The 57,671-nt window shown below is 71.1% G+C and carries 45 protein-coding genes and 1 pseudogene (1 of these 46 running past the window's edge); 19 read left to right on the top strand and 27 right to left on the bottom strand.

Annotation, left to right across the window (positions count from 1 at the left end):
* The 10 genes from DLJ59_RS19080 to DLJ59_RS19035 all read left to right on the top strand — a co-directional run.
* A protein-coding gene (locus DLJ59_RS19080) for a sulfotransferase family protein (RefSeq protein WP_124774002.1) crosses the window boundary here: on the top strand, positions 1–387 show its 3' portion. 525 nt of this gene lie to the left of the window's left edge; only the last 387 of its 912 coding nucleotides appear in the window; the start codon falls outside the window, past its left edge; the stop codon is at positions 385–387.
* A gap of 109 nt (positions 388–496) precedes the next feature.
* A complete protein-coding gene (locus tag DLJ59_RS19075; protein ID WP_124774001.1) occupies positions 497–1,174 on the top strand; it encodes a hypothetical protein in 678 nt (225 codons plus the stop codon).
* A gap of 176 nt (positions 1,175–1,350) precedes the next feature.
* Positions 1,351–2,169 (top strand): basic amino acid ABC transporter substrate-binding protein, encoded by an 819-nt coding sequence (locus DLJ59_RS19070; protein ID WP_124774000.1) that lies wholly within the window; start codon positions 1,351–1,353, stop codon positions 2,167–2,169.
* A 76-nt stretch (positions 2,170–2,245) separates the two neighbouring features.
* Positions 2,246–3,040, top strand: a complete 795-nt coding sequence (locus DLJ59_RS19065) for an amino acid ABC transporter permease (RefSeq protein WP_124773999.1) — start codon at positions 2,246–2,248, stop codon at positions 3,038–3,040.
* A gap of 5 nt (positions 3,041–3,045) precedes the next feature.
* The gene (locus tag DLJ59_RS19060) at positions 3,046–3,885 is read left to right on the top strand and encodes an amino acid ABC transporter ATP-binding protein (protein WP_124773998.1); all 840 of its coding nucleotides are present in this window, start codon (positions 3,046–3,048) and stop codon (positions 3,883–3,885) included.
* 343 nt (positions 3,886–4,228) lie between these two features.
* Positions 4,229–5,233: a multicopper oxidase domain-containing protein gene (locus DLJ59_RS19055; protein ID WP_124773997.1), complete on the top strand. Its 1,005-nt coding sequence runs from the start codon at positions 4,229–4,231 to the stop codon at positions 5,231–5,233.
* A gap of 23 nt (positions 5,234–5,256) precedes the next feature.
* Complete coding sequence (locus DLJ59_RS19050) at positions 5,257–9,195, top strand: ThuA domain-containing protein (protein WP_124773996.1); 3,939 nt, start codon at positions 5,257–5,259, stop codon at positions 9,193–9,195.
* A gap of 8 nt (positions 9,196–9,203) precedes the next feature.
* Entirely contained in the window at positions 9,204–10,733 is a 1,530-nt protein-coding gene (locus DLJ59_RS19045) for an OmpL47-type beta-barrel domain-containing protein (RefSeq protein ID WP_124773995.1), read from the top strand.
* Positions 10,734–10,765: 32 nt separating this feature from the next.
* A complete protein-coding gene (locus tag DLJ59_RS19040) occupies positions 10,766–11,743 on the top strand; it encodes a hypothetical protein (RefSeq protein WP_124773994.1) in 978 nt (325 codons plus the stop codon).
* Between the two features lie 171 nt (positions 11,744–11,914).
* The gene (locus DLJ59_RS19035; RefSeq protein WP_244236116.1) at positions 11,915–12,868 is read left to right on the top strand and encodes a cyclase family protein; all 954 of its coding nucleotides are present in this window, start codon (positions 11,915–11,917) and stop codon (positions 12,866–12,868) included.
* 111 nt (positions 12,869–12,979) lie between these two features.
* On the opposite strand, the gene DLJ59_RS19030 is transcribed toward DLJ59_RS19035, so the two are convergent.
* On the bottom strand, positions 12,980–14,110 hold the full coding sequence (locus DLJ59_RS19030; protein ID WP_158630869.1) for a DUF1996 domain-containing protein: 1,131 nt from the start codon (positions 14,108–14,110) through the stop codon (positions 12,980–12,982).
* A gap of 448 nt (positions 14,111–14,558) precedes the next feature.
* Between DLJ59_RS19030 and DLJ59_RS19025 the strand changes: the two genes are divergently transcribed.
* Positions 14,559–15,809: a L,D-transpeptidase gene (locus DLJ59_RS19025; protein WP_208648762.1), complete on the top strand. Its 1,251-nt coding sequence runs from the start codon at positions 14,559–14,561 to the stop codon at positions 15,807–15,809.
* A 56-nt stretch (positions 15,810–15,865) separates the two neighbouring features.
* Here DLJ59_RS19025 and DLJ59_RS19020 read toward each other — a convergent pair whose 3' ends face one another.
* Complete coding sequence (locus tag DLJ59_RS19020) at positions 15,866–16,570, bottom strand: SDR family oxidoreductase (protein WP_124773991.1); 705 nt, start codon at positions 16,568–16,570, stop codon at positions 15,866–15,868.
* Positions 16,571–16,682: 112 nt separating this feature from the next.
* Between DLJ59_RS19020 and DLJ59_RS19015 the strand changes: the two genes are divergently transcribed.
* On the top strand, positions 16,683–17,066 hold the full coding sequence (locus DLJ59_RS19015; protein WP_124773990.1) for a MerR family transcriptional regulator: 384 nt from the start codon (positions 16,683–16,685) through the stop codon (positions 17,064–17,066).
* 79 nt (positions 17,067–17,145) lie between these two features.
* On the opposite strand, the gene DLJ59_RS19010 is transcribed toward DLJ59_RS19015, so the two are convergent.
* Positions 17,146–18,240 carry an ROK family transcriptional regulator gene (locus DLJ59_RS19010; protein WP_124773989.1) on the bottom strand — a complete coding sequence of 365 codons (1,095 nt, stop codon included), beginning with the start codon at positions 18,238–18,240 and terminating at the stop codon, positions 17,146–17,148.
* 41 nt (positions 18,241–18,281) lie between these two features.
* On the opposite strand from DLJ59_RS19010, the gene DLJ59_RS19005 reads away from it, so the two are divergent.
* A complete protein-coding gene (locus tag DLJ59_RS19005) occupies positions 18,282–19,502 on the top strand; it encodes an MFS transporter (protein WP_124773988.1) in 1,221 nt (406 codons plus the stop codon).
* A gap of 64 nt (positions 19,503–19,566) precedes the next feature.
* Here DLJ59_RS19005 and DLJ59_RS19000 read toward each other — a convergent pair whose 3' ends face one another.
* Complete coding sequence (locus DLJ59_RS19000) at positions 19,567–20,895, bottom strand: alpha/beta hydrolase (RefSeq protein WP_124773987.1); 1,329 nt, start codon at positions 20,893–20,895, stop codon at positions 19,567–19,569.
* 326 nt (positions 20,896–21,221) lie between these two features.
* Here DLJ59_RS19000 and DLJ59_RS18995 point away from each other — a divergent pair, with 326 nt between their 5' ends.
* Positions 21,222–22,598, top strand: a complete 1,377-nt coding sequence (locus tag DLJ59_RS18995) for an FAD-dependent oxidoreductase (protein WP_208648761.1) — start codon at positions 21,222–21,224, stop codon at positions 22,596–22,598.
* Positions 22,599–22,642: 44 nt separating this feature from the next.
* Here DLJ59_RS18995 and DLJ59_RS18990 read toward each other — a convergent pair whose 3' ends face one another.
* From DLJ59_RS18990 to DLJ59_RS18980, 3 genes are all read right to left on the bottom strand, one after another.
* Positions 22,643–23,119: a heme-degrading domain-containing protein gene (locus DLJ59_RS18990; RefSeq protein WP_124773986.1), complete on the bottom strand. Its 477-nt coding sequence runs from the start codon at positions 23,117–23,119 to the stop codon at positions 22,643–22,645.
* A gap of 69 nt (positions 23,120–23,188) precedes the next feature.
* Positions 23,189–24,649 carry an SDR family oxidoreductase gene (locus DLJ59_RS18985; protein WP_124773985.1) on the bottom strand — a complete coding sequence of 487 codons (1,461 nt, stop codon included), beginning with the start codon at positions 24,647–24,649 and terminating at the stop codon, positions 23,189–23,191.
* 132 nt (positions 24,650–24,781) lie between these two features.
* Complete coding sequence (locus DLJ59_RS18980) at positions 24,782–25,687, bottom strand: siderophore-interacting protein (protein WP_124773984.1); 906 nt, start codon at positions 25,685–25,687, stop codon at positions 24,782–24,784.
* Between the two features lie 184 nt (positions 25,688–25,871).
* On the opposite strand from DLJ59_RS18980, the gene DLJ59_RS18975 reads away from it, so the two are divergent.
* Entirely contained in the window at positions 25,872–29,051 is a 3,180-nt protein-coding gene (locus DLJ59_RS18975) for an ATP-binding protein (RefSeq protein WP_124773983.1), read from the top strand.
* 1 nt (position 29,052) lies between these two features.
* Here the strand turns inward: DLJ59_RS18975 and DLJ59_RS18970 are convergent, their stop codons facing one another.
* Positions 29,053–29,880 carry an ABC transporter permease gene (locus DLJ59_RS18970; protein WP_124773982.1) on the bottom strand — a complete coding sequence of 276 codons (828 nt, stop codon included), beginning with the start codon at positions 29,878–29,880 and terminating at the stop codon, positions 29,053–29,055.
* On the bottom strand, positions 29,877–30,857 hold the full coding sequence (locus DLJ59_RS18965; protein WP_124773981.1) for an ATP-binding cassette domain-containing protein: 981 nt from the start codon (positions 30,855–30,857) through the stop codon (positions 29,877–29,879). The genes DLJ59_RS18970 and DLJ59_RS18965 overlap by 4 nt, the downstream gene beginning before the upstream one ends.
* A 295-nt stretch (positions 30,858–31,152) precedes the next feature.
* Between DLJ59_RS18965 and DLJ59_RS18960 the strand changes: the two genes are divergently transcribed.
* Positions 31,153–32,091, top strand: a complete 939-nt coding sequence (locus DLJ59_RS18960; protein ID WP_124773980.1) for a hypothetical protein — start codon at positions 31,153–31,155, stop codon at positions 32,089–32,091.
* A gap of 641 nt (positions 32,092–32,732) precedes the next feature.
* Here DLJ59_RS18960 and DLJ59_RS18950 read toward each other — a convergent pair.
* The 11 genes from DLJ59_RS18950 to DLJ59_RS18900 all read right to left on the bottom strand — a co-directional run bounded on the left by DLJ59_RS18950 (position 32,733) and on the right by DLJ59_RS18900 (position 46,127).
* Complete coding sequence (locus DLJ59_RS18950; RefSeq protein WP_124773979.1) at positions 32,733–33,536, bottom strand: class I SAM-dependent methyltransferase; 804 nt, start codon at positions 33,534–33,536, stop codon at positions 32,733–32,735.
* Between the two features lie 32 nt (positions 33,537–33,568).
* On the bottom strand, positions 33,569–34,339 hold the full coding sequence (locus tag DLJ59_RS18945; RefSeq protein WP_124773978.1) for an ABC transporter ATP-binding protein: 771 nt from the start codon (positions 34,337–34,339) through the stop codon (positions 33,569–33,571).
* The gene (locus DLJ59_RS18940; protein WP_124773977.1) at positions 34,339–35,079 is read right to left on the bottom strand and encodes an ABC transporter ATP-binding protein; all 741 of its coding nucleotides are present in this window, start codon (positions 35,077–35,079) and stop codon (positions 34,339–34,341) included. Before DLJ59_RS18940 ends, DLJ59_RS18945 begins: the two co-directional genes overlap by 1 nt.
* A complete protein-coding gene (locus tag DLJ59_RS18935; RefSeq protein ID WP_158630868.1) occupies positions 35,076–36,086 on the bottom strand; it encodes a branched-chain amino acid ABC transporter permease in 1,011 nt (336 codons plus the stop codon). The genes DLJ59_RS18940 and DLJ59_RS18935 overlap by 4 nt, the downstream gene beginning before the upstream one ends.
* Positions 36,083–36,979 (bottom strand): branched-chain amino acid ABC transporter permease, encoded by an 897-nt coding sequence (locus DLJ59_RS18930; RefSeq protein WP_124773975.1) that lies wholly within the window; start codon positions 36,977–36,979, stop codon positions 36,083–36,085. The genes DLJ59_RS18935 and DLJ59_RS18930 overlap by 4 nt, the downstream gene beginning before the upstream one ends.
* On the bottom strand, positions 36,976–38,169 hold the full coding sequence (locus DLJ59_RS18925; protein WP_124773974.1) for an ABC transporter substrate-binding protein: 1,194 nt from the start codon (positions 38,167–38,169) through the stop codon (positions 36,976–36,978). Before DLJ59_RS18925 ends, DLJ59_RS18930 begins: the two co-directional genes overlap by 4 nt.
* A 53-nt stretch (positions 38,170–38,222) precedes the next feature.
* Positions 38,223–38,627, bottom strand: a complete 405-nt coding sequence (locus tag DLJ59_RS18920) for a roadblock/LC7 domain-containing protein (RefSeq protein WP_030490280.1) — start codon at positions 38,625–38,627, stop codon at positions 38,223–38,225.
* Between the two features lie 16 nt (positions 38,628–38,643).
* The gene (locus DLJ59_RS18915; RefSeq protein WP_124773973.1) at positions 38,644–41,034 is read right to left on the bottom strand and encodes a sensor histidine kinase; all 2,391 of its coding nucleotides are present in this window, start codon (positions 41,032–41,034) and stop codon (positions 38,644–38,646) included.
* A 253-nt stretch (positions 41,035–41,287) separates the two neighbouring features.
* Complete coding sequence (locus tag DLJ59_RS18910; protein ID WP_124773972.1) at positions 41,288–41,770, bottom strand: helix-turn-helix transcriptional regulator; 483 nt, start codon at positions 41,768–41,770, stop codon at positions 41,288–41,290.
* Between the two features lie 262 nt (positions 41,771–42,032).
* Positions 42,033–43,325, bottom strand: coding sequence for a cytochrome P450 (locus DLJ59_RS18905; protein WP_124773971.1), 1,293 nt, complete (start codon positions 43,323–43,325; stop codon positions 42,033–42,035).
* 447 nt (positions 43,326–43,772) lie between these two features.
* Entirely contained in the window at positions 43,773–46,127 is a 2,355-nt protein-coding gene (locus DLJ59_RS18900; RefSeq protein ID WP_124773970.1) for an AbfB domain-containing protein, read from the bottom strand.
* Between the two features lie 260 nt (positions 46,128–46,387).
* Between DLJ59_RS18900 and DLJ59_RS18895 the strand changes: the two genes are divergently transcribed.
* From DLJ59_RS18895 to pdxY, 3 genes are all read left to right on the top strand, one after another.
* Positions 46,388–47,404, top strand: coding sequence for a LacI family DNA-binding transcriptional regulator (locus DLJ59_RS18895; RefSeq protein WP_124773969.1), 1,017 nt, complete (start codon positions 46,388–46,390; stop codon positions 47,402–47,404).
* Positions 47,405–47,555: 151 nt separating this feature from the next.
* A complete protein-coding gene (locus tag DLJ59_RS18890) occupies positions 47,556–48,350 on the top strand; it encodes a S1 family peptidase (RefSeq protein ID WP_124773968.1) in 795 nt (264 codons plus the stop codon).
* A 176-nt stretch (positions 48,351–48,526) separates the two neighbouring features.
* Positions 48,527–49,378: a pyridoxal kinase PdxY gene (pdxY, locus tag DLJ59_RS18885; protein WP_124773967.1), complete on the top strand. Its 852-nt coding sequence runs from the start codon at positions 48,527–48,529 to the stop codon at positions 49,376–49,378.
* A gap of 34 nt (positions 49,379–49,412) precedes the next feature.
* On the opposite strand, the gene DLJ59_RS18880 is transcribed toward pdxY, so the two are convergent.
* The 7 genes and pseudogenes from DLJ59_RS18880 to DLJ59_RS18850 form a co-directional block, all read right to left on the bottom strand.
* Positions 49,413–49,745 carry a putative quinol monooxygenase gene (locus tag DLJ59_RS18880; protein ID WP_124773966.1) on the bottom strand — a complete coding sequence of 111 codons (333 nt, stop codon included), beginning with the start codon at positions 49,743–49,745 and terminating at the stop codon, positions 49,413–49,415.
* 9 nt (positions 49,746–49,754) lie between these two features.
* Positions 49,755–53,003 carry an ATP-binding protein gene (locus tag DLJ59_RS18875; RefSeq protein WP_124773965.1) on the bottom strand — a complete coding sequence of 1,083 codons (3,249 nt, stop codon included), beginning with the start codon at positions 53,001–53,003 and terminating at the stop codon, positions 49,755–49,757.
* A complete protein-coding gene (locus DLJ59_RS18870) occupies positions 53,000–53,698 on the bottom strand; it encodes a hypothetical protein (protein ID WP_124773964.1) in 699 nt (232 codons plus the stop codon). The genes DLJ59_RS18875 and DLJ59_RS18870 overlap by 4 nt, the downstream gene beginning before the upstream one ends.
* Complete coding sequence (locus DLJ59_RS18865) at positions 53,695–54,798, bottom strand: endonuclease domain-containing protein (protein WP_124773963.1); 1,104 nt, start codon at positions 54,796–54,798, stop codon at positions 53,695–53,697. Before DLJ59_RS18865 ends, DLJ59_RS18870 begins: the two co-directional genes overlap by 4 nt.
* Before the next feature lie 64 nt (positions 54,799–54,862).
* Positions 54,863–56,281, bottom strand: a complete 1,419-nt coding sequence (locus DLJ59_RS18860) for a WGR domain-containing protein (protein ID WP_124773962.1) — start codon at positions 56,279–56,281, stop codon at positions 54,863–54,865.
* Positions 56,282–56,343: 62 nt separating this feature from the next.
* A complete protein-coding gene (locus DLJ59_RS18855; RefSeq protein WP_124773961.1) occupies positions 56,344–57,303 on the bottom strand; it encodes an acetamidase/formamidase family protein in 960 nt (319 codons plus the stop codon).
* A 96-nt stretch (positions 57,304–57,399) separates the two neighbouring features.
* Positions 57,400–57,671, bottom strand: a pseudogene (locus tag DLJ59_RS18850) (polysaccharide deacetylase family protein); the annotation flags it as partial.

The following is a 57,671-nucleotide window of genomic DNA, read 5'->3' as shown; positions in this document are numbered from 1 at the left end:
CGCGGGCCGGACAACTGGATCTATGGCCCGCTCCCGTCCGACCTGCGGGAGGAGTGGACCGAGTCCGGCCGTTCCTTCCAGGTGCTCGCCGCGCTGGGCTGGAAGATGCTGATGGAGGCCTTCGCGCAGGCTCGGCTGCGTCACCCGGCCGACCAGTGGCTGGACGTGCGTTACGAGGACCTGGTCGAGCGGCCGCGTGAGCAGGTCGGCCGGATGCTCGACTTCCTCGGTCTGGGCTGGTCGGCCGCCTTCGAGAAGGGCTTCTCCCGGTACGACTTCACGGTGGGCCGGGCGGAGGCGTACCGGGACGAACTCAGCCCGGCGCAGCTCGGCGCGATCGAACGGGTGCTGGAGAAGCCGTTGGCCGAGTGGGGCTACCCGGTCTAGCGGTTCCGGCCGGCGTGAGCGCGCCGTCGCGCCTATCCGCGGCGCTATCGACGGATCTCACGAGGGGCGGCTAGTCTTTGGCCCCACACCATCGATGTGAGGAGATGCGATGGCGCGCCGTACCGGTCGGCCCTCCTACCAGTTGGACAAGGCCGATGTGCGTCGTCGCCGCACCGTGCGGTACGCGGCCGTCGCGGGCGTGATCGCACTGGTCACCGGTGTGCTGGGTGGGTTGGTCGGCTACCAGGTGGGCCGTCCGGACGCCACCGAGGCGACCATCGCGAGCATCAAGCAGGCCGAGGCGAAGCGGGACGCCCAGCAGATCACGGAGTTGATCGGGACGGCCCGTCGCGTCCGCGACCAGGTCGCGCCGGTCCTGGCCGCCATCAAGGCGGAGACGACCGGCGGCCGCGCCCCGGACGCGGCGAAGGCTCGCCAATGGCAGGAGGTCATGCGTCAGGCGGCCGAGCCGTTCGCCGATCCGCCGTCGGGGACCACCGCCACCAACGTGGCGCGCGGCGGGTTGCGCGGTGCGGTCCAGCAGGCGTCGCTGGCCGTCGACGCCTACGCTCTGGCCGCTGCCGTTCCGGCCGCGCAGCGCGCGGCCCTGCTGGACGTGACGGCGCGGCAGGCGGCCGAGGCTGCGACGATCTGGTCGGTCGCGGCGACCCAGCTCGACCAGATCAGCGTTGATGCCGGGCAGGGCCACCAACACGTGTTCCTGGACACAGACCCCGACGGTGGGGCGCTCACCCCGGACGGGGCGGCCGAGGGAACCGGTGGCTGAGGCACGTTGCTAGGCAAGTGTCCGGTTTGCCGGCGAGGGCCGGCGTGTCGTACCGGCCGGTTGTTCGCAGCGTGATCTAGGGACGTCGGGCCAGATCGGGTACGGTCGCTTATCGCAAAGTCTTATGAACCAGATTGGCTTCTGTGCGTCTGAAGCCGAATCGGAGGGACACAGCCTTGAGGTTCCCAAGCGCCGTCCGTCAGGCCGGCCTCGTCGTGGCCGTCGCCGCTCTCGCGTTGACCGCGGGGTGCGCGAAGAAGGACGACAGTGAGGTTCAGGCCAGCGGCGTCAAGCTGGTCGCGGCGGGCAAGCTGACCGTCTGCACCCACCTGCCGTACCCGCCGTTCCAGTCCAAGGACGCCAGCGGCAAGGTGACCGGCTTCGACGTCGAGATCATGGACCTGGTCGCCAAGGAGCTGAGTGTCGAGCAGACGATCGTCGACACCCCGTTCGAGGGGATCAAGTCCGGCCAGGACCTCAACACGGGCAAGTGCGACGCAGCCGCCGCCGGCATGACGATCACCGAGGAGCGGCGGAAGGTCCTCGACTTCTCCGACCCCTACTTCGACGCCACCCAGGCGATGCTGGTGAAGACCGGCAAGACGTACAAGTCGCTGGATGACCTCCGGGGCAAGAAGCTCGGCGTGCAGGCGGCCACCACGGGTCGTGACTACGCCAAGAAGCTCGAGGCGGAGAAGGGTCTGAAGCTGGTCGAGTTCGAGGATCTCGCCGCCCTTCAGCAGGCCGTCGCCAACGGCCAGGTCGAGGCCGCCATCAACGACCTGCCGGTCTGGACCGAGTACCTGAAGAAGAACCCGGGCGGGTTCGAGGTGGCCGCCGAGTTCGACACCGGCGAGAAGTACGGCTTCCCGGTGAAGAAGGACGCCAACCCGGAGTTGCTCAAGAAGATCAACGAGGTGCTGGCCAAGGCCAAGGCCGACGGCACGTACAACACGATCTACGAGAAGTGGATCGGCAAGCGGCCCAGCGCCTGAGCATCGCGTAGTACCGGAGGGCACGCGTTCCGCGTGCCCTCCGGGTCACCAACCTCCGGGAAGGCAACGAGCGAACGTGAAGTTGCGACGCCGCCAGCGGGAGCGGCTGTCCCTCGGGCTCCAGTACCTGGTCTTCATCGCCATCATCGCCGCGGTGCTCTTCGCCGCGGACTGGGACAGGCTGGCCGACGCGTTCTTCCGCGTCGACATCATCAAGTCGATGTTCCCGACGATCATCACCGTCGCGTTGCGTAACACCATCCTCTACACGTTGGGCGCGTTCGCCTTCGGCCTCGTGTTCGGCACCATCCTGGCGTTGATGCGGCTGTCCCGGGTGGCGCCGTACCGCTGGGTGGCGACGGCGTACATCGAGTTGTTCCGGGGTCTGCCCGCGCTGCTGGTGCTCTTCCTCGTCGGGTACGGCATCCCGATCGCCTTCCCGGAGCGCGAGCTGCCGGGCGGGGTGTTCGGTTCGATAGCGATCGGCCTCGGTTTGACCGCTGCGGCGTACATGGCGGAGACGATCCGGGCCGGCATCCAGGCCGTGCCGAAGGGGCAGATGGAGGCGGCGCGGACCCTCGGCATGTCGCACTTCACCGCCATGCGCACGATCGTCATCCCGCAGGCGTTCCGGATCGTGATCCCGCCACTGACGAACGAGCTCATCCTGCTCACCAAGGACTCGTCACTGGCCTACGTGCTCGGGGTGACGGCGCAGACCATCGAGATCACCAAGTTCGGCCGGGACATGCTCAACGACCGGGTGAACGCGACCCCGCTGCTGGTGGCCGGCCTGGCCTACCTGGTGATCACCCTGCCACTGTCGCAGGTGGTACGACGCCTCGAACTCCGCTACGCCAAGGCTCGGTGACCCCGATGACGACCGCCCCCTCCCGCCCCGCCGTGGAGATCCGCGACCTGCACAAGTCCTTCGGGCCGCTCGAGGTGCTCAAGGGCATCGACTTCGAGGTCGGCCAGGGCGAGGTGGTCTGTGTGATCGGGCCGTCCGGCTCCGGCAAGTCGACCCTGCTGCGCTGCGTCGACCTGCTGGAGCAGCCGACGGCCGGCAAGATCTGGGTGAACGGGGTCGAGATGACCGACCCGGACGTCGAGATCGACGAGGTCCGTCGCGGCATCGGCATGGTCTTCCAGTCGTTCAACCTGTTTCCGCACCTGACCGTCCTGAACAACCTCACCATCGCCCAGCGTCGGGTGCTCCGGCGGGGTCGGGCCGAGGCCGAGCGGATCGCGCGGGCCAACCTGGAGCGCGTCGGGCTGATCGACAAGGCCGACGCCTTCCCGGCGCAGCTCTCCGGCGGCCAGCAGCAGCGGGCGGCGATCGCCCGGTCGCTGTCGATGGAGCCGAAGCTGATGCTCTTCGACGAGCCGACCTCGGCGCTCGACCCGGAGTTGGTCGGCGACGTGCTCACCGTCATGCGCAAGCTGGCCGAGGACGGCATGACGATGATGGTGGTCACCCACGAGATGGCGTTCGCCCGCGACGTCGCCGACCGGGTCGTGTTCATGGACGGTGGGGTGGTGGTCGAGCAGGGGCCGCCGCAGGAGGTGCTCGGCGCGCCGAGGCACGAACGGACCCGCGCGTTCCTCTCCCGGGTCCTCGACCCGACCCACGTCGCGCAGCTCGGCCAGCCCGACCAGGCGTCCGAGCCGCCAGCGGCTCCCAGCCTGCCGGCGGACGACCGCCACCACCTCTGACGACAGCTCTCGTACGTCCCTTCCGCCGGGTTGCCTCATCGAGGGCAGCCCGGCGTCGTTCTGTGTGCGCCGCTGCGTTGTCGGTTCGAGGACCGGGCCGCCGACGGTCTGTGTGTCAGCTTCATGTCAATCGACGGACGTCGTGATGTCAAGGTAATCTTTTTGCAATCAGAGCTGTACTTTCGTCGATGGATTAAATAAGTTTTTCTCATCCATTGAAAGTTCTGAGTCTTCCGAGCAAAGTTCGCGACGAGCCTCACCCTCAGTCGTGCCACCGCCCCATGCTCGGCGGTCGATGCACCCTGTCCTCGTCGCGTCTTCGCCCGGTCGGGAACGGAGACCCATGGACGATCACGCTGGTGGCCCTCACCGCCACCTGTCCCGTAGATCGCTGATCGCCACCGGCGCGCTCGCCGCCGGTGCGTTGGGCGCGTCCACCCCAACGATCGGCGCGGCATTCGGAGGCAGCCCCGCCCGGGCCGCCGACGGTGTCACCAAAAAGATCACCATCTACGCCGAGCAGTTGCCCGGCAACCTGTACGGATACGGCCTGGCACCCGGCCAGGCCACCGTTCCGGGCCCGATCCTGGAGATGTACGAGGGTGACACCCTGGAGATCACCCTGGTCAACACCACCAGCCAGCGGCTGTCCATCCATCCACACGGGGTGGACTACAGCACCGAGTCCGACGGCAGCCCGTTCAATGCCTCGTTCAACAACCCGGGTGAGACACGGACGTACGTCTGGCGCTCCCACGAGATGGTGGCCGCGGCGGGTCGGCGGTACATGCCGGGCAGCGCCGGCTACTGGCACTACCACGATCACGCGATGGGCACCGATCACGGCACCGGTGGCGTCGCGAAGGGGCTGTACGGGGCGCTCATCGTCCGGCGGCGGGGCGACATCCTGCCGTCGAAGCAGTTCACTGCCGTGTTCCACGACATGATGATCAACAACCGGATGGCGCCGGCGACCCCGATGTTCGAGGCGAACCTGGGCGAGCGCGTCGAGTGGATCGCCATCGGCCACGGCAACCTGTTTCACACCTTCCACCTGCACGCGCATCGCTGGGCGGACAACCGCACCGGCATGTTGGAGGGGCCGAGCGATCCGAGCCTGGTGATCGACAACAAGGACCTCAATCCCGGCAGCTCGTTCGGTTTCCAGGTGCTGGCCGGGGAGGGCGTCGGACCCGGCGCGTGGATGTACCACTGCCACGTGCAGACGCACTCCGATGGCGGCATGGCCGGGATCTTCCTGGTTCGCAACGCCGACGGCAGCATGCCGCCGGGTGCCGAGGAGGCGATCCACCGGTTCCAGGGCCACACCCACACGCACGGAAGCTGACCGAACCGAAAGTGGGGACGGGCATGACCAGAAAACTACGACGAACCCTTGCCGCGGTAGCGGCGTTCGCGACACTCATCCCGGCAACGACGGCGGCTGCGGCCGCGCCACGAACGGCGGCCGCCCCACCGGCGGCGCAGCCGCAGCAGACCGCGGTCCTGGTGTTCCACGGTCCGGTTGCCGAACAACAGGACCCGGTTTCGCGCGCGGTGGACACCATCAAACAGCTTGGTGCCGTTCATGACATCGATGTCACGGCCACCACGGACCCGGGCGCCTTCACCGCGGCCGGGCTGTCCGCGTACCGCAGCGTGGTCTTCCTCTCCGCGACGGGCGCGGCGCTCAACCGCGATCAGGAGTCGGCGCTACAGAGCTACGTCAAGGCCGGCGGCGGCTTCGTCGGCATCGCCGACGCCGCCCGCGCCCAGGTCGACTCCACCTGGTTCACCGGGCTGATCGGCACCCGCCCGGCCGGCGCCATCCCGGTGGCCGAGCCGGTGACCAGGGTGACCGCCAGCGGCGAGAACCCGCCCAACGAGACCAAGGAGAAGCTGACCGACGGCGACGGCAACACGAAGTGGCTCGTCCGCACGCCGACCGCCTGGGTGGCGTACGAGTTGAGCGCACCGAAGCGGATCACCGGGTACGCGCTCACGTCGGCCAACGACTCCTCCGGCCGGGACCCGAGGGACTGGACCCTGCAGGGCTCCACGGACGGGCAGAGCTGGACCGACCTGGACCGTCGCACCGGGCAGACCTTCCCGGACCGGTACCAGACCCGGCGGTTCGACATCGCCACCCCGCAGGAGTTCACCCGCTACCGGCTGAACGTCACCGCGAACAGCGGTGAGCCGCTGGTCCAACTCGCCGACCTGCGCCTGTTCACCGGAAGCACCACCGCCCCGGAGCCGCCCGCGGTGAACCGCGCGGTGGTGAACATCCTGGACCGCAAGCACCCGGCCACGGCGTCGCTGCCGATGACCATCACCCGGTCGGACCGCTGGGAGAACTGGGACCCGAACCCGATCGGTAGCGTGCACACGCTCGCCCAGGTCGAGGAGCGGCACTACAACCCGGGGGCGGCCGCCAACGGCGCGTTCCACCCGGTGTCCTGGTGCCGGGACTACGACGGCGGTCGGTCGTTCTACACCGGCATGGGCCACACCGAGGGCAGCTACGGTGAGGAGGCGTTCCGCGCGCACCTCGCCGGAGCTCTCAACTGGACCACCGGTCGGGTCCGTGGCGACTGCCAGGCCACCATCGCCTCGAACTACAAGGTGGAGCGACTCACCGCCGCGAACCAGACCGGGCAGCTGGACCAGATGGGCGAGCCGCACGGGCTGACCATCGCCCCGGACGGCACTGTCTTCTACGTCGGCAAGGCGGCCTGCCCGAGCGGCCCGGTCGCGGACTGGAACGACCCGAAGGTCGGCCTGGGCTGCGGCACCATCCACTCCTGGGACCCGCGTACCAAGCAGGTCAAGCTGCTCACCACCCTGGAGGTGATGGGCAACCGGGGCAGCGGCTCCGAGCTGGTGAAGAACGAGGAGGGTCTGCTCGGCATCGTGCCCGACCCCGCGTTCGCCGAGAACGGTTGGCTCTACGTCTACTGGATGCCGCACGACTCGGTCGACCGGGTGAAGCGAATCGGTCAGCGGACCGTCTCGCGGTTCACCTACGACAGTCAGGCGCAGACCATCGACCAGGCCACCCGCAAGGACCTGTTGCAGTTCCCCGTGCAGATCCACAGTTGCTGCCACGCGGGCGGCGGCATGGCGTTCGACGCCAAGGGCAACCTCTACGTCGGCTCCGGCGACAACAACTCATCCGAGGGATCGCAGGGCTACGCCGGCAACAACTGGACCCAGGAGTACCAGGGCGTCTCGTTCCAGGACGCCCGCCGCACCTCGGGTAACACCAACGATCTCGCCGGCAAGATCATCCGGATTCACCCGGAGGCCGACGGCACGTACACCATCCCGGAGGGCAACCTGTTCCCACCGGGCACCGAGAAGACCCGCCCGGAGATCTACGTGATGGGCATGCGCAACATCGCGCGCCTGCAGATCGACCCGGTGCACCAGTGGCTGACCGCCGGCTGGGTCGGCCCGGACGCCTCGTCGCCCAGCCCCACCCTCGGCCCGGCCAAGTACGAGACGGCCACCATCATCACCTCCGCAGGCAATCAGGGCTGGCCGTACTGCATGGGCAACCGGCAGCCGTACCGCGACCGCAGCAACACCGACGCGACAGTGCTGACCGGCTGGTACGACTGCGACAACCTCAAGAACGAGTCGCCGCGCAACACCGGACTGGTGGACATCCCGGCAGCCCGGGACAACATGATCTGGTACTCGCCGGACGGCGGCGGCCCGGTGTTCCCGAAGCGGACCGACGGCAGCGGCCTGCCGACCTACAACGCGGCCGACGCCACCTACACCCAGCCGTACCTGCGCGGCGGCGGGCAGGCCATCATGTCCGGCCCGACGTACCACCGCAGCCTCGTCGACACCACCAGTGGCGTGGCGTGGCCGGAGCACTGGGACGGCAAGTGGTTCATCGGTGACCAGTCGAACGCCGCCAACCGGGTCGCGGTCACCGTCGACCCGGCCGGCGTGCCGCAGGCCGCCCCACCGGTGTACGCCGAGTCGCTGCGGGCCATCATCCCCGGCGGCAACGGCGACACCAAGTTGCAGAGCTGGATGGACGCCAAGTTCGGCCCGGACGGCGCGCTCTACCTGCTCGACTACGGCGGCGGGTTCTTCAGCCTGCACGCCAACCAGAAGCTGATCCGGATCACCTACACCGGCGGGGCGCCCACCCCGGCACCGGCGGCGACCTCGGTCGCCGTGCAGAACAAGCCGCTGACCATGGCCTTCACCGGCTCCCGCGCCGGCGGCGTCAGCCACCGGTGGGAGTTCGGCGACGGCGCCACGTCCACCGAGGCGGACCCCCGGCACACGTACGCCACGGTCGGCACCTACACCGCGAAGCTCACCGTCACGTACGCCGACGGGGAGAAGGCGACGGTGCAGACCACGGTGACGGTGGGCTGCGCGGTGCCCGACGACCGGCCGACGGTGTGGCTCGGCGACACGGACACCGGGGTGCCCAGTCGCACGGTCGGGCAGGGCTGCACGGCCAACGACCTGATCGACGACGAGAGCACCTGGGCCGACCACAACGGTTTCGTCCGGCACGTGACCGCGGTGGCCCGCGGGTTGCAGGACGACGACCTGCTCAGCACCCGCGAGTCGGGCACCCTCACCCGCCTGGCCGCCGCGTCGGAGATCGGCCGGGACGGCCACACCGGGTACGAGCCGCTCTTCGACGGCACCGCCGAGTCGCTGCGCGGTTGGCAGCAGGCGCCGGCGGGCGAGTTCGGCATCCAACCGGACGGGTCGCTGCGCTCCAGCGGTGGCCTGGGCATGCTCTGGCACACCAAGGAGCTGGGCGACTTCTCGCTGAAGGTGCAGTTCCGGGACATCGCGCCGGGCACCGGCCGGGCCAACACCGGCGTCTTCATCCGGTTCCCGGACCTGCGAACGCCCCTCGACCAGCGACCACCGGACAGCTGCGGCACCGTCGGGTCGGCGCGGACCTCGCAGGCCTGGATGGCGATCTACTGCGGACACGAGATCCAGATCTACGACGGTGACACCGGTGAGCCGCAGAAGACCGGCTCGGTCTACAACTTCGACTCGGTGCCGCTGGCCCAGGCCGGGGTGACGCCGAAGAACGAGTGGAACGACTACGAGATCCGCGTCGTCGGGCAGCACTACACGATGATCCGCAACGGTGTGGTGATCAACGAGTTCGACAACACGCCCGGCAAGCAGTCGTCGCGTGCCGGCGACCCGCCGACCGACCTGCGGCAGTTCCTGCGCGGCTTCATCGGCCTGCAGAACCACGGTGACAACGACCTGACCGAGTTCCGCAACATCCGCGTGCGGGAACTCTAGGAGTGACGATGACCCGACGACTGAAAGCAGCGCTGGCGGCGCTCCTGCTGACGGTGATCCCGTTGGCTGCGGTGCCCGCCTCCGCCGCCCCCCGCGTCGCCGCCGACCAGGTGTTGACCTGGACCGCCGACGACAGCATCACCCGCTACAAGTCCGCGCCCACCACGGCGGCGGCCGGAGCCACCACGATCATCTGGGAGAACAGCGCGGCCACCGGCAACACCACCGGGATGCCGCACACCCTGACCTTCGACACCAGCACCGAGGGCTACAACCACGACGTCACAGTCAACATCCTGGCCAGCCCGTTCGACGCCACCGACGGCCGCCACGAGGCGACCGTGACGCTGACCCCGGGCCGGTACCGGTACTTCTGCTCGATCCCCGGGCACAGCTCGATGGTCGGTGAGCTGGTGGTCACCGACGGCGGGGGAGGCGGCGACACCACCGCGCCGACAGTGACCGGCGCGGTCTCCGGCGACCAGGACCAGGATGGCAACTACCTCGGTGCGGCCACGGTGACCGTGACGGCCACCGACGCCGACTCCGGGGTCCAGACCGTCGAGTACCAGGTCGACGACACCAGCTTCCAGCCGTACACCGAACCGGTGCGGGTGACCGCGATCGGTGACCACTCGGTGCAGTTCCGGGCCACCGACCAGGCCGGCAACACCAGCGCCGTCGGCTCGGTGCAGTTCCGGATCGTCGAGCCGGGGGAGGAGGACACCACCGCGCCGGTGGTCACGGCCGCGCTGGCCGGCGACCGCGACGGCGACGGCAACTTCATCGGTACGGCCACCGCCACGTTGACCGCCACCGACAGCGGATCCGGTGTCGCCACCATCGAGTACGCGCTGGACGGGGCGGCCTTCACCACGTACGCGAACCCGATCGTGGTGAACACGGCCGGGATGCACATGCTGCACTACCGGGCGACCGACACCGCCGGCAACACGTCGGCCGAGCAGATGGAACACTTCACCGTCGTCGAGCCGCAGGCCGAGGACACCACCCCACCCACTGTCGCCGCCACGGTGGCCGGTGACCGCAACGACGATGGCGCGTACGTCGGCGGCGCGACCGTCACCGTCACGGCCACCGACGCCGAGTCGGGCGTGGCGACGATCGAGTACGCGCTCGACACCGGCGGCTGGACGGCGTACGCCGCTGCGGTCGTCGTCCGCACGCCCGGCGCGCACACCGTGCGCTACCGGGCGACCGACACGGCGGGGAACTCCGCCACCGAGCAGTCGACCACGTTCACCGTGGTGACCGACGGCAGCGACCGCTGCCCGGACTCGGACACCCGGGCCACCGTGATCATCGACGGCAGTGACACCGGTGTGGCCAACGTGGACACCGGCGACGGCTGCACCATCAACGATGTGATCGACGAACACGCCGACTACCCCGGCCACGCCGAATTCGTCCGGCACGTCGAGGCGGTCACCGCCGCGCTCGTGACCGGCGGCACGCTCGACCGGCGGCAGCAGGGCGCCATCGTCCGGGCCGCGGCCCGATCGGACGTCGGCGCATGAACCCTCGAACCTCATCGACAGGGAGTACAACGATGCCCGGACGTACCGTCGCCAAGCTGGCCACCGTGAGCGCCGTCATCGCGGCCTCGGTGCTGGCCGTGGCGCCCACCGCCCACGCCGATCTGGTCACCCACTGCATCGGCACCGGCGGCGCGGTGACCGTGCCCAACGACCTGCTCGTGCCCGCCGGTGAGTCCTGCTCGCTGACCGGCACCACGATCACCGGCAACGTCACCGTCGCGGCCGGCGCCAACCTGGTGGTGAGCGGTGGCCGGGTCAGCGGTGAGGTACGCGTCGCCGCCGACGGGTACCTCGACGCGACCGAGACGACCGTCGCCGGCCAGGTGGTGCTCGCCGCCGGGGGGTACGGGATCTTCCTGAAGGACGCCCACACCGGCACCGTCATCGTGCGCCCGAAGGGATCCACGACCATCGACAGCTTCCTCTTCGCTGAGGCGTCCACGGTCACCGGGCACGTCAACGTCAGTGCCGGTGAGGTCCGACTCGACGGTGGCACCCAGGTGCAGCGCAACCTCAACAGCACCGGCACCTACTACACGGACCTGCACGACTCGTTCGTCGACGGCACGCTGTCGGTGCTCAACAGCGCCACCGGCAGTGTGGTGTGTGGCAGTGCCGTCCAGGGTCGGGCCACCTTCGCCGGCAACCTGGGTGGTGTGCAGCTCGGCCCGAACGGCTCCCTCGACAGCTGCGCCTCCGGCGGTTACTGGGGTGGGGACGTGAGCATCACCAGCACGACCGGCGGGGTCACGATCGACGACAACATCATCAACGGCCAGTTGGCGGTGACGTCCAACGATCCGGCCGCCCAGGTGGCCGCGAACAACCGGATCCGTGGCGGCGTGACCGGCGACCAGGCCGCGGCGACCACCAACCGGTCCGCCCGGATGGCCGTCCCGGACCGGGAGGACGCCGGCGACCAGCGGGCCGAGACCCGTCGTACCTCGGCGGTGCAGGAAGCCACCGAGGCGGGCGCCGCCCGGCTCTAGCTGATCGACGCGACGGCGGCCGGTCACCCCGGATCAGGGGCGACCGGCCGCCGCCGTCCTCAGTCTGCTGCGCGAGTGGGTCGTCGAGTCGACGAGGCCGAGGTGAACCGGCGGCGGGATAGCCTGACCCGTGGTGTCTCGAAGCGGGTGACCTGAGGAGTCGATGCGGGGATGACGGCTGGGCGAGCGGTGCCGACGCAGGACGACGTGCTCGGATACTTCGACACGTTGTCCAACTGGGGGCGGTGGGGTGACGACGACGAGCTCGGAACGCTGAATCACATCACCGACGACGTACGGCTGGCGGCGGCGCGGGCGGTGCGCCACGGCAGAAGCGTGTCCTGCGCGTGGGAGGTCGCCGTCCCGGGCGACATGGAGCGGTCGACGACAGCCTTCCCCCGCGCCGTCGACATGCCGGGTGCCGAGAACATGCCGGCGCACTTCCACGCCGATCGGCGCTGGGGTTTCTCGTCCGAGCGGCTCGGCATCTCGTTCCACGGCAACACCCTCACCCACCTCGACTCGCCGTGCCACATCTTCTGGGACGGCACGATGTACAACGGGCGGTCGCACTCGTTGGTCGACGCCGCCACGGGTTCGGCGTGGTCGGCCGTCACCGCGGCGGCGAACGGGATCGTCACGCGTGGTGTCCTGCTGGACGTCGCGCGGGCCCGCGATGTGCCGTGGTGGGAGCCGGGGCAGGGGGTGTTTCCCGACGACCTTGAGGAGGCCGAGCGTCGCCAGGGTGTGCGGGTGCGCACCGGCGACGCGGTGCTCCTGCGTACCGGCTACGGCCGCTTCCGCCACGAGCGGGGTGCGGCGGGCGGTTTCGCGCAGGCCGGGTGGCACGCGTCCTGCCTGCCGTGGCTGCGGGAACGCGGCGTCGCGCTGATCGGCGCGGACACCTCCCAGGACGTTCAGCCGTCGGGGTACGACGACGTGTTGATGCCGGTCCACGCCGTGAGCCTGGTGGCGATGGGTCTGTGGATGCTCGACAACTGCGACCTGGAGGCGTGCGCGACAACGGCCGTCGAGCTTGACCAGTGGGACTTCCAGTTGGCCGTCGCGCCGGTCCGCTTCGCCGGCACGTCCGGCAGCCCGGTCAACCCGATCGCCACATTCTGACCCGGCCGCGCGAGGTCGCCGGCGTGCGGTTCGGCCTGATCGCTGAACCGTCCGCCGGAGACCTCGCCGCTTCCGATCGTCGACCCGCGACGATCCGCGGGCCAGGTCAGCTCAGAAGTTGCCTGCCGAGTTGCACTTCACGCCCTGGTCGAGGCAGTTGCGCACCCGTGCCGCGAGCGCCTCGTCCTTCCACGCGTTGAAGAAGTCCGCGTGCATGGAGAACGACGTGCCGGACGCGAGGGTGATGCCGTCGGTGTTCGCGCTCAACGGGTACGAGATCACGAAGGACACCGAGGGGACGGGCACCGGGTGGCTCTTCGGGCACGCCCCGGTGTGGTCACCGTTGGCCATGTGGGCCTTGTGGTCGGGGCTGTCCAGGTGCTTGCCGTCCCAGCAGTCCGGGAAGGTGACCTGCCGGACGATGTTCGCGGTCTTGGCGCAGACCGGGAACGTCTTGTCGGCGCTGCGGCCGACCTCGCCGCCGATGCCGGCGCACCAGAAGTGGTTGCCCTGCTTGTCCGGGGTGTCGACCTGGTTCTTGGCGTTACCGGTGATCATGCGCAGGCCGAACGGGAAGGGCTGGGTCTTGCTCGGGTCCTTCAGCCGGGAACCGTAGTAGACGGTCACCTCCTTCGGGTCCACGACCTTGCCGTTCTGGTACATCGTCGGCACCCAGTAGGCGGACTGGTCGTCCGGCGAGTTGCAGGTGGTCGCCTTCGATGCCCGCAGCGACTCGGCTGTCGAGTTGGCGTCGGTCGACTTGTTGCCCCAGAACGTGTGGTTGTGCGAGCCACCGACCAGCTTGGGCAGCACGATCGGGTCGTCGCTGTTGTGGTGGCTGGTCTGACAGCCGACGTTGAATTCGGGCACCTTCACCGGGTTGCCGGTCACCGCCTTGGGCTTGCGCGCGAAGAACGCCCTCGTCGCGGCGGCCTGCGCGGCAGCGTCGATGGTGATCCAGCCACCGGAGACGGTGGGCGGGGCGGCGCTGGTCGCCGGGGTCGCCGGCTTGCCCGAGGCGGGCGGTGCGGACGGGGTGACCGACGTGCCCGGGGCGCTCGGCGTGGCCGACGGGTCGCCCGGGGCGGTGGCCGTCGGCGCTTCCGGGCCGGGCGAGCCGATGCCGGTGTCGCTGGACGGGCCGGACGCGCCGGTAGTGCCCGGCACCTCCTTGCATCCGCCGGCGAGCGCCACGCTCAGCAGCAGCAGGGCGGTGACGGAACGCCGGTGGCGAGGGGTCAATCGAAGATCTATCAACGGGGGAGCACCTTTCTTCCGAGCCCGAAGAATACGAGTCGGCCCCCTGTTCGTTTCCAACTGAGACGATTAATTCTCCCTTAAATATCGCTCAGCGATTGCCTGGTCGGCTTTGTGGAGTCGCTGTGATGTCGACTCAATCTCAATTCTCTGATTGTCGTGCAAAAACTGTAATCGGCGACCGCGGCGGCACTCCACTTTCTCGGGCGGCCCCACCGTGTCGGCAGCATGCCACAACAGCCGCGCGCTTCGATGCCCCGAGGATCACGAAAGGGCAGGCGCAACCGCCAGACCTGCGTTGGGGCCCTACCGGGCATTCCCACCTTCGTTTCGTGATTCCCGAGAAACAGCGCGAGGTGCCGTCGGCGCGGCGAGAATTGCCGCCACGGAGCACACGGGAGTCGGGGGACGTCGCATGGGGTTACGAAGGCGCATGGCGCTCGTGGCGGTGACCGTCGCGGCGACACCGCTGCTCCTCGGCGGGTGCACCGCCGAGCGGAAGCCTGCCGCGCGGCCCGCCGAGCGGGTGGTGCCGTCGCCGGAGTTGACCCTCACGCCGGCCGACCTGTCCCGGAACGTGCCGCTCAGCGCCGAGGTTTTGCCGCTCGTCACGGGCGGGAAGATCACCGCCGTACGCCTCGTCGACGACACGGGCACGGTGGTCAGGGTGGAGCCACGGGAGGACGGCTCGGCCTGGGTGCCGACCGCTCCGTTGCGCCCGCAGCACACCTACACCGCGACGGTGACCGCCGCCGCCGACTCCGGGCGGACCACCACCCGCACCACCACCTTCACCACGATGCCGACGTCGACGAGGCCGCAGGTGACCAGCACGCTGTACTTCGCCGACAAGCAGACCTACGGCACGGCCATGCCGGTGACCATCGGCTTCGATCCCCCCATCGCCAGGGCCGCCCGTGCCGACGTGCAGCGCCGGTTGTTCGTCACCACTAACCCGCCCCAGCCGGGCGCCTGGTCCTGGGTGGACGACGGCAGTCAGGTCTACTACCGGGCTCCCGACTTCTGGCGGCCGGGCACGACCATCAGTGTCCGGGCCGGCCTGGAGGGTCTGCCGATCGGCGGGAACCACATCGGTGACGCCGACCGCACCGCGACGTCCCGGATCGGACGGCAGGTGGCGCTCGAAGTCGACAACGCCACCAAGCAGATGCGGGTGCTGCGTGACGGGAAGCTGATCCGCAAGATCCCGGTCAGCCTCGGCAAGCGCAGCACCCCCACGTCCAGCGGCAAAATGGTGATCATGGAGAAGCACCGGCGGACCACGTTCGACACGCGCGGCGAGCCGAACGGCGGCTACGTGGTGAACGTCGCGGACGCGCAACGGCTCACCTGGGGCGGCGAGTTCATCCACGGGGCACCCTGGTCGGTGTCGGACCAGGGGCACCGCAACGTCTCGCACGGGTGCACGAACATCTCAGCGGCCAACGCCGACTGGTTGATGGGCGTCACCCAGGTCGGTGACCTGGTCACTGTCACCGGCACCGAGGTCCGGCTCGAGTCGGGCAACGGCTGGACGGCCTGGAACACCAGTTGGGGCCAGTTCGTCAAGGGCAGCGCACTGCCCGTACCCGCGGATCTTCGACCGGCTCCGGCGTCGGCGTCGCCGGCCCGCGCGGTCGCGGACGCCGCGCCGACGCCGGGGCCGTCCGCCTCGGCCGGCTGAACCACCGGACGCCCGGCCGGCAAAGGAGGACGGCGAGTGGCGCGTCTGTCAGTGTGTCAGCGCGCCGTCGCGGTGTAGAAGGCGCTCGGGTCGTTGGCCAGGGACGCCTTGACGTGCGTGCTCCACTCGTCGGCGAGCACCTCGAGCCGACCGGCCTCGATGCCGTCCAGGGCCGCGCGGACGACGTCGGCGGGGTCCATCTTGGCGCCCTCGTAGCTGGCCATCATGTCGGTGTCGGCGGCGCCCAGATGAAGGCCGGTCACCAGGGTCCCCTGGCCGGCGAGTTCCAGTCGGACCCCGTTGGTCAGGCTCCACTCGGCTGCCTTCGCCACGCCGTAGGCGTTGGCCCCGTCGTGGGAGAACCACGACATCGCTGACAGGACATTGAGGATCGCCCCTCCGCCGTTCGCGCCCAGCACCGGTGCGAACGCCCGGACCATGCTCAGGGTCCCCCAGAAGTGGGTGTCGAGCTCGGACCTGATCGTGCTGAGATCACCGTTGACCAGGTTGGTGAAGGTGGCGATTCCGGCGTTGTTGACCAGCAGGGTAACGTCGGGCGCGGCGGCGGCCGCCTCCTCGACGGAACGCGGGTCGGTGATGTCCAACCGGAGCCGCTCGACGCCGGGGATGTCGATCTGCTGCGGGTTGCGCGACGTCGCGTACACCTTGGCCGCCCCACGCTCCAGCAGCTGTTGGGCGAAGTGTCGACCGATGCCACGGTTGGCGCCGGTGACCAGTGCGATCGAACCGGAGATCTGCATGACTGCCTCCTGGCGGGTTCGGGAACTAGCGGTACGCGAGCTACGCTAAAACCTGACGTTCACGTGAGGGACAAGGTTGTGTGGCTGGCGTCACCAATCGGGGGAGGGGTCCATGCGGATCGGGGAACTCGCCACGACGACCGGGGTGTCGGTGCGCGCCCTGCGCTACTACGAGGAGCAGGGCCTGCTGGCCGCCGCCCGCAGCAGTGGCGGGCAACGCCACTACGGCGACAACGCGATCGACCGGGTGCGCCTGATCCAGACGCTGTACGCGGCCGGCCTCTCCAGCCGGACCATCCTGGACCTGCTGCCCTGTGTCGACGCGCAGGTCAACACTCCGGAGTCCCGCGCGCTGCTGCGTGCCGAACGTGCCCGCATCGACGAGCAGATCAGCCAGCTCCGCAACGCGCGGGACCGGCTCGACGCGGTCATCGCCTCCAGCGAGAGCCCGGCCAGCGGATGCGCCCACGTGACATCCGACGCCCTGGTGCCGTAACGGCCCGACGGGCGCGGCACGGTCTCCGCCCACCGCCGACCGATCGCCGCGACCACTTGCGGCCGGCGGCCGCCGGCGGTCAGATCGGGGCGAGTTCCGGGATGCCGTAGTGCTGGTCGAGGACCTGCATCGCAGCGCCAGCGGCGATCACGTCCCCGCCGAGGCTGGACAGGGCCACCCTCGTGCTGAGCCAGTCCGCGCGTCGGGCGTCGGCCCGCACCGCCTCGGTGACCGCCGAGAGGTAGGTCTGCGGGTGCCGCAGGAGGTCCGCGCCCGCCAGCACCACGTGGGCCAGGTCGAGGGTCTGCAGCAGATTGACCACGCCCACGGCCAGCACCCGGGCGGCGTGTGTGATGTCCCCGGCCTCGGCGGCGTGCTGGTGCACGATCTCCAGGCACCCGTGCCGGCCGCAGACACAGCGGGGGCCGGTCAGGTCGACGACCGTGTGGCCGAATTCGCCAGCGTTGGTGTGCGCACCCCGGTGGGCCGCGCCGCCCAGCCAGAAACCTCCGCCGATACCGGATTCGACCATGATGAGGGCCGCGTCGCCGAACGTCGCGCCGTGTCGCCAGGCCTCCGCCGTGATCCCCGCGGTGACGTCCTTGTCCAGGTGGACGGGGAGACCCAGGTGCTTCTCGGCGATCTCACGCAGCGGTACGTCGTGCCAGTGCCGCAGACCGTGGGCGTCCCGGACCAGGCCGTTGGCGTGGTCGAGTGGGCCGATCATGCCGATGCCCAGCCCGGTGAGGCGGCCCCGCAGGTCGCCGATGCCGACCATCGTGTCGATGCCGGCGGCCAGGGCGTCGAGGAGCTGCTCCGGGGTGAAGTCGCGGGGCAGCGGGCTGACCGCCGAGCGGTGCACGGTGCCGGCCAGGTCGACCAGGACGAGCCGCAGCGTGCGCCGGGCCACGTGCGCGCCCATCGCGTACCGGCTGTCGGGGACGAGTTCGTAGACGACCGCGGGCTTGCCGATGCCGGGACGTCGGACGCCGGCGGGGCGGATCAGGCCGTCGGCGGTCAGCCGGGCGATGACCTTGGAGACCGCCTGTGGTGTCAGGCCGGTGGCCTCGACCACCGTCGCCCGCTCGAACGTGCGAGCGGTACGCCCAACCGCCATGACCAGTGCCTGGTTGTAGCCGCGCAGGAAGGTGACGTCGGCAGTGACGCGAGTCATCTCACCACCCTATTACGCAACGCTGTTGCTAAATTTTTTCGGTGATCGAGTTGAGTAGAGGTCGACGGCTGGCGGCGCTGGCCGCTCTGGCACTGGGCGGCGTCGCGGTCGGCCTGACCGAGTTCGTGGCGATGGGGCTGCTGCCCGACATCGCACGAGGTCTACTCCCGCACGAGTACGCGCAGTCGTCGTCGGGCGCGGTCGCCCGCGCAGGCTGGATGATCACCGCGTACGCCCTCGGCGTGGTCGTCGGCGCGCCGCTGATCGCCGCGTTGAGCGCGCGCCTGCCCCGCAAGAAGCTCGTCCTCGGGCTGCTCGTGCTGTTCGCCGTCGGTACTGTCGCATCCGCGATCGCCCCCACCTTCGACCTGGTGCTGCTGGCCCGGTTCGCGGCGGCGCTGCCGCACGGCGCGTACTTCGGTGCGGCCGGTCTGCTCGCGGCGACCCTGATGGGCCCCGGTAACGAGGCGCGTGGTTTCGCCACGGTGCTCGGCGGTCTGACCGTGAGCAACCTGGTCGGCGTACCCCTCATCACCCGGCTCGGGCAGGCGGCCGGCTGGCGGGTCGCGTACCTGGTCATCGCCGGCTTCTTCCTGCTCACCCTGCTGGCGGTGCTGGCAGTCGTCCCGGAGGTCGCCGCGGCGGTCGACGGCTCGCCGGCCGCCGAGTTGCGGGCGCTGCGGACCTCGCAGGTCTGGCTGGTCGCCGCGACCGGCGCTGTCGGTTTCGCCGGGTTCTTCGCGGTGAACACCTACATCGCGCCGGTCACCACCGACGTCACCGGCCTCTCCGCCGCGATGGTGCCGTGGGCGTTGGTCGCTGTGGGTCTCGGAATGACGGTCGGCAACGCCCTGGGCGGTTGGTTGGCGGACCGCGACCTCCAGCGGAGCATGGTCATCGGCTTCGTGGCGATGATCGTGAGCATCGCCGTGTTCAGCCTCGTGGCGTCGACCCGCGTCGGCCTGTTCGTGGGCGCGTTCCTGGTCGGCGCGACCAGCCTCTATCTCGGTCCGGTCCTGCAGGCGCGGCTGATCACCGTCGCGCCGGGAGCGCAACTGATGGGCGCGGCGCTCAACCAGTCGGCAATGAACATCGCGAACAGTCTCGGCGCCGCCCTGGGCAGCGTCGCCATCGCCGCAGGCCTCGGTTACCTCGCGCCGGCCCGGGTGGGCGTCGTCCTGGCGGTCGTCGGGTTGATCCTGGGGCTGGTCAGCTTCGCCGTCGGGCGACGACTGCGCGAGCGCGTCCCGGCCACCGTCTGACCGCGCGGGCCGGTCCCGGCCACCGTCTCGACCTGGGGTGGCCGGGCCGCTCCGCGAGACGCGGTCAGTAGTCGTCCACGTTGACCGTCACCCGGTCGGTGCTCGACCTCCAGTTGGGCACGTTGATCACCTCGTGGCCGCCGCCGCGTTGGCCCACGGCGATCCGTACCAGGCCGAGGCGGGCCGGTGCCGCCGGGATGAAGACGTCCATGCCGGTGATGAAGGTCTGACTGAAGAACTCCGGCAGCGGGGCTGTCAGGTCCGTGACGCCGTCGCTGCCGTCGTCGAAGGCGAAGATGCCGATCGTCCGTTTGGCGCGCGGTGTGTTCGCCGGGTTCAGGACCTCCCTGCCGTTGATCCAGAGGTGGTCCCCGGCATCGCCCTGGTCGCCCCACCACTCCTTCTGGCGTTGGATCGTGAGCGCCGTGTGCCGGTCGCTGGTGTCGACCAGGGCGCTGAGGCCCTCGCCCGGCACGCTGGTCGCGAGGCGTACGAACGAATCCGAGCGGAGGAACGGCTGGAAGTAGAAGTGGTGGGTCGCCGCGCCGGGGCGCACGATCGCGAACTCGTAGCGGGCCGTGGCGAGCACCGGCAGGGGGCCGAACGAGCCGTCGCCACTGAGCGACAGCCGATGCGCGGGCCGGTGTGACAGGCGACCGCCGGTCAGTGGGCTGACCGGGTAGACCTCGAGAGTGGCACCGGTGACGCCGACGTTGCTCGGGAAGAGCACGGCCCGACCGGAGACCCGGGCGGTGCCGAAGAGTTGGGGCACGATCCGCGTCGTGTGTGGCGCGCGGCCCCGGAGGAACCGGAAGATCTCGGTGAACGACTCCGCCGACGACACGGTCTGGGTGTGGGACTGCTCCGGCAGGTGCACGTTGGTCGCGCCGACGATGGCGCGGGCCGGGTCGCCTTCGCCCCAGATCGCGAGGGTGGGCACGCCACCCGGTGGGGAGGCGGCGGTGCGCCCGTCCAGGTTGACGTAGTGCGCGACCCGGGCGGCGCGCTCCGGAGAGCTGGTGAGGTAGCCCTGCGTGACGAACGTGCCCAGCGAGTGCGCGAGCAGGTCGACCCGGTCCGCGCCGGTGGCCGCCAGCAGGCGGGAGATCCGCGCGTCGAGCCCCGCGTACAACTGGGGCAGGATCGCCGCGACGTTCGGGGAGTCGTACTCGTGAGCTTCGATGATGTCGATCGGGTAGCCGTTGCTGGCCAGCCGTTTGGCCTGGGACTCGAACTGGGCCGCCGATCCCGCGCTGCCGTGCACGAAGATCACCGGACGGTACGTCGGTGTGGCGGCGGCTTCGGCGGCGCGTGGAACGGCGACGGCGGACAGGCTGGCGGCGAGGGCGGCCCCGACCAGCAGGGAGAACAGCCTCCGGCGAGATGTGTGCATGGATCCTCCACCTGGACGGACGAAGTATTTGCACTACTAGCGCAAGTATCGTGTCAGGGTGCGGCGCGATGGTCCACACCTGACGGTCGGTCGACCCTTGTGGTGGGTGCCCCGGTCGCCACGCCGGCTGATCCGTCCGCCCGTCGACCCCGCGAGGCCCATTCATCAACACGACGTCATCTGACAGACACAGTCGGTTGGTGTTCGGGTGGTTGTGCGACGATCGGCGTGCATCATGTCGAACGACCGTCCACCGGTCTGCCCGCGCACGGCCGCGGACAGTGACCGGGGAGGGCACACACCTCGTTACCCCCTTGGAGAGCACGATGTCCCTCTCCCCGTCCCGGGTCTTCGCAGAGCTGAACGCGGCTCGACCCCCTGAGCAGCCGTCCCCGACGATGGGAACGGCCGTCGTGGTCGGCGGCAGCGTCGCCGGTCTGCTCGCCGCCCGGGTGCTGTCCGACCACGCCGACACCGTCGTCATCATCGACCGGGACGACCCGCAGATGACCGGCGCGCGACCCGGCGTACCCCAGGGGACGCAGCTGCACGCGCTGCTGCCCGGCGGCCTCTTCCAGTTGGAGCGGCTGTTTCCCGGCTTCCGCGACGAGGCACTGGCGCGCGGAGCGATCGAGGCTCCGCCCACGGCCCGACGCAACTACCTTGACGGGCAGTTGAAGGTCGTCGTCCCCGACGACGCCGACAGTCTGGCGGGCAGTCGGCCGCTACTGGAGGGTCTGATCCGCCAGCAGGTGCTTCGACTGCCCAACGTCAAGACGATCACCGCCCGCGCCACCGGTCTCGTGGTCGACGGCGCCGCGGTCACCGGGGTCCGCTGTGAGGTCGGTGGGATGCCCGGTGTCGAGCGCGGCGACCTCGTGGTGGACGCCATGGGTCGGTCCAGCAAACTGTCGGACTGGCTGGAGCGGGCCGGTTGGGACCGGCCGGTCACCCGGCGGATGACAGTGCACCTCAACTACGCGACCGCCCTGTTCCGCCGCCCGGAGCCCACCCCGGCCTCGACGGTCGTGCTGGCCCTGAACACGCCGGGAATGGCTCGCGACGTGGCCGGAGCCGCGTTCTTCGCCATCGAGGACGGTCGGTGGATGGCCATGATGGCCGGTTACGGCGACGACCGCCCGGGTCGCACCGCGGAGGACTTCGTCCGCCGCCTGCGGGAGCAGTTCCCACCGGAGTTCGGCGAGGTCGCCGACCAGGAGATGATCGGCGACGTCCAGACCTACCACCATGCCGACAGTCGGCGACGGGACTTCCACGAACTCAAGCGGTTCCCGGCCGGCCTGATCAGCGTCGGCGACGCCGTCGCGTCGTTCAACCCGGTGTACGGGCAGGGCATGACGGCGGCGGCCCTGCACGCGGCCTGCCTGTCGACGTACCTCCGGTCCGGCCCGGATCTGCGGGCACCCGCGCGCCACTACCTCGCGCTGCAGAAGGTCGTGGTCGACGCCGCCTGGTCGCTCTCCACCTCGGCGGACCTGGCGCTGCCCCACGTCGACGGCCCCTACCCGCGCGGCTACCGGCTCTCCAGTTGGGCCAGCAGGCAGATCATCACCGCGACCGTCACGGACGTGACGACCGCGCGACGGTTCAACGACGTCGTCTCCATGCGCGAGCACCCGCGCTCACTGGCCCGGCCCGGTGTGCTCCTGGACGCCCTGCGGGCCAACCGGCGCGCACGCTGACTGGGTGACCCGGCGGCCTCGTCGCGAGGCCGCCGGGGCAGCCCCTAGCGGGGGAGCTTGCGAAGGATGTCGACCACGAAGCGGTGGTCGTCCAGCTGCGGCAGCCCGGAGATGCCGACCCAGCCGACCACGCCGGTGCCGCGTACACGCAGTGGCAGCGCGCCGCCGGCCGCCGCGTACCGCGAGGCCGGCAGGCCGAACCTCTCGGCCAACGTCACCTGCTTGTCCTGGCACAGCCGCGCCATGTAGAGCGAGGAGTGCTCGAAACGCATCACCACCCGCCCCTTGCGGCGCAGCCACGCGTCGTTGTCCGCCGTCGACCCCGGCAGGCCACAGTGGAAGAGCTGCCGTCCCGCCCGCCACACACCCACCGAGACCGGCAGCCGCTGCTCGGTGGCGGCGGCGACGGCGAGCATCCCCAGCTCGTACGCGTCGGTCTCGGACAGGCCCGCGAGCTCCAGCTCGCTCTCCTCGCGCAGCAGCTCGTCCAGCGTCGGCCACGAATAACGGTCAGCTGACAATGTTCTTCTCCTCATCGTGCGGGGCTCGCCCGGGTCGGGCGTGGTGATCACCCGGGTCGGGCGGGGCGATCACCACGCGCAGGGCGCGTAGTCCTTCAGGAAACAGCCGTACAGGTCCTCGCCCTGCTCGCCGCGGACGATCGGGTCGTACACCCGGGCCGCGCCGTCGACCAGGTCAAGTGGGGCGTGGAAGCCCTCGTCGGCCAGCCGCATCTTCGTCGGGTGGGGACGTTCGTCGGTGATCCAACCGGTGTCGACGCTGGTCATCAGGATGCCGTCGGTCAACATCTCCTCGGCGCTGGTGCGGGTCAGCATGTTCAGCGCCGCCTTGGCCATGTTGGTGTGCGGGTGCCCCGGCCCCTTGTAACCGCGGCCGAACTGGCCCTCCATGGCCGACACGTTCACCACGTACTTGCGGCGGGCCGATGCGGCGGCCATCGCCGGGCGCAGCCGGCTGACCAGCACGAACGGTGCGGTGACGTTGCACAGTTGCACCTCGAGCAGCTCGACCGGGTCGACCTCCTGCACCCGCTGGACCCAGCTGTTGACCGAGTCGAGGTCGGGCACGAGACCCCCGGCGTCGATGGCCGTGGCCGCCGCGATCCGGGCCGGTGAGGCCGAGCCGCTGGTCAGGGCCAGCGCGGTGAGCGCGTGCGGGGTGAGCGCGGTCGACTGTGGCCCGGCGGTCAGGCTGCCCACCGGGCCACCCGCGCCGTCCGGCTTGGCGAACGTGAGCAGCTCCGGCAGCGGGCCGTCCGGCAGGGCCGCGGCCTCCGCGGCGATGAGCTGCGCGTACGCCCCGGGAGACCGGCGGACGGTCTGCGCCGCGTTGTTGATCAGGATGTCCAGGGGGCCCTGGCTGCTGACGTCGTCGGCGAGGGCGATCACCTGGGCGGGGTCGCGCAGGTCGATCCCGACGATGCGCAGTCGGTGCAGCCAGTCCCCGCTGTCGGGCATCGCGGTGAAGCGGCGGACCGCGTCGTGCGGGAACCGGGTCGTCACCGTCGTGTGCGCGCCATCGCGCAGCAGCCGCAGCGCGATGTACATGCCGATCTTGGCCCGGCCGCCGGTGAGCAGCGCGCGCCGGCCGGTCAGGTCGGTACGGGCGTCGCGGCGCTCCCGATTGAGCGCGGCGCAGGACGGGCAGAGTTGGTGGTAGAAGGCGTCCACCTCGCGGTAGCGCTGCTTGCAGACGTAGCAGCCGCGCGGGTTGTGCAGGAAGCCAGCCGTCTCGCCCGCGACGGAGGACGCGAGCGGAATGCCCTGCGTCTCGTCGTCGATCCGCCCCGGAGCGCCGGTGGCGGTGGCCTCCGTCACCGCGCGGTCGGCGGCGAGGATCGCATCCCGCCGCTCTTCCCGTCGCCGCTGCTTGATCACCTTGTAGAGCCGGGCGGTGGCCCGCTGCACCCGCACCACGTCGGGGTGGTCGGAGGGGAGCGACTCCAACGCCTCGAAGACGCTGAGGCAGGCCTCCAGCCGGCTCCGGTCAATACCGTTCTGACCGTTTTCGGGAATGTTGTCCACCGTCATGCGTCGTTGTCTCGTCCCGTATCCCGTGCCGGCTCCAGCCGGTCCGCCCCAAGTCCGACCCGAAACGGTACGCGCCTCACGGCCTCCGACGCACCTCGCGTCCGTCCGGGCGCGGTGCGCCTCGCGGCACCGTCAGGCGAGGTCGGCCTGGCCGAGCCGCCAATAGCCCATGAAGGCGACCGCCCGCCGGTCCAGACCCCGCTCGGCGACCAGGTGCCGGCGCAGGTTGCGGATGACGCCGGCCTCCCCGGCCAGCCACGCGTAGAGCGGCACCGGGGCCACCTCCTCGGGCACCTCCCACAGCATCTCCGTGTCCACGTCCACGTCCGGCACGTGCTGCGCGGCCGTCGGCGCGTCGGTGGCCAGCAACTGCCCGGCCGCGGCGACGACGCCGGGCACCAGTCGGCTGCCGTACCCGTCGGTGCCCCGAGCCAGCCAGCGGACCTCGACGCCGGGCGGCGCGACCAGCGGCAACACGTCGGCCGCGTCCGGCACCTCCAGCACGACGGTGCCTCGGGCATCCAGGGGGAGTCGCGCACAGATGCTGCTGATCGCCGGCACGGCGGTCTCGTCCCCGGCCAACAGCAGGCCGCCCCCGGCCGGCGGTCGAAACTCGACCCCGCCGTGGTTGCCGTCGTAGCCGGCGTCCGGCCCGACCAGGGCGATCTCGTCGCCGACGCTGGCCCGCCGGGCCCAGCGCGTCGCCGGACCACTGTCGCCGTGCAGCACCAGGTCGACGTCGACCTCGGCCAGGTGGGGTCGGACCGCTCGCACCGTGTACGTACGGATCGGGCTGCGCAGGTGCTCGGGCAGGGCCCGCCACTTCGCGTACCAGTCCGCTCCGTCGGGCAGGGTCGCCCCGCGCTGACCGGCCAACGGCAGCGCCAACTTGATCCGCTGGTCGAAACCGTTGTCGGCGAAGCGGTCCAGGTCCGCCCCGGTGAAGGTCACCCGGACGAAGGACGGGCTGAGTCGGCGTACCGCGTGGACGGTGGCGGCGAAGACGCGCCACGGGGCGATGGGCAGGGTCTCGGTCATGGTGCCTCTCTTGACTCGGGTCGGCGTCTACCGGGTGCTGCTCGCCACGGCGCGGAATCGCCGGAGTACATGAGGTTAGGCTAGCCTAACCAAACAATGGACTGTCAAGCCGGTCGCGAGGTCGTGATCAGCCTGGCGGCCCGGTGGTCGTCGGGCCCGTGCGCCGGTGGGGGATGCTGGGTCCGTGCACATCGCGACCCTCCGCCCCCTCGCCGTCGACGGCCAGCCGGTTCGGGGTGAACGGCTCGCGGCGGTGCTCCGCGCGCTCGTCGACGCGCGGGGGCGGGCGGTCTCCGTCAGCCTGCTCGTGGACGCCGTCTGGGACGGCGCGCCACCCGACGACGCGACCGGCGCCGTCCAGGCGCTCGTGTCCCGGGTGCGTCGCCTCGGGCTGCCCGTGGTCGCGGTGCCGGGCGGATACCGGCTGCCCACCGAGGAGATCGCCGTCGACGCGGTCGAGGCGCGCACGCTCGTCGATCAGGCGGGCACCGTGCTCCGGTCTGGTGACCTCCGTGCCGCCCGCCGCCTGGCCGATCAGGCGCGGGCCCTGTTCCCCGAGGTTCCGGAGTTGGTCACCGCCGAGGACACCCGCCTGTTCGCGGAGGTCGCCGCGCTGCGCGCGCAGGCGGCACTCGCCGGCGAGGGCCCGTTCGACGAGACCGACCTGGGCCGACTCGTCGCGCGTACGCCGCCGGACGAACCGTCCGCCGCCCTGCTCGTCCGGGTGCTGGCCGCGCAGGGGCGGGAGGCGGAGGCGCTGGAGGTCATCGAGCGGCTGCGCGCCGACCTGGCCGACCGGTACGGCACCGACCCGTCGCCGGTCATCACGAACGTCCACCTGGCGTTGTTGCGTGGTGAACTCACCGCACCGCCCGTCGCGACGCCGCCCCGGCAACCGGCGCGGATCACGCTGCCCGCCGCGTGGCGCCGCCCCATGGCCGCCCTCGTCGGGCGGGAACGGGACGTCGAGGCCGTCACCGGCGCGCTCGCCGAGACACCCGTCGTGACGATCGTGGCGACCGGCGGGGCGGGCAAGACCCGCCTCGCCGCCGAGGTGGCGAGGCGCACGGCGGCGGCCGGGCAGGCGGTACGCGTGATCGAACTCGCTGGTCTGCGCTCGCCCGACGAGGTGCTGCCCACGGTGCTCGCCGCGCTCGGCGGCGCGGACACCACGGCGACCGGGGGCAACCTGGGTCTGGAACGGCGCGTCCTGAGCCCCGAGGAGCGGCTGCGCGCCGTGGCACCGGACCTGGACGGGTTGGTGGTGCTGGACAACTGCGAGCACGTGCTCGACGCGGTGGCCGTCGTCGTGGCGGACCTGGTCGCGGCCGCCGCGCCGGAGGTCGCGGTGCTCGCGACGAGCCGCGCCCCACTGGGACTGGTCGGCGAACTGGTGCACCGGCTGACCGCGTTGCCGGACGCCGACGCGCTCGCGCTGGTCGAGTCCCGGGCACGGGCCGGTGGGGCCGTGCCCACCTGGGACACCGAACGGGCGCTCGCCCTGTGCCACCGCCTCGACAACCTGCCGTTGGCGCTCGAACTGGCCGCCGCGCGACTGCGGCACATGCCGATCGACGATGTCCTCGCCGGGCTGACCGACCGGTTCGCGCTGCTCGACGACGCCCTGCGCGGCCTGCCCGAGCGTCACGCGAGCCTGTGGGCGTTGGTCGACTGGAGCAGGGAACTGCTCGCCGAGGACGACCGCGACCTGCTCCAGCGCGTCGCGGTCATTCCCGCTCCGTTCACCGCGGACCTCGCCGCTGCCGTCGCGCAGGCCCCGGACGTGCGTCGCGGCCTGGCGACCCTCGTGGAACAGTCCCTGCTGACCCTGGTCGAGGGGGACGGTCCGCCGCGCTACCGAATGCTCGAAACGGTCCGTGAGTACGGCGAGGCTCGGCTGGACGCGGCCGGCTCCCGGGAGCAGGCCATGGCCGGCCTGGTCGGCTGGGCGCGGGAGCAGGCGGTGGCGCTCGCCGAGCGGTTCATCGGACCGGAACAGGTCGATGCCCTCACTCGCTGCGCCGCCGAGCAGGACAACCTGCTCGCCGCCCTGCGCTGGACGCTCGAACAGGACGACGAGCCGGCCACGATCGACGTCGCGACAGCGCTGTTCCATCTCTGGACAGTGCGTGGCCTGCACCTGGAGGTCCTCGCGTGGGGGCGGGGGATGCTGGGTGTCGACGACCCGCAGCGGCGCCGCCGCTCCGCGATCGTGCACGGTCGTAAGGTCGGCAGACCACTACCCGACGCTGACCGGCTCGCCTGGCTGTGCCTGTTGACCGGGCTCAACTCCGGCATCAGCGGCGAACTCCGGCTCGCGGTGCTCTCCCGGCGGGCACTTCGCACGCTGCTCGCCGAGCGTCCCGACGAGGTGTCGTCCCGGTTGAGCACGCTCGCGTCGGCGCTGCCCGAGTTCGACGCGTCCGATTCGGAGCGGAGCGTGAAGGCCGCCGGCGAGATGATCGCGCACCCCGACCCGTACGTGCAGGCCCTCGGCCTGTTCGCCCGCGCCGCGGTCCGGGAGAACGGCGGCATGCCCGAGGTGTCCGTCGTCGACGCCGAGCAGTCATACCACCGCTTCGCGGTCGCCGGTGACCACTGGGGGATGGCGATGGCGGCCGGCGCCGTCGGGCAGTTCAGCGATCCGCGCGGAGACACCGCGTCGACCGACTGGCTGGCGCGCAGCGTCCACCACATGGAGATGATCGGGGCCACCCAGGACGCCCGGTCGATCCGGGTACGGCTGGACGTGCAGCTTGCCCTGACGGGGGACGGGGAAGCCGAACGACGGCTGCTGCAGACGGCTGCTCCGGGCGACGGCGAGGCGGTGGACGCCGCTGTCGCATGTCTCGGGCTGGCCCACCTGGGCTGGCAGCGTCGGCAGTACGACGAGGCCCGCGGGTACGGTGCCCGGGTGACCCGGATCCTGGAGGGGTGGACGGGCCCGCAGCCGCAGCCGCGGGCCATGCTCCGGGTCTCGGTGGCGGTCCTCGACCTGCGGGTGGCGCAGGAACGGCCGGTGCCGGGGGAGAACGCCGACGCCCACGCGGTCGCCCTGTTGACCCTCGCCCGAGACGACGCGCTCAGCTCGAAGGACCTGCCGGTGATCGGGGCGTGGGCCGAGGGCGGCGCCGAACTCGCGGCGTACCGGGGTGAGGTCGAGACCGCCCGGGAGTTGTTCGCGCTCGGGACGCGTGTCGGCACCCACGTCGGGACGTTCTTTCCGCCCGGGAAGGCGGAACGGCTCGACGCCGCCCTCGGGGACGAGGAGCAGCGTGAGCCGTTGCTGGCCGTGTGGCGTGAGCGGTCGGTCGCCGCTGCCGCCTCCCGGATCCGCGAGCTGATGAACGACCTGCTCGCGTAGGTCAGATCTTCTTCCGGTACGCGCGCATCGCCAGCGGCATGAACACCGCCACGAAGCCGGCGCACCAGGCGAGCGTCCACCACACGTGGTTGCCGAGTGGGGTGCCCAGGAACAGCCCGCGTACCGACGCCACCAGGTGGGTCATCGGGTTGACGTTCACGAACGCCTGCATCCAGCCCGGCAGGGTGTCGGCGGCGACGAACACGTTGGAACCGAAGCTCAGCGGCATGATCAGCGAGAACATCAGACCCTGCACGGCACCCGCGGTCCGCACCTTCATCGACACGAGCACCGGCAGCCAGCTCAGGCAGAGCGCGAACAGCACCGCGAGCAGACACCCGGCGATCGCCCGGAACAGGTCGGTCTCGATCCGGAAACCCATCACGTAGCCGATCGCGAGGGTCGACACGGTGACGATGACGTACCGGACGACGTCGCCGAGGACCGCGCCGACCAGTGGTGCGGAGCGGGGGATCGGCAACGACCGGAACCTGTCGAAGATGCCCTTGGCGATGTCGGTGTTGAGGTTGACGCCGATCGCGATGGCGCCGGTCGCGATCGTCTGCGCCAGGATGCCGGGCAGCAGGAACTGAAGGTAGTCGTGGGTCGATCCGGCGACCGCGCCGCCGAAGACGTACACGAAGATGATGAGGAACAGCACCGGTTGCAGGGTGACGTCGATGAGCGCCTCGGGCGTACGCCAGGTCTTGATGAGGCTGCGCTTGGCGAGCGCCGACGAGTGCCGGACCAACCGGAACGGTCGCGGATTCGGGGTGGTTGTCGACAGCCCCTGGCTTCGTGTGGGCGCTGTGTCGATCAGGGTGCTCATGCCGCGACCTCCGTGGGGCGGGTGGTGTCGTCTTCTGCCGCCGTACGCCCGGTGAGGGTGAAGAACACCTCGTCGAGGCTCGGCAGGTGCAGGGAGAGTTCGGTGACCGCGATGCCGGCTGTGGCGAACCGCGCGACGCTCTCGGTCAGGGCCGCGTCGTCGGTGACCGGCACCGCGAGCACGCCCTTGCGGATCTCGTCGGCGTGCGCGCCGGAGCCGACCTGGGTCAGGATCTCCGCGGTGCGGGGCAGTTGCGCCGGGTCGGACGGCCGGACCTCCAGCGTCTGCCCGCCGACCACCCGCTTGAGCCCGTCCGGGGTGTCGTGCGCGATGACCCGACCGTGGTCGATCACCGTGATCGCGTCGGCGAGGGCGTCGGCCTCCTCCAGGTACTGGGTGGTGAGCAGCACCGTCGAGCCGTTGTTGACCAGCGACCGGACCACGTCCCACATGGCCTCGCGCTTGGCCGGGTCGAGCCCGGTCGTCGGCTCGTCCAGGAAGATCACGTCGGGGGAGCCGACCAGGCTGGCGGCCAGGTCCAGCCGCCGCCGCATCCCACCGGAGTAGGTCTTCGCCGGCCGGTTAGCGGCGTCGGTCAGGTCGAACCAGTCGAGCAGTTCGGCGGCCCGCCGCCGGGCGCCGGTGCGCCCCAGCTCCAGCAGGGTGCCGAACAGCTCCAGGTTCTGCCGCCCGGTCAGGTCCTCGTCGACCGAGGCGTACTGGCCGGTGAGGCCGATACTCTGCCGAACGCGCTCGGCGTCCCGTACCACGTCGAAACCGCTGGTCCGGGCGGTTCCGCCGTCCGGGGTGAGCAGGGTGGAGAGGATCCGCACGGCGGTGGTCTTGCCGGCGCCGTTGGGCCCGAGCACCCCGAGCACCGTGCCGCGGGGGACGGCGAGGTCCACGCCCTGTAGCGCCCTCGTCTTCCCGAATGTCTTCACGAGGCTCTCGGCCTCGATCACCAGGTCAGCTGTCATGCGAACAGTCTGCGCAGGCCCGCTGACACCGCCCCGACACGCCACCGACACGGGCTGACAGGGGCTGATATCGGTGCCGTGAGGGAGAGCGGCCAGGGTGTGCACATCCACACCGACGGTCGGCGTCACGATATGCTGGCCACGGCAGAGCGCCTGCCAGCGCCCGATGTGGTGGCCCACGCCTGACCGCATGCTTGGGGCCAAGAGTCTCCGACTCCGCGCCGATATGTCGACTCCCGGCGTGCCGGCCACGCCGCCTGTTCGGTGGAGTGCGTGGGGCTGCACCGGAGGCGTCATGTCTGATTCCACCCCCCGGCGGACCCCAGCCCCGGGACGCGCCCGCAAGCGCGCCATCCGGGACCACGCCGCCCGGGCTGGCGTTGCCTACTCGGAGGCTGCCCGGCAACTCGAATCGGTCGGCCTTCGGCCCGGCGAAACCCTCTCCAGCTACGGGCGGACGATCTATCCGATCGGGTCTGATCCGCATCGCCAGCTGCTCGTCGAACGCCGTGAGCGGCGGTCGTTCGAGGAGCGGGTGTCGGACACCAGGCGAGCCGCGGTCCTGCCTCATGGCCGCGCGCAGCACCTCGTCGAGCGGTTCCCGCCCAGCCGTGGGCGTACCGGCAGCGGGGTGGGCACGCTCTACCACGGCGAGGGCCGTGAGGAACTGCTCGCGATGCTGTACATCGTGACCGTGGCCGAGTCGCCAGGGTTGCTGCCCGAGGTGGGGGACCTCACCTGGATCGCGGAACTCGGCGAGGACACCGCGCTCGACACGGCCTGCGCCGACATCGACCGCGAGGCCCGCCGCCTGCTCGACCAGGAGCCGCTGGTGCTCTGGTCGGGCATCCAGAAGGCGCTGGACCTCGCCGTACACAGTGCGGACGGACAGGTCCGCCAGGAGGCGATCCGGCAGACCGCCCTGTTGAGCACGATGATGACGCCGCGTCTGGGATACGCGGGCGAGCCGTACGTTCCGGGGTTGCCCGTCGTCGGGGTCCGGCAGACCCTCGACGCGCTGCTGATCGTCGCCGACGACGGACACGCGCCCGGCACCCGGGTACGCCTCACGCCGCCGCACGACGGACGGTGGGCCACGATCATCGGTGCCCGGTGGGGTTCGTCCGGTCCGCCGGTGGGCTATCTCGTGTGGCTCGACGGGGCGACGGCGTCACTGTCGGCCCGTCCCGACGACCTGATCGTGCTGGCTGACCAGGAGACCATTCCGCGCTGAGTCGGGGCCTGGCAGGGTGGCGCCCGCATCGTCGCCTCCGGCCCGGTCAGATCCTCCCGTACATCTTCGTTGCCTAAACCACCGTCGAATGGATCAGGCGACGGCCAGGCGGAAGACCTGCCGGGAACCGCCCTCCGGACCGGGATCGACGCCAGGGGTGACCACGTCGACGGAGCCTGAGCCCGGCACAAACATGCGCATCGCCGCTGTCATCAGTGCACGACCCCGGGCAGTCTGACAGCAACCCCCCGCGCCAGGTGGAGTAGTTGTCCATCAACCCCGCACCACCTCGTCGATCATGGAGTTGTGGTGGGCAACAAAAGCCCTGAATGGCACTAATCCAGGCACCACAACTGCATGATCCACGAGACCAGCCCGCCCTCGCGCCGCGATCTTGCGCTTTCTGTCCCGACATAGGAACCATTCCACGCGTATCGGCAACCGAAACTGCAAGATCGGTGGACGCGGGCGCGGGCGCGGGCGCGGACGCGGGACACGGACACGGGCCGGCCGGGCTCCCTCGCGGGGAGCCCGGCCGGTGCGGCCGACGCCGTCGTAGAGCCCCGGCCCGCGGCGGGGGGCGTGCTGCGGCGGGAGAGGTACGCGCGACGTGACCGCGCTCCGCGCGGTGGTCCACCTGCTCAGCTCGGCAGGCGGCCCCGCGTGGAGACGAAGTGGTACGACATGACGGCGAACCCGGGGTCACGGAGCAGCCGCCGGAAGGCGTTCAGTTGACTGGGCGACAACCCCGCCGCCAGCAGGTCCGGTTCCAACTGGCGGGAGTTGGTCTCGTAGAGCGACGTTCCGGTCGACCCGCCGGCCCAGCTCTGCGAGTGGGTGACGGTGTCCAGGTCGGTCAGACCGGCGAGGGCCATCTCGGTGTGCACGTCCTGCGCCCAGCCCAGGTCGGCGCCGTGGTCCTCCAGGACGCCCATCATGGCGTCCATGACCTGCGCGAAGAGCTTCGCGGCATCGTCGGTGGGCGCGGTCAGCACCCGCTGCGGGGCGGTGCAGTCGAACTCCTCGACCACCAGCCACCCGCCGGGCGCCAACGCGCCGCTGAGGGTGCGCAGCACCCGTCGTCGATCGGGGAGGTGCAGCAGCACCAGCCGGGCGTGGATCAGGTCGAACGCGTCCCCGGGTGGCGGTTCGCTGCGCACGTCGTGCTGGCGTACCCGCAGGTTGCCCTCGGCCAGCAGGTGGGTGGGGTCGATGTCGGTGGCCAGCACCTGACCGTCGTCGCCGACCGCGCGGGCGATCCGCCGGGCCATCGAGCCGCCACCCGCCCCGACCTCCCAGCAGGTCGCTCCCGGTCGCAGCACCGGGCCGGCCAGCCGACGTGTGGTGATCGGATCCAGGAAGGACTCCAGCGCGTGCATCTGGGCAACGGCGTCCGGTGCGCCGTTGTCGAACGTGTACGTGTCATCGCCGGTAGCGGTCGTCATCGGTGTCTACCTCTCCGAGAAGGGTCGGGTGACTACGGGGTGTCGGCCCAGAGCCGAGGCGTCGGCCGGTTGGCCGGGCGCGGGGCGACGGCGGCGACGCTCAACATCGCCGCCAGTGGGGCTGGATCGCGGCGGGCCTCAGCTGTCGGCCGGTCGTAGACCACCCGGCCGTACTCCAGCACCGCCACCCGGTCGGCGATCTCGATGGCGTGCTGGAGCTGCTGCTCCACCAGCAGCACGGTCAGGCCGTCGGCGGCGAGACCGTTGACCAGCTCGCGGACCCGCGCCGCCAGATCGGGCGAGAGGCCCTCACACGGTTCGTCGAGCAGCAGCACCCGGGGTTGGCCGAGCAACGCCCGGGCTATCGCCAGCATCTGCTGCTCACCGCCGGAGAGTTCGCAGCCGCGGTGTCGCAACCGCACCGCCAACCGGGGCAGCAGTTCCAGGGTCCGGGCGACAGTCCAGCCCTCGCCGCCGGAGGTGGGGGCCCGCCACGGCGCGGCCGCCAGGTGCAGGTGCTCGGCCACTGTCAACCGGGAGAAGACCCGTCGGCCCTGCGGGACGAGACCGACGCCGGACTGGGCGATGCGGTGCGGTTGTCGACCGGCGACGTGCACGCCGCCGATCTCGACACGACCGCTGGACGCGCGAACCAGCCCGGCGATGGTGTGCACGAGCGTGCTCTTGCCCGCCCCGTTGCGGCCCACAACGGCCTGGATGCTGCCCGGGCGCACCCGCAGGCTGACCTCGTGCAGGACGATTCCACCGGCGTAGCCGGCGCAGAGACGATCCACAGTGAGCATCAGGCCACCCCGTCGGCGTAGGCCTGCCGCACCAGCGGCGAGGTACGGATCTCGTCCGGCGTGCCGGCGGCCAACGTCTGACCGTCCCGCAGCACCGTGACCGTGTCGGAGAGGGCGTACACCAGGTCCAGTCGGTGTTCGACCAGTAAGACGGCGACCGCCCTGGGTAGCGCCTGGAGCAGCTCGACCAACCGGCCGACCTCGATGGCGGACAGCCCGGACGCCGGTTCGTCGAGGAGCAGCAGGCGGGGGCGACCGGCCAGGGCCATCGCGATCTCCAACTGGCGTCGTTGCCCGTGCGCGAGGTGCCCGGCGGGTTCCGCCGCGACGGCGGTGAGCCCCATCTGCTCCAGCAGCGGACCCGCCAGGTGTTGCGCGGCGCGCCGACGTCCGCCCGGCCACCAGCGGCGGCGCGCGATGACCCGCGGCAGGGCGGCCACCACGACGTTCTCCGTCGCGGTGAGCGTCGGAAAGACCGCGGGTCGCTGGTGGATGCGGTTGATGCCCCGCCGCGCCCGGGCCCCCGGCCCGAGCCGACCGACGTCCCGTCCGTCGAATCGCACCGTGCCGCGTTGCGGCCTCGTGGACCCGCCGATCACGTTGAGCAGTGTCGTCTTGCCGGCCCCGTTCGGGCCGATCAGCGCGTGCCGCTGGCCGTCGTGGACGCACAGGTCCACGCCGTCGAGCGCGGCGAGTGAGCCGTACCGCACACTGATCTCCTGGGCGTTGAGCAGGGTCATCGGCGCAGCTCCGGGACGGTGGCCTGCTCAGCAGCGGTGGGCTGGTGTGCCGGGGCTGCCGGTGGGCGCAGCCGACCCCGGGCCCGGGTGACGCCGGTGGGCAGCAGGTAGACCGTCGCCACGAACAGCGCGCCCAGCACCAGCGGCGCGTAGCCGGGCAGCACCCCGAACAGCCAGTCCCGGACGGCGATGACCAACGCCGCGCCCACCAGGGCGCCGCCCACCGACGCGGTGCCACCGATGACGACACCGAGCAGGAGCAGGGCCGACGTGTCGAAGCCGAAGTCGGCGGGGGAGATGTACTGCTGGGCGACGACCAGGAGCGAGCCGGCGGCACCGGCTATCGCCCCGGCGGCGATGTGCGCGCCGGACAGGTGCAGCGCCACCCGGTGACCGCTGGCGCGCAACCGCGTCTCGTCGTCGCGGCCGGCGCGCAGCACCAGCCCGGCCCGGGTACGCAGCAGCACCAGCACCACGCCGATCAGCGTGGCCACGACGACCAGGGCGTACAGGTAACGCGCCTGGTCGCTGGCGAGCGCCGGGAGCCCCCAGAACGGGCGGACCGCGGGAATGCCGGCCAACCCGTCCGTGCCACCGGTCACCGACCGCCAGCGCCCGAGGACGGTGACCACGAGTTCGCCGATGGCCAGGGTGATCATCAAGACGATCACCCCTCGGGCGTGCACGACGAGCGGCACGGTGAGCGCGGCCAGCAGCGCCCCGGCGCCTGCCGCGACGACGAGCTGCACGACGCCGACGTCGGAGATTCGGCTGCCGACCACGGCGCAGGCGTAGGCGCCCGCCGCGTACGGTGCGGTCTGGCCGAGGGTGGGCAGGCCGGCGACGCCGGTGAGCAGCGCCACGCTCACCCCGACCAGGGCCAGCGCCAGCGTCCGGGCCAGGAGCGCCGTGGTGTAGTCGTCGACCACCCAGGGCGCCACGACCAGGCCGGCCAGGACGAGCGCCGCGACGGCGCCCCGGGCCCGCCGGATCACCTCGCCGCTCATGTCGTCCGCCATCTGCCGGCCAGGCCGCGCGCCCGCACCGCCAGCACTGCCGCCATGGCGGCGAACAGCAGAAACGGCGCGGCGGACGGCAGCAACGCCACGCCCAGCGTCTGGATCTCGCCGATCGCGAGCGCGGCCAGCAGGGTGCCCGCCATCGACCCGAGACCACCGAGGACGACGACCACCAGGGACAGCAGCAGCACGGTGTCGGCGGTGTCCGTGCCGGGGCCGATGATGGGCGCGCCGAGGACCCCGGCCGCGCCGGCCAGCGCACCGGCGGCGGCGAGCACACCGGCCCGGATCCGCGCCGGACTCACGCCCAGACAGGCGACCATCTCCGGGTCGTCGACGGCCGCCCGGACCAACATCCCGGCCCTGGTGCGTCGCACCACCAGGTAGAGGGCGACGGCGAGCACCGCGGCGACGACGATGAACACCAGCCGGTACGCGGCATAGCGGTGACCGGCGACCATCACCGACCCCTCCAGCGCGGCGGGCACCCGGACCTGCGGGTCGTCCGGCCCGAAGCCGGCGACGAGCAGGCTGCCGCCGGCCAACGCCACCCCGAACGTCAGCAGTGCCTGACTCAGGTGATTACCGGTGGCGACCGGTGTGAGCAGGCCGGCCAGGAGCGCCCCCGCCGCGGCGGCGGCCAACACGCCGACCGCCAGCGCCAACGCCAGGCTCGCCCAGCCGCCGTCGAGCACCGCCGCGGCGGTGTATCCGCCGATCGCGTAGAGCAGGCCGTGCGCCAGGTTGAGGATGTTGGCGACGCCGAAACAGAAGACCAGGCCCGACGCGGCGACGAACACCAGCAGCCCGTAGGCGACTCCGTCCAACGCCGGGATCAGGTACGGGTCGATCCGGTTCGGCCCGGCCGCCACCGCTATCACCGGCCGACGGTCGCGAGGTCGCCCACGACGGTGTTGGACAGGGCCCGACCGTCCTGGCGGACCTGCCGCAGGTACCACTTCTGCACCGGGGAGTGTGTGGTGGTGGAGAACTGCCAGGTGCCGCGCGGGCTGGCGATCTGGCCGAGTTGGCCGATGGCCGTGTTGATGGCCTCGGGGGTCGGGTCGCTTCCGGCGGCGCCGATCGCCCGGTCCAGCACCGCCGCCGCGTCGTACGAGGCGAGCGCGTAAGTCGTCGGTGAACCGTCGTGCTTCGCCTTCCACGCGGCCACGAAGGCGCGATTCTCCGCGTTGTCCAGGTCGGGCGAGTAGTTGAGCACCGAGTAGATGTCCCGGGCGGCCTCGCCCTGCGCGTTGAGCACGCCGCCCTCGGTGAGGAAACCGGCCGCGTACAACGGGATGTCCTTGATCTCGGACTGCGCGTACTGCTTGACGAAGTCGACGGCGGCGCTGCCGGCGTAGAAGGTGTAGACGGCCGCCGCGCCCGAGGCCTTGATGCGGGCGAAGTAGGGGAGGAAGTTGGTGGTGGCCGGGAACGGCGTGAAGGTCGTCTTGCCGTCGGGGTTGGCGAGCTTCCCACCGATCTTGTCGAACGCGTCGGTGAAGCCGCGCAGCTCGTCCCAACCGCCCTGGTAGTCCGGGCCGATCGCGTAGACGGAGCCCTTCACGTTGTCCCGCACGTGCTGGGCGATCGCCGCCCCGGGCTCGTCGGAGAGGTACGAGGTGTGCCAGATCCGGGACACGTCCTTGAGCTCCGGCCGGCCGTTGGAGCCGACCAGTGGCACCTTGGTCTCGTTGAGCACCGGGGTGACGCCGGCGACCGAACCGCCTCCGACGATGCCGGTGAGCGCGGACACCCGGTCCTGCTTGAGTAGTTTGGTCGCCGCCGGGACCGCGGTCTGGGCGCCGTTGCCCTCGTCCGCGACGACGAGGTCGACCTGCCGGCCGCCCAACTTGCCGTCGTGGGTGTCCAGGTAGAGCTGGAAGCCGTCGCGAATCTCCGTACCGACCGCCTGGTACGTCCCGGACAGCGACGCGAGCAGGCCGATCTTTATCGAGCCGCCGGCGCTCGTGCCCGGCGCGTCGTCACCGCAGGCCGTGCTGGTGGTCAGCACGGTCGCGAGCAGCGCGGCGGTGAGGGCACGGCTGCGCCACGGGGTGGTGAGAGGCATGTCCAACTCCAGAGGAAAGGGAAGGGTGCTCCGGCGTGGGGGCGCCGGGATGGTCAGCGGCTGCGGGCGAGCGCCGCTCGGGCGGCGGGGGTCAGTGCGTCCCCGATGCGGTTGGCCAGCTCGGTCATCTCGTAGGAGACCTTGCCCACGTCACACTCGGGGGCGGCGAGCACCAGCAGCGAGGCGCCGTCGTTGAAGGCCATCGAGAACATGAAGCCGCCCTCGAGCTGCGTGACATTGGAGATCACCGCGCCGGCGTCGAAGAAGGCCGCCGCCCCTCGCAGCAGGCTGACCAGCCCGCTACCCGTGGCGGCCAACTGGTCGGCCCGGTCCGGTGGCAGGTCGCGGGTGGCGGCCACCATGAGGCCGTCGCTGGAGATGGCGATCGCGTGGCTGACCTCGGTCGCGCGCGCCGCGAAGTTGTCCAGCAGCCAGCCGAGATCCTGTTGGTCGGTCACGTGCTCTCCTGTCCCGTCATTTGTTGCCGAGGTTGATCGGGGTGCGCCGTCGGTTCGCCACACCCCGCGCGTACGCGGCCATCGCGGTCGCCACCTGCGCCGGGTCGCGGTACTCGGACCGTTGCTGCTGCTGGGGCACTGTCACACCGCCGGGCACGAGGTGTCGTTGCGGCTGGCGTTTGGGCAGGCCGGAGTTGGTGGTCGTGGCGACCTCGGGGGTGTGCGCCTGCGCGGCCGTACGCCAGGCGTCGTCGGCGGGGCTGGACCACTGCTGGCCGTTCTGGTCGTCGGTGACGTCGTTCTGGAACCAGTGGTTGACCTGTTCGAAGATGAGGAGCTCCTCGGTGGGCGCGTCACCCCGGTCCGGGGGTGGTGGAGCCGGCCGGAACACCGGCGCCGCCGGCAGGGTCCGCGCGGCCGTCGGGCGTCCGGCGGTGGGTTCGGGACGCGGCTGGTACGGCGGCGGGGGGCTGGGCGTCCGCGCCGCCCGTCGTGACAGCCGGCCGGGTGCGAGGAGGTACTCCTCCGGTGGCAGGGACCGGATGATCGCCGCGGGCAGAGTCGCCTCGGCGAGGATGCCGCGTCGGGGGCCGCGTCGCAGTTGCACGGTGGCGCCCAGCCGAGCCGCGAGCTGGCCCACCACGACCAGACCCATCGCCCGTACGGCGGCCACGTCGATGGCCGGTGGGCGGGCCAGCAGCTCGTTGAGCTGCTGCATCCGCTGGGCGGACAGCCCCACACCCTCGTCGCTGATCTGCACGATCACGCGGTCACCCAGGCTCCGGCCGCTCACCCAGGTCTCACTGCCCGGCGGCGAGTACGTCGTGGCGTTGTCCATGAGTTCGGCGAGCAGGTGCACGACCTCGTCGACGGTCTTGGCGGCCACTGCGACATCCCCGTCGATCATGCCGAGCCGGACCCGTGCGTAGTGCTCGATCTGGGACAGCGCCGCCTGGAGCACCTGTTGCAGTGGGACGTCCCGTTGGCGTACGCGACCCACGCCGACGCCGCCGAGCACCAGCAGGCTGGCGTTGATCCGGCCCATCCGGGTCGCCAGGTTGTCCAGCGTGTACAGCTGGTCGAGCCGGTCGGGATCGGTCTCGTCCCGCTCGACCAGGTCGACCTGGGCCAGGACGGCGTCGACGAGTCGCTGTTCGCGGCGGCTCAGGTGGATGAAGATGTCGGCGGTGTTGGCGCGCATGACGGCCTGTTCGGCGGCGGTCCGCACGGCGGCCTGGTGCACGGCGTTGAACGCCTGGCCCAGTTCGCCGATCTCGTCGTCGCTGGACGGTTCGAGGGCGGCACTGGACTGTTCGTGGGCCAGCTTCTGTGGGTCGACGGTGGCGCTGCCGGGCTGTTGGAGTTGGGCCACCACGGCGGGGAGCTGTTCGAACGCCACGGCGTTGGCCGCGTCCCGTAGGCGGCGCAGCCGGCGGGTGATCTGCCGGGCGACGGCCCAGGTCACCAACGCGGTGAGGATCAGGGCCAGGATGACGCTGGCCGCCTCGGCCACGGCCCGACGACGCTGGTCGTCGTGCGCGGCCCGAACGTCGTCGCGGACCGCGGCGTCGACCCGGGCGCGCAGGTCGGCCAGGCGGGTGGCGCGCGTCTGGGTGGTGGACACCCACGCGTCGGTCTCCAGTTGCAGCCGTGACCCCGGCTGGGCCCGGGACACCTCGTCCTGCATCCGTTGCAGGGCGAGCGCCTCCTTGCCGGTGCCGGCCTGCTCCCACCAGAGGCTCCAGGCGGGTGGGGCCAGGGCCAGAAACGACAGGCTCGACTCGGTGTAGCTGGTGCGGGCCGCGGTGATGTCCTGCTGCATGGCCGGCGTCAGCTCGCCGCCCGCGACGGCGCGCAGCACGGCCACCTGCTGCTGACCGATGGCCTCGGCCGTTTTCGACAGCGCCGCGGAGGCCCGGATCCCGTCGGCGAGTTGGGCGTCCACCACGCCGTGGGAGACGTTCTCCCGGAGGTTGATGAGGTCGGCGATCGCGATGCGGTAGCTGAAGGTCATCGCCGACACCGACGCGTGCGTGGCGGTGCGCACCTGGGTGCGCAGCGGGGCGAGGCCGTCCAGCGCCGCGTCGATGCGCCGCATCAGCGCCGGGTTGGCGTCGTTGTCGGTGGACAGTCGGTCACGCTGCCGGCGGTAGCGGGCGACGGCTTCGTCAGTGGCGGCCATTTCCGCGCCGAAGGCGTCCTGCTGCTCCGGCTGGGCGTAGGTGAGCAGGTCGGCGGCGGCGATGCGTTCGCGTTGCAGCCGGTACGCCAGGTCGCCGGCCTCGGCGCCGATCTGTGCCAGGAGCTGCAGGTCGCTGGCGCGGGCCGTCTGGCGTGCGCTCTCGGTCAGGGCGAGACCGGCGAAGCCGATCACGGCGACGAGCGGGGCTGCGACGATGAGGCGCATCCGACCGGCTATCTTCCAACCGCGTCGGCGCGTCGGGTAGGGTCTGGCCGCGTGGGACCGGGTGCTCGACGCCAAGATTGACTCCCACGACTCGTCGATGACGGTCTATCCGCACGTTGCCGAATGCAAGTCCCATTCGGCCGGAAGCGACGCTCGTAGACCAGACCTGGCCGTGGTACAAACTGCCCGTACCAGCATCTGTACCCAACGTCAGCGACCGGTGACGCCGCGCGGTCGTACCGGATCGGTCGGGTCAGCGCTGGTTGTCGAGGGGCCCGGCCGGCGGGTGTCGCCGCTGCGGGTCATCCGGTTCGGGCTGGCCGTTGAGCACCTGGCCGATCAGTTCCCGCAACTCGTCGATCGCGTCCACGACGGCGCCTGGGTCGCGCGCGTCACGCCGCCCGCGCTGACGCGGCACCCGCCGATCCAGCCGAGCCGGTTCCGGCGCGCGCGGGCCCCGGCGACCGTCGGCCGCCAACTGCTCGGCCGCGACCTGCGGCCACAGCGCGGCCAGCCGGCCGCCGGTGGCGAGCACGTCGTCGCAGCGCTGCGCGAACTCGTGGCTGCCGAACCGGCGGCCCGACTCGACCGCCGCGACCGTCTCCCGGCTGAACCGCACCAGATCCGCCAGGGCTCGTTGGGTCAGGCCCCGTTGCACGCGGCAGTTGCGCAACTCCCACCGGAAGCGCTGACTGGCCGCGGAGTGAGCCGAGCTCGACGGGGACGTGTGCTCCATGCGCTCACCTTCGTGGAACGGAGATTCAGCAGCGGGTGCCAGATCGAGATTGGCTAATGGGCCGAACATTCACAGAGAGCAATTCTTAACCCAGGATGCGATGGGTGTGAAGACGTTCGCCGGCATGGATCGTCGGGCAAAGCGCGAACGGTGCGTGCCGGACCCGACGTCGAGCACCGAGGTGCGCCGGGTGGAGCGGGCAACGCGGCACATCCCACCCCTCAACCCGTCCACAGGTCAGCAACGCTGGCGCTCGCGGCGCTCAGCCGGCGTGCACTTCGGCTGTCGCGCCACCTCGTGCCGCCGGCCCCTCTGAGGACGCCGGGATATCGACTATCGCGAGCAGTCTGTGGTGAGCGCGAAACGCGACATTGGGCTTGTATGAGCGATGTTGCTCCGGTGACAGCCGTAGGCCGGGAATGGCTTCGGCGAGCCGGCTGAGGGCGATCCCGGCCTCAAGTCGCGCCAATCCCGCACCGATGCAGAAATGTGGACCGTGACCGAATGACAGGTGATTGCCCACATCGGGCCGGTGTGGGTCGAACCGGTCCGGGTCATGGAATGCCTCGGGGTCCCGGTTCGCCGCTCCGATCAACAGCAGGCAACGCGCCCCGGCGGGGATCGTCACCGCTCCCAGGGTGACCTCTCGCGTGGTCACCCGGAGCCAGCCGTCGATGGCGGGCGCGAACCGGAGCGTCTCGCCCACGAAGGCAGGGACGAGCCCCGGGTCCGCAGCGATCGCCGACCAGCGCTGGGGAGTGGACAGGGCCTGGTCGAGAGCGTGCGCGAGCAACCCGGCGGTGGTCTCGTGGCCCGCGACCAGGAGGTTGAAGGCAAGGCTCGCCACCTCGGGCACCGTCAGCACGCTGTCGTCGTCGTCCCGGTACGTCAGGGCACGGCTGATGAAGTCGTCGCCCTGGTGTCCACTCTCCATCCGTTGGCGGACCAGCTCCTCGCAGTAGTGCCAGAACTCCAGCAGGCCCTTCGCCAGGCGTACCTGCTCGGCCGGGTCCGGCTGCCCCCAGATGAGGGCGATCTGGCCGTCCGCCCACCTCCGGATCTGCCCGATGTCCGCGTCGGGCACCCCGAGGATGTCCAGGACCACCAGCAGGGGCAGCTCGGTCGCGAAGTCCGGGATCAGGTCGACCTGGTCGCCCTGGCGGGCGACGAGGCGGGACACCAACTGGTCGACCCGGCGCCGGACGATCGCCCCGTAGTCGGCCTCGACCCGCTCGGCGGTGTTCGCGAAGGTCGCCCGCAGTGCCCGGCGGGTGCGCGGGTGCGTCGGTGGGTCCGCGGCGGCCGTCGTGGGTGGCGCGTCGATCTGCATGATCACGCTCAGCGCCGGTGGGCACACCTCGTAGACCGGGGCGAGGGTGAGGGCGTTGGCGAATGTCGCGGCGTCGGCGAGGGCCCGCCGGACGTGTGCGTGCCTGCTGATCAACCACAGACCCAGATCTTCGGCGTAGTGCACCCCGTCGGGATCGTCGAGAATGCGTCGCCACATGCTCGCCGGGTCAGTGAGATAGACCCTGCTGAACGGATTCATCCGCATGGAAAGCCTCCCGATGCACGTGGCGCGAAAACCGGCAGCGCCTCCATTTGGCGATCCATCTCAGCTGGGCCGATAATGGCGCGCATCTGCCTCTGGCTCTTTACGGTGCGCTGGCCAGCCGCACAAGTCAAGATTGACCTTCGCCTATTTATTGATCGGCCTAATTGCGCGTTGCAACAGCCGAGCGGACCTGGCCGGATGCAAGTTGCGGCACGGTCCTTGCCCGGAAAGGTCGATCCGGCCGGACGGTGCAATCGACTCGCCGATTTCCCTCATGACCGGGGAAACGACCCCCGAGGCGGTGAGTGACGCCGCAGGGTAGACGGGCATGATCCACTCGGCTTTCATGAAGTCGGGGTGTCTCCGGGCACCGGAAACCGCGACTTTCAAAAGCCGAGTGGATCACCCGAGTCGCGCGGTCAGCGCGCCCCGGTCAGCGCACTGGGGTCAGGGCGCCCACGGAGCGGCGATGCCCCACGTGCTGTCGGCGGTCCACAACGTCGGTGTGTTGTACGCGTCGCCGCCGGTGCCGTTGCTGAGCCAGACCTCCGAGTTGTAGTGCCGCAGGTACTTACCTCGGAAGTTGTACGACTCCAGCGACACGCCGGTGCCGGTCAGCCCGGTACGGGCGCACCAGGTGGCGTCGGCGCGCAGCAACGCGGAGCCGTCGTCCGGCGAGTTGCGGACCCGGGAGTTCTGGTGGCGCAGGTACTGCCCGGGAAAGTTGACCGACTCGAACGAGTAGCAATTGGTGCCGGCCAGACCGGGCCGGATGGTGTACGTGGCGTCGGCCTTGAGCAGGCTGGGGCTCGCGGCGTCGACCACCTCGGTGTAGGCCAGGCCGTCCTGGTGGCGTAGGTAGCGGTTGGTGAAGCCGGGCGTGGTCACCTGCAACGATCGGCGGGTGTTGAGCGGCAGGGCGACGGGCGCCGAACTGCCGATGGTCTTCGAGGCGTTGATCAGCGCGGTGTTGGCGGCGCGCACCCGCGCCTGGTCCATCTTGATCACTCGCCGGTCGTAGGTGAGGAAGCCGTTCAGCTCACCCTCCAGGTCGGTGATCTCGGTGTAGATGGAGGCACTGAGCCCCTTGCCGAGCATCAGGTTCTGGGTGCCCTGCACCAGCCCCACATACCGGTCCGTGAGGACTGTCGAGTTGGCCTGCCATTCGTAGGCGAAGAACTGACCGTTGGGGCTGTACTCGTGGCCCGGCGTGTGCAGGCCCAGGCCGCCGAACTCACCGAGCACCGCGATCCGGCTGCTCGACGGTACTGGCGAGTCGGGCCCGAGGTAGACGTGCCAGTCGTCGATGTCGCCGTTGCCGGGGTTGCCGAGGGACTGGCAGCAGTTGTGGCCGCTGTGCGGGTTGACCAGACGGGTCGGGTCCTGGTTCTTGATGTTCTGCGCGACCCGTTGGGTGTCGGCGAGGGACCGCTCGCCCCAGCCCTCGTTGTAGGGCGTGTACGCGATCACGGCGGGTGAGCTGCGGTGCTCGTCGACGATCTCGCGTGCCTCGGCCTCGAACTGCGCCTGCTGCACGTCGTTGGGGTCGATTTCCTGCGCGGTCAACGATGGGATGTCCTGCCAGACCAGCAGGCCGAGCCGGTCGGCGTGGTAGAACCAGCGCTGCGGTTCGACCTTGATGTGCTTGCGCACCATGTTGAAGCCCAGGTCCTTGTGCTTCTGCAGGTCGAAGGCGAGCGCGGCGTCGGTCGGCGCGGTGTAGAGCCCGTCCGGCCAGAAGCCCTGGTCGAGGGTGCCGACCTGGAACACGAACTGGCCGTTGAGTTTGGGGCGCAGCACCCCGTTGACGAGGCCGGTGGTGATCTCCCGCATCCCGAAGTAGTGCGTGGTCCGGTCTGCCGTGGCGCCGGCGGCGTTGCGCAGGGTCACCCGGAGGTTGTAGAGGAACGGGTCGTCGGGTGACCAGCGGCGCGCGTTGGGCACCGGCACGCTGAAGTCGGTGAAGCCGCCGGTGGCCGAGCCGACCACTGTGGCGCCGTTCAGCGCCTCGGCGAGGACGCTGTGGCCGCTCACGTTGCCCCGCGTGAAGACCCGGACCCGCAGTGTGTTGTTGCTCAGGTTCGGGTAGACGTCCACGCTGCTGATCGAGGCGGCGGGCACCGGTTCCAGCCACACCGTCTGCCAGATGCCGGAGCTGGGGGTGTAGAAGATCCCGCCGGGTGTCTTGGTCTGCTTGCCGATGGCGGGCAGGCTGCCGTTCTGGCGGGTGTCGGTGGGGTCCCAGACCTTGACGACGATCTCGTTCGTCCCGGCGGTGAGCTGGGGAGTCACGTCGAAGGTGAAGGCGTCGTAGCCGCCGGTGTGCGCGCCGACCCGGACACCGTTGACCCAGACGGTGCTCTGCCAGTCGACGGCGCCGAAGTGCAGCAGGGTCCGCCGACCCGACCAGGTGGGCGGGATGGTGACGGTGCGTCGGTAGAACAGGTAGTTGCGGTTGTCGTTGGCGGCCCGTTGGATGCCGGACAGGGCGCTCTCCACCGGGAAGGGCACGTTGACCCGCTCGGGCAGGTTGGTGCCGAACTGCGGGGCGTCGTCGGTCGCCGACTGGCGTAGCTGCCACTCGCCGTTGAGGTTGAGCCAGTCCGGCCGCGTCATCTGCGGCCGCGGGTACTCGGGCAGTGGTGTGCCGGCGAGGGCCTGGCTGGTCCAGGGGGTGGTCAGTGGCGGCGTCTTGGCCGGCGCGGCGTACGCCGACGAGGAAGGCGCTACGAGGACGCCGGCTACCAGGGCGAGAACGAGCAGCAGTGGCAGGGCGGGGCGGATGGGGACGTGACGTGTCATGCCGTCTCCGAGGGGGCGAGTCGCCGCGGGCGGTGCAGCCAGGCCCGAAGCGCGTGGGTGGTGGGCATCGGGTGGTCCTTGACGGGGGACGGGCGTCAGCGACGGATGTCGGGTGGGATCTCCACCGGCCAACAGGCATATTGACATCTGTCATCGCCTGTATAACGTTATAGAGCCGCGCTGGGCGTCCCGTCAATGCCTGTTCGTCAATGCCCTGTCGGCCCGGCGGCCCGCCGGTCGGATTCGCGAAAGGTTGGTGGATGGTCGTCAGCCTGAAGGACATCGCCCAGCGCGCCGGTGTCTCGCTGGCCACGGTCTCGAACGTGGTGAACGGCTACCGGCCGGTGGGGGAGCGGACCCGACAACGGGTGCAGCAGGCGATCGACGAACTCGGCTACAGCCCCAACCTCGGCGCCCGGCACCTGCGCCGAGGTCGTACCGGCCTGATCGCCCTGGCCGTCCCGGAGCTGACCAACCCCTACTTCGCCGAGCTCGCCGAGATCGCCATCTCCGAGGCGGCCGGGCTCGGCTACACCCTCCTGATGGAGAACACCGCCGCGGACCGGGACGCGGAGTTGGCGCTCCTCGACGGCTCCCGGCAGCGCGTCATCGACGGCCTGATCCTCAGCCCGGTGCGGATCGGCCGGGAGGAGGTGCTGGCCCGCACCGCCGACAGTCCACTCGTGCTGATCGGCGAGGGCGTCTACGACGTGCCGCACGACCACATCGCCATCGACAACGTCGCCGCCAGCCACGCGGCGATCCGGCATCTCGTGTCGATCGGCCGTCGTCGGATAGCGTTCATCGGCGCCACCCAGGGCGGTGACCGGCAGTCGGCCCACCTGCGGGTCCAGGGGTACCGGGAGGCGCTGGCGGCCGCCGGCCTGCCGTACCGACCGCGGTTGGTCGCCCGCACCGACGCGTTCGGTCGGCTCGACGGCAAGCGGGCCATGCGTGACCTGCTCGCCCTCGGTGACCGGCCGGACGCGGTGTTCGGTTACAACGACCTGGTCGCCATCGGCGCGCTGCGGGCGCTGGCCGAGGCCGGCCACCGGGTGCCCGAGGACGTCGCGGTGGTCGGGATCGACGACATCGAGGAGGGGCGGTTCAGTGCCCCGACCCTCACCACGATCGCCCCGGACAAGAGGGAGATCGGTCGTCTCGCGGTACGCCGTCTCGTCGCTCGCATCGAAGGCGCGGAGGTCGCGGGGTCGCTGACCGTGCAGACCCCGTTCCAACTCATCCGCCGGGAGAGCACCGGCGCCCGGGGCGGCTGAAGACCGGACGCCCGCGCGCCGGGCGAGATCCATAGCCCCGGTGGTACGACCCAGAGAGGATGACCCGCTAGATCCATGTGCCTCAATATGATGACCGCTATCTCGACTGCGGTGCGCTCACGAGGCGTGCCACCCTGATGCGGAGGAATGCATGGTTCGCTGGCGTACCCTCACTGGCCTGCTGGCCACCGCGTTGGCCGCGGTGACCGCGGCCAGCCTCACCCTCACCGCGCCGGCCGCCGCGGCCGACAGCCCCATGACGCCGAACGTCGTCGGCGGCACCCGCGCCGCGCAGGGCGAGTTCCCGTTCATGGTCCGTCTCTCGATGGGCTGCGGCGGGGCGCTGTACAGCCCCCGGCTGGTGCTCACCGCGGCACACTGCGTGGGCTCGACCGGCACCAACACCAGCATCACCGCGACGCTCGGGACGGTCGACCTCCAGTCGTCCAGCCGGATCACCGTCCGGTCCAACTACGTCTACCGGGCCCCCGGCTACAACGGCGCTGGCCGCGACTGGGCGCTGATCCGGCTGGCCAGCCCCGTCACCGGGCTGAGCACGCTGCCGATCACCACCACCACCGCGTACGACAGCGGCACCTTCACCGTCGCCGGCTGGGGCGCCGCGCGTGAGGGCGGCGGCCAGCAGAGGTACCTGCTCAAGGCGACAGTGCCGTTCGTCAGCGACTCCGTCTGCAACGCCAACTACGGTGGCGACCTCATCCCCGCCCAGGAGATCTGCGCCGGCTACGCCAGCGGCGGCACGGACACCTGCCAGGGCGACTCGGGTGGCCCGATGTTCCGCCGCGCCGCCAACAACGCCTGGATCCAGGTCGGCATCGTCAGCTGGGGCAACGGCTGCGCCCGGCCCAATTACCCGGGCGTCTACACCCAGGTGAGCTACTTCGCCTCGTCGATCGCCTCGGCCGCGGCCAGCCTCGGCGGCTGACCGCACCCCCCGCTCGGGCGGCCCGGACGACACGGTCCGGGCCGCCCGTTCACGCCGTCCCGACGGGGCGACGCCGGCCGGGTCACCCGACCCCGACGGGGCGACGCCAAGTGGGCCACCCGACAGAAACGGCGGGCCGTCCCTGCGGCACCGGCCGCAGTGGTGATGATGAACCGGTGAAGATCCTGTCCATCCAGTCGTCGGTCGCCTACGGTCACGTCGGCAACTCGGCGGCGGCCTTTCCGCTGCAACGCCTCGGGCACGAGGTCTGGCCGGTCCTGACCGTGCACTTCTCCAACCACACCGGGTACGGCGCATGGCGGGGCCCGACGCTCCCGGCGGCGGACGTGGCGGAGGTGATCAACGGAATCGAGGACCGTGGGGTCCTGGGCAGCGCCGACGCGGTGCTCTCCGGCTACCAGGGCGACCCGGCCGTGGGCGCGGTGATCCTGGACGCGGTGGCGAGGGTGAAGGCGGCCAATCCGGCCGCCGTGTACTGCTGCGACCCGGTGATGGGCGACGCCGGTCGGGGGATGTTCGTCCGCCCGGGGATTCCGGAGTACCTCCGGGACACCGTCGTACCCCGTGCGGACATCATCACGCCGAACCACTTCGAGCTGGACTTCCTCGCCGGCCGCACGACGAACTCGCTCGCCGAGGTGCTCGACGCGGTCGACGTGGTGCGCGCGACCGGGCCACGGCACGTCCTGGTGACCAGCGTGCTGCACGGCGACCTGCCGCCGGACTCGCTGGAGGTGGTGGCCGTCTCCGACGAGGGCGCCTGGGCGGTGACCACGCCGCTGCTGCCGATCAACCCGAACGGTGGCGGCGACGTCACCGCGGCGCTGTACCTCGCGCACCTGTCGACGACCGGCTCGCCCGCGACAGCGCTGGAACGCACCATCGCCTCCGTCTACACCGTGCTCGAGGCGACTCTCGCGGCGGGCACCCGGGAGATCCAGCTGATCGCGGCGCAGGACGTGATCGCCGACCCGCCGACCCGTTTCACCGCCCGCCGGCTGCGCTGACGGCGGGTCGCGCCGCACGGGTCGGCGGCGGCGGTCAGCGGCCCTCGGGGACGGCCATCTCGCCGAGCAGCGACCAGTCCTCCTGCGGCACCGTGACGTTGACGATGCGCGGCGTCTCGGCCAGGTGCGGCGGCAGGGTCTCCTGGGCCGCGCGGAAGTGGGCGGACTGCACGTGGGCCGCACCGGCCTGGTCGTCGCGGAACGCCTCGACCAGCACGTACTCGGTAGGGTCGTCCACGCTGCGGGACCAGTCGAACCACAGGCAGCCCGGCTCCGCCCGGGTCGCCTCGGTGAACTCGGCGGCGATCTGCGGCCACCGGTCGGCGTGTTCGGCGAGGACCCGGAACTTGGCGGTTATGAAGATCATGGGCCCAGGCTACCCAGCCGGGCGGGCACGCGCGACGACCTCCTCCGGGGTCAACGGCGCCTTCGGGTGGTGGGTCAGGCACAGCGGGGTGCGGACCTTGACGAACGAGAATCCCTCCCCGGCGGCGTAGAACTCACCGCTGTTGAGCAGGCCGATGTCCGGCAGCCGGCCGCCCTTGGCCTCGGCGAGTTGCCGGGCCGCGTCGATCTGCGCCGGCGCGTTGAGCAGCCCGAAGAACTGCGTCGTCGCGTTGCCGGAGATCTGGTTGTGCAGACCCTTGGGCGCCTGGGTGGCGAAGACCAGCCCGAGACCGTACTTGCGGGCCTGCGCGGCCAGCGCGATCGAGCTGGCGGTGCAGGCCGTGGTGCCGGTCGAAGGCGCGAGCGTCTGTGCCTCGTCCATCACGAACAGCCCACCCAGCGGTCGGTCACCGGCGGGATGCCGCTTGATCCACGCGAAGAGCGCCATCTGCAACTGGTTGACGAAGCTCTGCCGCTCCTGGTCGGAGGTGAGGCCGACGAAGCTGATCACCGACACCCGGGCCCGCCGCCCCGCCGACGGCGTCAGCAACAGCCCCGGGTCGGCCGGCGCACCGACGCCGCCGAAGAGCGGATCGGTGACCATCGCCGCCTTGAGCGCCTCGGCCAACTCCTCGGCGAGCTTCCCGGCGCGGGCCAGCCGACTGACCCCCTCGGGCAGGTCGCTGAGGAACTCGGTGAAGCCGGGCAGGCCCACCATCCCGCTTCGCGCGTACGCCTGGAGGGCCTCGGTGAGGACGGCCTTGCCCTGCTGGGCGAGCCGGCTCGAACGGTCCACGCCGGCCCGGGGCGCGAGGGCCTCCACGGCGGAGCGGACGGCCTGGTCGAACTCGTCCGGCCAGTCCCGCAGGGAGGTGAAGTCGGGCAGCGGTTGGAAGCTCAGCGGCCGACCGGCGCTGACCCGGGGCGTCCAGACCACCACCTCGGTGTGTGCGAGATAGTCGGCGGCCCGGTCGGCGTCGCCGGGGCCCCACCCGCCCGGTGGGTCGGGCCACGCGTCGCCGAGCCGGGCGAGGTCGTTGTTGGGGTCGAGCACGATCGCGGAGACACCCTCGCGGGCGCACTCCTCGACCAGGCGACGGATGAGCACGGTCTTGCCCGAGCCGGACCCGGCGAACACGACGGCGTGCCGGCGCAGCGACTCCAGCGGCACAGTGAACGGGTGGCCCCCGTCGACGGTCCGCCCCAGCCCGACGGGCCGACCGCTGGCATCGACCGCGAGGTCGACCGGGTCGGCGGGTACGGGCGCGGGCGCCGCACCGGTCGACGGACCACCTGCCACGTCGGCGACCGGCACGTTCGTGGGGTCGGGACCGCTGTCGGGCGACGGTGGCTCGCCGTCGTCGGGCGTCGTCGGCGGGGCACCGCCGCGCGTCCCGTCCGGACCGGGCAGGACCGTGCGGAACAGTTCGGTGCCGCTGGCCGGGCGACGGGCCACCAGCCACTCCTGCAGGGCCGTGGACGGCTCGGCCGCCATCACCCGCAGCGCCGCGAAGACCCGCAGGTCCGCCTCCGGCACGGCGCACCGCAGGCCGCCGGCCGCGTCGAACCCGTTCAACACCTCGGTCGTACGCTTCCCGGTCGGCCACGGACCGTTACGCAGCAGGATCAACCGCCGTTGTGGCAGGTCCCGGTCCAGTCCGGCCAGCGTGCACGCGGCCTTGACCCGGGCGGTGACGGCGATGGCGTTGGGGTGCGCGATGGCCCGGAAGCACCAGTGCGCCTCGTTCTCGGTGGCCTCGTCGAGCACCTCGATCAGCCGCCCGTGCAGCGCGGGCTTGCGCCCGGGCGGCGGGTCGTACTTGTAGGTGGCGCCGGTCGGTGACTGCTCGGCGATCCAGGCGGCCAGGCCGGCGGCGAGCAGCGGCGGCAGGTGTTCGTCCTCGCCCGCCGGGTCGACGGCGGCCGACACGTCCGCGGCCTCGACCAGCTCGGCGAACCGCGCGTCCAACTCGTGCAGGCGTCGCTCGTCGGTCGTCGGGTCACCGGTACCGCCACGGACGGCGCTCACCGTCGGCGTCGAGTCGGCGCCGTCGATGAGCCGGTCGAGCTCGACCACCTCGTCGCGGTCGCGGCACCAGGCGATGTGGCGGTCCACCCGGCGCAGCAGGGCGCGTGGTGTGAGGGTGGGTGCGTCGGCGAAGGCGGCGGATGCGATCGGCCAGGTGGGATGTGGCGGCTCGAAGCGCGGACCGGCGAACGCGGCGGCGAGACGCTTCGCCACGATGGCCTGCCCGATCTCCGGGGTGGGGATCCGGTCCGGCAGGGTCGCCGTACGGAAGCGGTCGCCGACCGGGGTGGGCGCGGTGCGGGTCAGCAGCACCCAGGTGTCGGGCAGGCACGAGACCACGACCAGCGTGCGGCGGGTGATGTCGCGGAGCTTGAGCAGGCCGTCGGCGATCGGGCCGAGCACCTTGGCCTGGCCGTCCTCCAGCCCCTGATGGTGGTTGAGCAGTGACGTGCTGGTCTGGGCGAACAGCGTGTCGAGCTGGTCCACGGCGATGACCGTGGGGTCCAGGGTCAGCGCCATCAGCCGGGAGATGTCCTGCACGACCTGCTGCGGAGTACGGATCGCGGCGCTCAACCCCCACTGTGCCCGCGCCGCCGGGTCACCCGGTTCGGAGATCAGGTGGGCGTAGCCGACATCCTGTGCCTCGAAGTCGATGGCACCGTGCAGGACGAGCGCCCGTGCGGTGTCCTGGGCGTCCCGTCCGACCTCCCGGTCGCGCTCGCGCAGCGCCCGGATGAAGGTGTCGAGTTGGGCACGGGTCACCGGTTGGGCACCGGCGATCGCGTCGCGGACCTCCACCGGCAGGCCGAGCTGCGGGGTGAGTCGACGCAGAAAGGTCTTCAGTTGGGTGCCCCAGCCGACGTGGGCGCGGCCCATCCCCTCGACCAGAGCCAGGGCCACGCTCTCCCAGAACGTCTTGCCACTGACCATGTCGACCAGGAAGAAGTAGCCGCCCTCGCGCTGGATCCGTTCGCGGACCGCCCCGAGCAGGTGCGTCTTGCCGGCGCCCGCGCGGCCCTGCATGGCCACGCCGAGCGGCATGCTCGTGTCGTCGGTGCGGGCCCGCGCCACCCCGCGCAGGATCTCCGCGGCCACCTTCTCGTGCAGCTCCGGCACGTTGTGCGGGCTGGGTCGCCAGACGTCGTCCGGGGTGACCGCCGGGTTGAGACTCACCGCTTCCAGCGCGGCCCGCTGGTCGTCGGAGATCATGCCGGGCCGATCGCCAGGGCGTGGTTGTCCTCGTTCCCGATGCGGACGGCCGCGGCCCGGTCCCGTGCGGTCAGCGACTTGGTGTTCGCCACCGGGATGATCCGGACGTCCTCCCGACCGACCATCGTCCGCAACGCCGCGTCCAGGGCGGCCCGGTCGGTGTCGGCCAGCCGGTCCCGGACGTCGGCGAGGCCGACCCAGGCGCCCGGCGCGGTGGCCAGATCCCGGTACGCCGAACGCACCAGCGCCTCCACCTGCGCCGCGGACACGGGTGCCGCCGCTGCGGGTGCCGGTGCTTCGTGCCGAGGCTCGCTGACCGCCGGCGCCGTCGCCCCGGTCTGCTTGAAGAAGTCGCCGTGGCTGACCCGCAGCCGGTCCAGCGAACGGTGCAGGTTGGACAGGACGACGAACAGCGACCGAGTGGTCGAGCCGCCCTGCTTCGGCGGTGCGGTGGCGTGCAGCTGACGTGCCACCCGCCAGCCCTCATCGGTCAGCTCGTGGGCGAACGGCCGGTGCGTCCGGTCGGTGTCCACCAGACCCAGGTCGACGAGCTTCGTGTTGTCCTTGCCGGTCAGCGTGAAACCGGCCAGCTCTTTCAGCTCGACGTTGGTGAGTCGGCGTGCCTCGACCATCAGCACCACGAGGGCGTTGATCTGGTTCGGCGTCAGGTGCGGGACGTCCGCCGGGCTCGTCATGATGTCTCATCTCCGTGGGGGTGCGTGCCGACCGCGCGTCGCCGGGCCAGCAGCCGACGGATTCCGTCGACCACCGCCGGCGCGTCGGTGAGCACCTGCTCGTTGGTGAAGCGGAGCACGTCCAGCCCGAGGAGTTGCAGCTGCACGTCTCTCCGCCGATCGTTGGCGAAAGCGATTCGCCCACGATGCTCCGGGCCGTCCACCTCGACCGCAAGACCCTCCGTGGGCCAAAACAGATCCAGACGGTACGCCGTACCCAGCACGTGCCACTCGTAGGTCTGGTTCCACAGCCGGCCGCGCGCCCAGTCGTGCGGCGCGAGCGCGCGTTCCAAGGCCTGCTCGGCGGCGCTGTCGCCGCGCGGCACGCCAGCGAGCGGCGGCCAGGCCAACACCGTCGCCCCCGGCTCGGCGGCGGTGGCCGGAGCCTGTTCGATCGTGCTGGCCAGCCCGGCGAACCGGGTGGGGAGCAGCACCGGTACCGAGCGCACCCGGTCGGCGTGGCACAGCGGCCCGCCGGCCAACCACACTGTGAAGCCGCCGTGCCGCACCAGCCACTCGGCGGCGGCCACCAGCGTCCGCTCGGCGTCTACCCCCAGGTCGGGCAGGGCCACGACGAGTACGCAGTTCTCCCGGTCATACGCCTCGGCGATCACCCGGGCGAGCCCGGCGGCGCGTACCCCTGGGGCGAAGCGGGACCGGCCGCCGGGGCGGCGTGGGCCGCGCAGCCCTCGCTCGGCGAGGTCGGCCAGGAACGGGCCGAAGTGCCGGGAACGGGCGGCGGTACGGGCCGCGAGGGCCCGTACCGCCGCCACGCCGAGCGTGCCATCGCTGTCGAAGCGGTCGGCCCCCGTCAGCCAGCGGGGGAACATCGCGAGGGCTGCGGTGTCGAGTTGGTCGAGCAGCGCCTCCACGAGGTCACTGAGGGGACCTACCAGCGTGGGCCGGTAGTGCAGGATCGCGGGCGCGGCCGGTGGCAGCGGGTCGAGTGCCACCCGCAGCAGCTCCGGGTCGACGCCCGGCAGGTGACTCACCTGCCGGGTCGGCGGGACGGCCCACCAGGCCCCGTTGGCGTCGCCGTTGGCCCGGACGGGGTGCGCCATGCCGGCACCCTACGACACGGGCCGGCGCGGCCGGGCCCCTCGGTGCGAGGCGGTGTGCCCGCCGTCAGCGCAGACGGCGGATGTCGCCGTACGCGCGGTAGTAGCCACCGCGGCTGGACTCGCGCACCTCGGTCACCAGGTAGCGGGCGCCCGGCTCGCGAATTCCCTTGGGGAACTGCACCGACCAGTCGCGCCGAAAGCCCTCGGACAGGACCTGAACCCGCAACCGCCCTCGATCGTCAAGGCACTGCACGACCACGCCCGCGCCCGAGTCGCTGGTCACCTCGACGATCGTCGGTTGCACCGGCTGGGGTGCCTGGCGGGGGGCCTTGATGTCGCGCACCTGCGGCACGTCCCCGGCCTGCGCGGCGCGGATCGCCGGCTCGCTCGCGTCGATGCAGGCCAGTTGGCCACCGGTGGTGACGACGTAGAGCCGGTTGTCGTGGTACTGCATGGAATACGCCGAGCCGCAGCCGGTGCCGAGCTTCCACAGCCGGGTGCCCGCCGAGTCGAAGCAGTAGATCGAGGACTGGCTGTCACCGGCGAAGACGTACCGGCCGCCCTCGGCGGTGGCGCAGGAGAAGACCGGGGCGTCGCAGCGGTAGGTGCGTTCGTGTCGACCCGTCTTGGACAGCCGCACCACCTCGCGGCTGCCCGTCCCGGCGAACACACTGCCGTGCTCCTGCCAGCCGAAGAGCACCGAACCGGTAGTGGTGTGCCACAGTTCCCCGCCGGTACGCCACTCGTAGCCGGTCACGCCCTGCGAGTGGCCGTGGTAGATGGCGTTGTCGTCGCAGCGCACCATCCAGGCCGATCGCCCCCGGCCGGGGCGACGCCACAGGAACTCGTCCTCGTGGTCGACGGCGGTGATCCCGCCGTCGGCGTCGGAGACGCCGAGGACGCCGTCGTGAATGTCGAGCCAGTAGATGTCGATCTCCGGGGCGATCGCGTACGCCACCCGGGGCACCTTGCCGGACAGGTCGTAGACGTTGCCGTCGTCGCAGCCGGCGTAGATCCAGGCGTCGTCGGCGACGATGCACTTCACGCCGTCGGGAAGGCGGACCTGGCTGCGCACCCGGGCGTCGTGGTCGAGCGTGGTGATGACACCGTGCTCGTTGCCGACCATGCAGTGCTGCCCATCGACGAAGATGCCGAAGGCGGGGGCACCGGAGTCGTAGCGCCAGAGCGCCGGGGCGGTGCGGGCGGTGGAGCGGGTGCTGACGATCTGCCGCCGCGACACGGTGCGCTTCTGGCGGACGCCGGGCACCGCCGGCGCATAGCCCTTGCGGACCTTCTCCCCGATCTTCTTCGCCGCGGCGGCCCGGGCCCGCGCGTTGTCCGGATAGGCGCTCGCCTTGACCTGCCCCTGGTCGCCGATCCGGCCGTAGCGCACCGTCAGCGTGGCATTGTCGACGATGACCTCGTAGAACTTGTGCGCACCGTCTACTTCGGACAGTTCGAGGTAGGTCGTCTCCTGGGACATGGGGGGCCTCCGAGGGTCAGCGAGCGGCGCGATCCGGCCGGCGCGGCGACAGTGACCACACGCTAACGGCGGCCTCCGACAGAATCGGCGTCCGGCCAGCCCAGCGCGTCGTCGCGGAGCACCGCGTGCGCGCCGACGCTCTGGTTGACAATCTGCGTCACCCGCACGTCGACAGCGATGCTGGCCAGCGCCACCGCGTCCGCGCGGCTGAGGCCGTGCAGCCGCTGCATCAGCGTCAGCATCGACTCCAGGGCGGTGAAGGTGGCGTCGTCGAGGGAGGCGCCGACGCCCAGCGTCAGCCACGCGTCGGGGGTGCGGGCCACCGGGCCGGTGACCGGGAAGTCGTCGCGCACGTCGAAGGTCAACGTCACCTCGTCCATCGGACACTCGATCGCGGTGCCGCCGACCTCGCCGTCGCCCTGTGCGGCGTGCCCGTCCCCGACGGAGAACAGCGCGCCGTCCACCGGGATCGGCAGCAGGAGGGTGCTTCCGGCGGTGAGGTCCCGGCAGTCCAGATTGCCGCCCCAGGGGCGCGGCGGGATCGTCGAGTGCCGTCCCGGCTCGGCGGGTGGCATACCGAGCACTCCCATGAAGGGCCGCAGCGCGACCGTGTGGCCATGCTGGTTGCGGCCGGCCATCGTCACCGGGTCCAGCGTCCAGGCGTGCACCACCGGTTGTTCCTGCACGCCGTAGCGCTGGTTGAACTCGCTCGGCCAGCCGCCGGCAACTGTGGTGCCCCAGGTGGCCGGCACGACCGCGTCGATGCGTACCGCGAGGGTCTGCCCGGCGCGCGCACCGCGGACCGCGACCGGACCGATCAATGCGTGTCCGTGCTCGGGCCGGTGCTGCGCGACCCGCGGGCGGTCCCGGTTCGACCCGCCCGGGTACGGGCCGGCGGACCACCAGCAGTCCAGGGTGCGATAGGTGACGGTGTCGCCGGGGTCGATGGTGAGCACCGGCGGGAGATCGGGGGAGAAGTGCCCGTGCAGGCTGTCATCCCCGGGGATGAGGGTGTGTCGCATCAGTGCAGGCTAGTGGCGACTGGTCCGCGCGCCGGGTCGCCAGGTGCGCGGTGGGTGCCGGGCGCACCCACCGCGCACGTCTCAACCTGGGCGATGTCAACCCGAGGTGCAGGAGCGGATCTGGGGGCGGGCGCTGCTGTTGCCGTTGGTCATCGTGGTGAAGCCGAAGGTGTTGCCGCTGCCGTTGGACCGCATGGTCATGACGGTGCCGCTGCTGTCCCAGGTGGCGGTGCCGTTCCAGATGGTGGAGATCCGCTGGGGTGCGGTGATGGCGACGACAACCGTCCATGTGCTGGCGCCGCTGACCGTCACCGACGTGTTGTACCGGTCGCCCCAGACGTTGGTGGTCGCGGCGGTCGCGGTGCAGG

Origin of the sequence: Micromonospora inaquosa (genome assembly GCF_003857055.1) — a bacterium.
Classification (GTDB): domain Bacteria; phylum Actinomycetota; class Actinomycetes; order Mycobacteriales; family Micromonosporaceae; genus Micromonospora; species Micromonospora inaquosa.
The sequence above is the reverse complement of the archived record's forward strand: the minus strand, read 5'-3'. Positions and strand labels throughout refer to the sequence as shown.

Coding starts and splice junctions, on each gene's coding strand:
- DLJ59_RS19060 (WP_124773998.1), top strand. CDS start 3,046: ATGACGACCGCCCCCTCCCGCCCCGCCGTGGAGATCCGCGACCTGCAC.
- DLJ59_RS18965 (WP_124773981.1), bottom strand. CDS start 30,857: ATGACAGCTGACCTGGTGATCGAGGCCGAGAGCCTCGTGAAGACATTC.
- DLJ59_RS18915 (WP_124773973.1), bottom strand. CDS start 41,034: ATGCGCCTCATCGTCGCAGCCCCGCTCGTCGCCGTGATCGGCTTCGCC.
- DLJ59_RS19020 (WP_124773991.1), bottom strand. CDS start 16,570: ATGCAGATCTCCGGTTCGATCGCACTGGTCACCGGCGCCAACCGTGGC.
- DLJ59_RS18890 (WP_124773968.1), top strand. CDS start 47,556: ATGGTTCGCTGGCGTACCCTCACTGGCCTGCTGGCCACCGCGTTGGCC.
- DLJ59_RS18985 (WP_124773985.1), bottom strand. CDS start 24,649: ATGACGGTGGACAACATTCCCGAAAACGGTCAGAACGGTATTGACCGG.
- DLJ59_RS18910 (WP_124773972.1), bottom strand. CDS start 41,770: ATGGAGCACACGTCCCCGTCGAGCTCGGCTCACTCCGCGGCCAGTCAG.
- DLJ59_RS19015 (WP_124773990.1), top strand. CDS start 16,683: ATGCGGATCGGGGAACTCGCCACGACGACCGGGGTGTCGGTGCGCGCC.
- DLJ59_RS18960 (WP_124773980.1), top strand. CDS start 31,153: ATGTCTGATTCCACCCCCCGGCGGACCCCAGCCCCGGGACGCGCCCGC.
- DLJ59_RS18980 (WP_124773984.1), bottom strand. CDS start 25,687: ATGACCGAGACCCTGCCCATCGCCCCGTGGCGCGTCTTCGCCGCCACC.
- DLJ59_RS18935 (WP_158630868.1), bottom strand. CDS start 36,086: ATGAGCGGCGAGGTGATCCGGCGGGCCCGGGGCGCCGTCGCGGCGCTC.
- DLJ59_RS18860 (WP_124773962.1), bottom strand. CDS start 56,281: ATGTCCCAGGAGACGACCTACCTCGAACTGTCCGAAGTAGACGGTGCG.
- DLJ59_RS18925 (WP_124773974.1), bottom strand. CDS start 38,169: ATGCCTCTCACCACCCCGTGGCGCAGCCGTGCCCTCACCGCCGCGCTG.
- DLJ59_RS19035 (WP_244236116.1), top strand. CDS start 11,915: ATGACGGCTGGGCGAGCGGTGCCGACGCAGGACGACGTGCTCGGATAC.
- DLJ59_RS18940 (WP_124773977.1), bottom strand. CDS start 35,079: ATGACCCTGCTCAACGCCCAGGAGATCAGTGTGCGGTACGGCTCACTC.
- DLJ59_RS18875 (WP_124773965.1), bottom strand. CDS start 53,003: ATGATCTCCGACGACCAGCGGGCCGCGCTGGAAGCGGTGAGTCTCAAC.
- DLJ59_RS19040 (WP_124773994.1), top strand. CDS start 10,766: ATGCCCGGACGTACCGTCGCCAAGCTGGCCACCGTGAGCGCCGTCATC.
- DLJ59_RS19010 (WP_124773989.1), bottom strand. CDS start 18,240: ATGACTCGCGTCACTGCCGACGTCACCTTCCTGCGCGGCTACAACCAG.
- DLJ59_RS18880 (WP_124773966.1), bottom strand. CDS start 49,745: ATGATCTTCATAACCGCCAAGTTCCGGGTCCTCGCCGAACACGCCGAC.
- DLJ59_RS18870 (WP_124773964.1), bottom strand. CDS start 53,698: ATGACGAGCCCGGCGGACGTCCCGCACCTGACGCCGAACCAGATCAAC.
- DLJ59_RS19000 (WP_124773987.1), bottom strand. CDS start 20,895: ATGCACACATCTCGCCGGAGGCTGTTCTCCCTGCTGGTCGGGGCCGCC.
- DLJ59_RS18900 (WP_124773970.1), bottom strand. CDS start 46,127: ATGACACGTCACGTCCCCATCCGCCCCGCCCTGCCACTGCTGCTCGTT.
- DLJ59_RS19055 (WP_124773997.1), top strand. CDS start 4,229: ATGGACGATCACGCTGGTGGCCCTCACCGCCACCTGTCCCGTAGATCG.
- DLJ59_RS18905 (WP_124773971.1), bottom strand. CDS start 43,325: ATGCGGATGAATCCGTTCAGCAGGGTCTATCTCACTGACCCGGCGAGC.
- DLJ59_RS18895 (WP_124773969.1), top strand. CDS start 46,388: ATGGTCGTCAGCCTGAAGGACATCGCCCAGCGCGCCGGTGTCTCGCTG.
- DLJ59_RS18970 (WP_124773982.1), bottom strand. CDS start 29,880: ATGAGCACCCTGATCGACACAGCGCCCACACGAAGCCAGGGGCTGTCG.
- DLJ59_RS18945 (WP_124773978.1), bottom strand. CDS start 34,339: ATGCTCACTGTGGATCGTCTCTGCGCCGGCTACGCCGGTGGAATCGTC.
- DLJ59_RS19050 (WP_124773996.1), top strand. CDS start 5,257: ATGACCAGAAAACTACGACGAACCCTTGCCGCGGTAGCGGCGTTCGCG.
- DLJ59_RS18950 (WP_124773979.1), bottom strand. CDS start 33,536: ATGACGACCGCTACCGGCGATGACACGTACACGTTCGACAACGGCGCA.
- DLJ59_RS18865 (WP_124773963.1), bottom strand. CDS start 54,798: ATGGCGCACCCCGTCCGGGCCAACGGCGACGCCAACGGGGCCTGGTGG.
- DLJ59_RS18995 (WP_208648761.1), top strand. CDS start 21,222: ATGTCCCTCTCCCCGTCCCGGGTCTTCGCAGAGCTGAACGCGGCTCGA.
- DLJ59_RS19075 (WP_124774001.1), top strand. CDS start 497: ATGGCGCGCCGTACCGGTCGGCCCTCCTACCAGTTGGACAAGGCCGAT.
- DLJ59_RS19045 (WP_124773995.1), top strand. CDS start 9,204: ATGACCCGACGACTGAAAGCAGCGCTGGCGGCGCTCCTGCTGACGGTG.
- DLJ59_RS18855 (WP_124773961.1), bottom strand. CDS start 57,303: ATGCGACACACCCTCATCCCCGGGGATGACAGCCTGCACGGGCACTTC.
- DLJ59_RS19025 (WP_208648762.1), top strand. CDS start 14,559: ATGGCGCTCGTGGCGGTGACCGTCGCGGCGACACCGCTGCTCCTCGGC.